Source organism: Kineococcus siccus (genome assembly GCF_009906795.1).
In the GTDB taxonomy this organism is placed as follows: Bacteria; Actinomycetota; Actinomycetes; order Actinomycetales; family Kineococcaceae; genus Kineococcus; species Kineococcus siccus.
Genome location: NZ_JAAALN010000004.1, coordinates 1 through 56462, shown reverse-complemented (window position 1 = coordinate 56462; position 56462 = coordinate 1). Strand labels below are relative to the sequence as shown.

Annotated in this window: 59 protein-coding genes and 1 riboswitch (1 of these 60 running past the window's edge); of the genes, 37 read left to right on the top strand and 22 right to left on the bottom strand. The window is 73.8% G+C overall.

Translation table 11 applies throughout. The features are described 5' to 3' along the window. The 6 genes in view from GTR02_RS01550 to GTR02_RS01525 are tightly spaced (at most 47 nt apart) and all read left to right on the top strand, a layout consistent with a single transcriptional unit that may run on beyond the window. Window positions 1–1157, top strand: partial view of a SufS family cysteine desulfurase gene (locus GTR02_RS01550; protein WP_166605703.1) — the 3' portion only. Its footprint begins 187 nt before the window's first position; only the last 1157 of its 1344 coding nucleotides appear in the window; its start codon lies off the left edge, out of view; it ends in the stop codon at window positions 1155–1157. A gap of 12 nt (window positions 1158–1169) precedes the next feature. Next, the gene (sufU, locus tag GTR02_RS01545; RefSeq protein ID WP_166605702.1) at window positions 1170–1640 is read left to right on the top strand and encodes a Fe-S cluster assembly sulfur transfer protein SufU; all 471 of its coding nucleotides are present in this window, start codon (window positions 1170–1172) and stop codon (window positions 1638–1640) included. A 15-nt stretch (window positions 1641–1655) separates the two neighbouring features. Continuing rightward, on the top strand, window positions 1656–2999 hold the full coding sequence (locus tag GTR02_RS01540) for an extracellular solute-binding protein (protein WP_166605701.1): 1344 nt from the start codon (window positions 1656–1658) through the stop codon (window positions 2997–2999). Beyond that, window positions 2996–3880, top strand: coding sequence for an ABC transporter permease subunit (locus GTR02_RS01535; RefSeq protein WP_166605700.1), 885 nt, complete (start codon window positions 2996–2998; stop codon window positions 3878–3880). Before GTR02_RS01540 ends, GTR02_RS01535 begins: the two co-directional genes overlap by 4 nt. Further along, the gene (locus tag GTR02_RS22625) at window positions 3877–4800 is read left to right on the top strand and encodes an ABC transporter permease subunit (protein WP_166605699.1); all 924 of its coding nucleotides are present in this window, start codon (window positions 3877–3879) and stop codon (window positions 4798–4800) included. The genes GTR02_RS01535 and GTR02_RS22625 overlap by 4 nt, the downstream gene beginning before the upstream one ends. A 47-nt stretch (window positions 4801–4847) precedes the next feature. Then, complete coding sequence (locus GTR02_RS01525) at window positions 4848–5432, top strand: DUF1684 domain-containing protein (RefSeq protein ID WP_338073504.1); 585 nt, start codon at window positions 4848–4850, stop codon at window positions 5430–5432. A 10-nt stretch (window positions 5433–5442) separates the two neighbouring features. On the opposite strand, the gene GTR02_RS01520 is transcribed toward GTR02_RS01525, so the two are convergent. After that, entirely contained in the window at window positions 5443–5991 is a 549-nt protein-coding gene (locus GTR02_RS01520) for a hypothetical protein (protein ID WP_166605698.1), read from the bottom strand. A 116-nt stretch (window positions 5992–6107) separates the two neighbouring features. Beyond that, window positions 6108–6902 carry an exodeoxyribonuclease III gene (locus GTR02_RS01515; protein ID WP_166605697.1) on the bottom strand — a complete coding sequence of 265 codons (795 nt, stop codon included), beginning with the start codon at window positions 6900–6902 and terminating at the stop codon, window positions 6108–6110. Between the two features lie 85 nt (window positions 6903–6987). On the opposite strand from GTR02_RS01515, the gene pyrE reads away from it, so the two are divergent. The 3 genes from pyrE to GTR02_RS01500 are packed head-to-tail and all read left to right on the top strand — an operon-like array spanning window position 6988 to window position 8821. Then, on the top strand, window positions 6988–7572 hold the full coding sequence (gene pyrE, locus GTR02_RS01510; protein ID WP_166605696.1) for an orotate phosphoribosyltransferase: 585 nt from the start codon (window positions 6988–6990) through the stop codon (window positions 7570–7572). Window position 7573: 1 nt separating this feature from the next. Further along, complete coding sequence (locus tag GTR02_RS01505) at window positions 7574–7951, top strand: hypothetical protein (protein WP_166605695.1); 378 nt, start codon at window positions 7574–7576, stop codon at window positions 7949–7951. 9 nt (window positions 7952–7960) lie between these two features. After that, window positions 7961–8821 (top strand): putative RNA methyltransferase, encoded by an 861-nt coding sequence (locus GTR02_RS01500; RefSeq protein WP_205708421.1) that lies wholly within the window; start codon window positions 7961–7963, stop codon window positions 8819–8821. Here GTR02_RS01500 and GTR02_RS01495 read toward each other — a convergent pair. After that, the gene (locus GTR02_RS01495) at window positions 8806–9474 is read right to left on the bottom strand and encodes a VTT domain-containing protein (protein ID WP_205708420.1); all 669 of its coding nucleotides are present in this window, start codon (window positions 9472–9474) and stop codon (window positions 8806–8808) included. The two genes, GTR02_RS01500 and GTR02_RS01495, sit on opposite strands and share 16 nt — an antisense overlap. A 44-nt stretch (window positions 9475–9518) precedes the next feature. Further along, complete coding sequence (locus GTR02_RS01490) at window positions 9519–9989, bottom strand: acyl-CoA thioesterase (protein ID WP_338073503.1); 471 nt, start codon at window positions 9987–9989, stop codon at window positions 9519–9521. A gap of 150 nt (window positions 9990–10139) precedes the next feature. On the opposite strand from GTR02_RS01490, the gene GTR02_RS01485 reads away from it, so the two are divergent. After that, window positions 10140–10397 (top strand): hypothetical protein, encoded by a 258-nt coding sequence (locus GTR02_RS01485; RefSeq protein WP_166605694.1) that lies wholly within the window; start codon window positions 10140–10142, stop codon window positions 10395–10397. A gap of 212 nt (window positions 10398–10609) precedes the next feature. On the opposite strand, the gene GTR02_RS01480 is transcribed toward GTR02_RS01485, so the two are convergent. Next, window positions 10610–11056 carry a PH domain-containing protein gene (locus GTR02_RS01480; protein WP_166605693.1) on the bottom strand — a complete coding sequence of 149 codons (447 nt, stop codon included), beginning with the start codon at window positions 11054–11056 and terminating at the stop codon, window positions 10610–10612. 630 nt (window positions 11057–11686) lie between these two features. Between GTR02_RS01480 and GTR02_RS01475 the strand changes: the two genes are divergently transcribed. Beyond that, window positions 11687–12601, top strand: a complete 915-nt coding sequence (locus tag GTR02_RS01475) for a hypothetical protein (protein WP_166605692.1) — start codon at window positions 11687–11689, stop codon at window positions 12599–12601. Window positions 12602–12752: 151 nt separating this feature from the next. Here GTR02_RS01475 and GTR02_RS01470 read toward each other — a convergent pair whose 3' ends face one another. Then, the gene (locus GTR02_RS01470) at window positions 12753–13523 is read right to left on the bottom strand and encodes a nucleotidyltransferase domain-containing protein (RefSeq protein ID WP_205708419.1); all 771 of its coding nucleotides are present in this window, start codon (window positions 13521–13523) and stop codon (window positions 12753–12755) included. Between the two features lie 626 nt (window positions 13524–14149). Between GTR02_RS01470 and GTR02_RS01465 the strand changes: the two genes are divergently transcribed. Continuing rightward, window positions 14150–15061, top strand: coding sequence for a PHP domain-containing protein (locus GTR02_RS01465; RefSeq protein ID WP_205708418.1), 912 nt, complete (start codon window positions 14150–14152; stop codon window positions 15059–15061). Window positions 15062–15408: 347 nt separating this feature from the next. Here the strand turns inward: GTR02_RS01465 and GTR02_RS01460 are convergent, their stop codons facing one another. The 3 genes from GTR02_RS01460 to GTR02_RS01450 form a co-directional block, all read right to left on the bottom strand. Beyond that, a complete protein-coding gene (locus tag GTR02_RS01460; RefSeq protein WP_166605691.1) occupies window positions 15409–15801 on the bottom strand; it encodes a PIN domain-containing protein in 393 nt (130 codons plus the stop codon). Beyond that, the gene (locus tag GTR02_RS01455; RefSeq protein ID WP_166605690.1) at window positions 15788–16018 is read right to left on the bottom strand and encodes a FitA-like ribbon-helix-helix domain-containing protein; all 231 of its coding nucleotides are present in this window, start codon (window positions 16016–16018) and stop codon (window positions 15788–15790) included. The genes GTR02_RS01460 and GTR02_RS01455 overlap by 14 nt, the downstream gene beginning before the upstream one ends. A gap of 108 nt (window positions 16019–16126) precedes the next feature. Then, window positions 16127–17326 (bottom strand): hypothetical protein, encoded by a 1200-nt coding sequence (locus GTR02_RS01450; protein ID WP_166605689.1) that lies wholly within the window; start codon window positions 17324–17326, stop codon window positions 16127–16129. 213 nt (window positions 17327–17539) lie between these two features. On the opposite strand from GTR02_RS01450, the gene GTR02_RS01445 reads away from it, so the two are divergent. After that, a complete protein-coding gene (locus GTR02_RS01445) occupies window positions 17540–18046 on the top strand; it encodes a GNAT family N-acetyltransferase (RefSeq protein ID WP_166605688.1) in 507 nt (168 codons plus the stop codon). 386 nt (window positions 18047–18432) lie between these two features. Here the strand turns inward: GTR02_RS01445 and GTR02_RS01435 are convergent, their stop codons facing one another. Both GTR02_RS01435 and GTR02_RS24100 read right to left on the bottom strand, forming a co-directional pair. Then, the gene (locus GTR02_RS01435; RefSeq protein ID WP_420814671.1) at window positions 18433–19884 is read right to left on the bottom strand and encodes an IS1380 family transposase; all 1452 of its coding nucleotides are present in this window, start codon (window positions 19882–19884) and stop codon (window positions 18433–18435) included. 104 nt (window positions 19885–19988) lie between these two features. Further along, window positions 19989–20462, bottom strand: a complete 474-nt coding sequence (locus tag GTR02_RS24100) for a GNAT family N-acetyltransferase (protein ID WP_205708417.1) — start codon at window positions 20460–20462, stop codon at window positions 19989–19991. Between the two features lie 454 nt (window positions 20463–20916). Here GTR02_RS24100 and GTR02_RS01425 point away from each other — a divergent pair, with 454 nt between their 5' ends. Further along, on the top strand, window positions 20917–21405 hold the full coding sequence (locus tag GTR02_RS01425; RefSeq protein WP_166605687.1) for a hypothetical protein: 489 nt from the start codon (window positions 20917–20919) through the stop codon (window positions 21403–21405). A gap of 79 nt (window positions 21406–21484) precedes the next feature. Here the strand turns inward: GTR02_RS01425 and GTR02_RS01420 are convergent, their stop codons facing one another. Then, on the bottom strand, window positions 21485–21868 hold the full coding sequence (locus GTR02_RS01420; RefSeq protein WP_166605686.1) for a hypothetical protein: 384 nt from the start codon (window positions 21866–21868) through the stop codon (window positions 21485–21487). 162 nt (window positions 21869–22030) lie between these two features. On the opposite strand from GTR02_RS01420, the gene GTR02_RS01415 reads away from it, so the two are divergent. After that, the gene (locus tag GTR02_RS01415) at window positions 22031–22744 is read left to right on the top strand and encodes a DUF2199 domain-containing protein (protein ID WP_166605685.1); all 714 of its coding nucleotides are present in this window, start codon (window positions 22031–22033) and stop codon (window positions 22742–22744) included. Between the two features lie 726 nt (window positions 22745–23470). Here GTR02_RS01415 and GTR02_RS01410 read toward each other — a convergent pair. Then, window positions 23471–25243 (bottom strand): bifunctional metallophosphatase/5'-nucleotidase, encoded by a 1773-nt coding sequence (locus tag GTR02_RS01410; RefSeq protein ID WP_166605684.1) that lies wholly within the window; start codon window positions 25241–25243, stop codon window positions 23471–23473. A gap of 419 nt (window positions 25244–25662) precedes the next feature. On the opposite strand from GTR02_RS01410, the gene GTR02_RS01405 reads away from it, so the two are divergent. Continuing rightward, window positions 25663–25968 carry a hypothetical protein gene (locus tag GTR02_RS01405; RefSeq protein ID WP_166605683.1) on the top strand — a complete coding sequence of 102 codons (306 nt, stop codon included), beginning with the start codon at window positions 25663–25665 and terminating at the stop codon, window positions 25966–25968. 266 nt (window positions 25969–26234) lie between these two features. Here the strand turns inward: GTR02_RS01405 and GTR02_RS01400 are convergent, their stop codons facing one another. Next, on the bottom strand, window positions 26235–27062 hold the full coding sequence (locus tag GTR02_RS01400; protein WP_205708416.1) for an SDR family NAD(P)-dependent oxidoreductase: 828 nt from the start codon (window positions 27060–27062) through the stop codon (window positions 26235–26237). Window positions 27063–27085: 23 nt separating this feature from the next. On the opposite strand from GTR02_RS01400, the gene GTR02_RS01395 reads away from it, so the two are divergent. Continuing rightward, entirely contained in the window at window positions 27086–27715 is a 630-nt protein-coding gene (locus GTR02_RS01395; RefSeq protein WP_166605681.1) for a TetR family transcriptional regulator, read from the top strand. 37 nt (window positions 27716–27752) lie between these two features. Here GTR02_RS01395 and GTR02_RS01390 read toward each other — a convergent pair whose 3' ends face one another. From GTR02_RS01390 to GTR02_RS22615, 3 genes are all read right to left on the bottom strand, one after another. Next, complete coding sequence (locus GTR02_RS01390; protein ID WP_166605680.1) at window positions 27753–28484, bottom strand: VTT domain-containing protein; 732 nt, start codon at window positions 28482–28484, stop codon at window positions 27753–27755. Window positions 28485–28680: 196 nt separating this feature from the next. Beyond that, window positions 28681–29811: a Gfo/Idh/MocA family oxidoreductase gene (locus GTR02_RS01385; RefSeq protein ID WP_166605679.1), complete on the bottom strand. Its 1131-nt coding sequence runs from the start codon at window positions 29809–29811 to the stop codon at window positions 28681–28683. Further along, window positions 29808–30560 carry a TIM barrel protein gene (locus tag GTR02_RS22615; RefSeq protein WP_166605678.1) on the bottom strand — a complete coding sequence of 251 codons (753 nt, stop codon included), beginning with the start codon at window positions 30558–30560 and terminating at the stop codon, window positions 29808–29810. The genes GTR02_RS01385 and GTR02_RS22615 overlap by 4 nt, the downstream gene beginning before the upstream one ends. Before the next feature lie 174 nt (window positions 30561–30734). Between GTR02_RS22615 and GTR02_RS22285 the strand changes: the two genes are divergently transcribed. From GTR02_RS22285 to GTR02_RS01320, 13 genes are all read left to right on the top strand, one after another. Next, window positions 30735–31412: an AzlC family ABC transporter permease gene (locus tag GTR02_RS22285; RefSeq protein ID WP_338073502.1), complete on the top strand. Its 678-nt coding sequence runs from the start codon at window positions 30735–30737 to the stop codon at window positions 31410–31412. After that, window positions 31409–31714: an AzlD domain-containing protein gene (locus GTR02_RS01375; RefSeq protein WP_338073501.1), complete on the top strand. Its 306-nt coding sequence runs from the start codon at window positions 31409–31411 to the stop codon at window positions 31712–31714. The genes GTR02_RS22285 and GTR02_RS01375 overlap by 4 nt, the downstream gene beginning before the upstream one ends. 59 nt (window positions 31715–31773) lie before the next feature. Then, on the top strand, window positions 31774–32184 hold the full coding sequence (locus tag GTR02_RS01370; protein ID WP_166605676.1) for a TOBE domain-containing protein: 411 nt from the start codon (window positions 31774–31776) through the stop codon (window positions 32182–32184). After that, window positions 32181–32969 carry a molybdate ABC transporter substrate-binding protein gene (gene modA, locus GTR02_RS01365; RefSeq protein WP_166605675.1) on the top strand — a complete coding sequence of 263 codons (789 nt, stop codon included), beginning with the start codon at window positions 32181–32183 and terminating at the stop codon, window positions 32967–32969. Before GTR02_RS01370 ends, modA begins: the two co-directional genes overlap by 4 nt. Then, window positions 32966–33778 carry an ABC transporter permease gene (locus GTR02_RS01360; RefSeq protein ID WP_166605674.1) on the top strand — a complete coding sequence of 271 codons (813 nt, stop codon included), beginning with the start codon at window positions 32966–32968 and terminating at the stop codon, window positions 33776–33778. Before modA ends, GTR02_RS01360 begins: the two co-directional genes overlap by 4 nt. Then, window positions 33775–34899: a sulfate/molybdate ABC transporter ATP-binding protein gene (locus tag GTR02_RS01355; RefSeq protein ID WP_338073499.1), complete on the top strand. Its 1125-nt coding sequence runs from the start codon at window positions 33775–33777 to the stop codon at window positions 34897–34899. Before GTR02_RS01360 ends, GTR02_RS01355 begins: the two co-directional genes overlap by 4 nt. A gap of 54 nt (window positions 34900–34953) precedes the next feature. After that, entirely contained in the window at window positions 34954–35838 is an 885-nt protein-coding gene (locus GTR02_RS01350; protein ID WP_166605673.1) for an ABC transporter ATP-binding protein, read from the top strand. Then, window positions 35835–37043: an ABC transporter permease gene (locus tag GTR02_RS01345; protein WP_205708415.1), complete on the top strand. Its 1209-nt coding sequence runs from the start codon at window positions 35835–35837 to the stop codon at window positions 37041–37043. The genes GTR02_RS01350 and GTR02_RS01345 overlap by 4 nt, the downstream gene beginning before the upstream one ends. 141 nt (window positions 37044–37184) lie before the next feature. Beyond that, window positions 37185–38729, top strand: coding sequence for an APC family permease (locus tag GTR02_RS01340; protein WP_166605672.1), 1545 nt, complete (start codon window positions 37185–37187; stop codon window positions 38727–38729). Between the two features lie 37 nt (window positions 38730–38766). Further along, the gene (locus GTR02_RS22610) at window positions 38767–39456 is read left to right on the top strand and encodes a TrmH family RNA methyltransferase (RefSeq protein WP_166605671.1); all 690 of its coding nucleotides are present in this window, start codon (window positions 38767–38769) and stop codon (window positions 39454–39456) included. A 147-nt stretch (window positions 39457–39603) separates the two neighbouring features. Then, on the top strand, window positions 39604–40833 hold the full coding sequence (locus tag GTR02_RS01330) for a Gfo/Idh/MocA family protein (RefSeq protein WP_166605670.1): 1230 nt from the start codon (window positions 39604–39606) through the stop codon (window positions 40831–40833). A 102-nt stretch (window positions 40834–40935) separates the two neighbouring features. Continuing rightward, window positions 40936–42597, top strand: a complete 1662-nt coding sequence (locus GTR02_RS01325; RefSeq protein WP_166605669.1) for an EAL domain-containing protein — start codon at window positions 40936–40938, stop codon at window positions 42595–42597. A gap of 69 nt (window positions 42598–42666) precedes the next feature. After that, window positions 42667–43413 (top strand): phosphotransferase family protein, encoded by a 747-nt coding sequence (locus GTR02_RS01320; RefSeq protein WP_166605715.1) that lies wholly within the window; start codon window positions 42667–42669, stop codon window positions 43411–43413. A gap of 128 nt (window positions 43414–43541) precedes the next feature. Here the strand turns inward: GTR02_RS01320 and GTR02_RS23620 are convergent, their stop codons facing one another. The 3 genes from GTR02_RS23620 to GTR02_RS01305 form a co-directional block, all read right to left on the bottom strand. Next, the gene (locus GTR02_RS23620; RefSeq protein ID WP_166605668.1) at window positions 43542–44210 is read right to left on the bottom strand and encodes a LysM peptidoglycan-binding domain-containing protein; all 669 of its coding nucleotides are present in this window, start codon (window positions 44208–44210) and stop codon (window positions 43542–43544) included. After that, window positions 44208–44387: riboswitch (cyclic di-AMP (ydaO/yuaA leader) on the bottom strand. (Overlaps the previous gene by 3 nt.) A 221-nt stretch (window positions 44388–44608) precedes the next feature. Next, window positions 44609–45373 (bottom strand): lysophospholipid acyltransferase family protein, encoded by a 765-nt coding sequence (locus GTR02_RS01310; RefSeq protein WP_166605667.1) that lies wholly within the window; start codon window positions 45371–45373, stop codon window positions 44609–44611. A 111-nt stretch (window positions 45374–45484) separates the two neighbouring features. Next, complete coding sequence (locus GTR02_RS01305; RefSeq protein ID WP_166605666.1) at window positions 45485–47779, bottom strand: SDR family oxidoreductase; 2295 nt, start codon at window positions 47777–47779, stop codon at window positions 45485–45487. A gap of 99 nt (window positions 47780–47878) precedes the next feature. Here GTR02_RS01305 and GTR02_RS01300 point away from each other — a divergent pair, with 99 nt between their 5' ends. From GTR02_RS01300 to GTR02_RS01280, 5 genes are all read left to right on the top strand, one after another. Further along, entirely contained in the window at window positions 47879–48661 is a 783-nt protein-coding gene (locus tag GTR02_RS01300; protein ID WP_166605665.1) for a nitrilase-related carbon-nitrogen hydrolase, read from the top strand. Between the two features lie 120 nt (window positions 48662–48781). After that, a complete protein-coding gene (locus GTR02_RS01295; RefSeq protein WP_420814670.1) occupies window positions 48782–50968 on the top strand; it encodes a carbon starvation CstA family protein in 2187 nt (728 codons plus the stop codon). Then, complete coding sequence (locus GTR02_RS01290; protein WP_166605663.1) at window positions 50965–51141, top strand: CstA-like transporter-associated (seleno)protein; 177 nt, start codon at window positions 50965–50967, stop codon at window positions 51139–51141. Before GTR02_RS01295 ends, GTR02_RS01290 begins: the two co-directional genes overlap by 4 nt. Before the next feature lie 71 nt (window positions 51142–51212). Beyond that, the gene (locus GTR02_RS01285; RefSeq protein WP_166605714.1) at window positions 51213–51560 is read left to right on the top strand and encodes a metallopeptidase family protein; all 348 of its coding nucleotides are present in this window, start codon (window positions 51213–51215) and stop codon (window positions 51558–51560) included. 79 nt (window positions 51561–51639) lie between these two features. Further along, the gene (locus GTR02_RS01280) at window positions 51640–52023 is read left to right on the top strand and encodes a tetratricopeptide repeat protein (protein WP_166605662.1); all 384 of its coding nucleotides are present in this window, start codon (window positions 51640–51642) and stop codon (window positions 52021–52023) included. A 15-nt stretch (window positions 52024–52038) separates the two neighbouring features. Here GTR02_RS01280 and GTR02_RS01275 read toward each other — a convergent pair whose 3' ends face one another. Both GTR02_RS01275 and deoC read right to left on the bottom strand, forming a co-directional pair. Continuing rightward, window positions 52039–52779: an HAD-IIA family hydrolase gene (locus tag GTR02_RS01275; protein WP_166605713.1), complete on the bottom strand. Its 741-nt coding sequence runs from the start codon at window positions 52777–52779 to the stop codon at window positions 52039–52041. A gap of 99 nt (window positions 52780–52878) precedes the next feature. Next, complete coding sequence (gene deoC / locus GTR02_RS01270) at window positions 52879–53547, bottom strand: deoxyribose-phosphate aldolase (RefSeq protein WP_166605661.1); 669 nt, start codon at window positions 53545–53547, stop codon at window positions 52879–52881. A gap of 124 nt (window positions 53548–53671) precedes the next feature. Here deoC and GTR02_RS01265 point away from each other — a divergent pair, with 124 nt between their 5' ends. Together GTR02_RS01265 and GTR02_RS01260 are read left to right on the top strand one after the other, a co-directional pair. After that, entirely contained in the window at window positions 53672–54916 is a 1245-nt protein-coding gene (locus GTR02_RS01265) for an XdhC family protein (protein ID WP_166605660.1), read from the top strand. An 85-nt stretch (window positions 54917–55001) separates the two neighbouring features. Then, entirely contained in the window at window positions 55002–56348 is a 1347-nt protein-coding gene (locus GTR02_RS01260) for a decaprenylphosphoryl-beta-D-ribose oxidase (protein WP_166605712.1), read from the top strand. Window positions 56349–56462: the final 114 nt, after the last annotated feature.

Genomic DNA, 56462 nt, shown 5'->3' with positions numbered 1-56462 from the left:
AGCGCGCCTTCTACGAGCGGCACAACGCCGCCGTGCACCGGGGCGCCCACCAGCTGGCCGAGGAGGCGACCGACGCCTACGAGGCGGCGCGGGCCGCGGTCGCGGCCTTCGTCGGCGCCGCCGCCGACGAGCTCGTGTTCACCAAGAACGCCACCGAGGGCCTCAACCTCGTGGCCCACGCGTTCAGCTCCGCGACGGCGTACCGCCGCCTCGGCACCGCCGAGGCCGACGACCGCTTCGTCCTGCGCCCGGGCGACGAGGTCGTGGTGACCGAGATGGAGCACCACGCGAACCTCGTGCCGTGGCAGGAGCTCTGCCGCCGCACGGGCGCCACGCTGCGCTGGCTCGGGGTGACCGACGACGGCCACCTCGACCTGGCCGACCTGGACCGCGTGCTCACGCCCCGCACCCGGGTGCTCGCCGTCACGCACGTCTCGAACGTGCTCGGGACGATCACGCCGGTCGCGGAGCTGGCCGCGGCCGCCCACCGCGTCGGTGCCCTGCTCGTGCTCGACGCCTGCCAGTCCGTGCCGCACCTGCCCGTGCACCTGCCCGGCCTGGGCGTCGACCTCGCGGCGTTCTCGGGCCACAAGATGCTCGGGCCCTCGGGCGTCGGGCTGCTGTGGGGGCGGGCCGAGGTCCTCGACGCCATGCCGGCGTTCCTCACGGGCGGCTCGATGATCGAGACCGTCCGCATGGAGGGCTCGACCTACGCGCCGGCGCCGCAGAAGTTCGAGGCGGGCGTGCCCATGGCCGCGCAGGCCGTCGGGCTGCACGCGGCCGTGGACCACCTCAGCGCGCTGGGCGAGGGCGGCACCGGCATGGCGCGGGTCGAGGCGCACGAGCGCGCCCTCGTGGCGCGCCTGCTGGCCGGGCTCGCGGAGCTGCCCTGGGTCCGCGTCCTCGGGCCCGCGGGCACCGCCGAGCGGGGCGCGGTCGTCTCCTTCGTCGTCGAGGACGTGCACGCCCACGACGTCGGGCAGGTGCTCGACGACGACGGCATCGCCGTGCGCGTCGGTCACCACTGCGCGTGGCCGCTGCACCGCCGCTTCGGCGTCGCCGCCACCACGCGCGTCAGCTTCGGGCCGTACAACACCACGGGCGAGGTCGACGCCGTCCTCGCCGGGCTGCACCGCGTGCGGGCGGTCTTCGCGTGAGGAGCGCCTGACGTGGACCTGTACGCGGAGCTGATCCTCGAGCACGCCAAGCGCCCCCAGGGTGCCGGCCTGCGGGAGCCCTTCGACGCCGAGGTGCACCACGTCAACCCCACGTGCGGGGACGAGGTGACGCTGCGGGTCGACCTCGACGGCGACACGGTCCGGGACGTCTCCTACGACGCGCTCGGCTGCTCGATCTCCCGCGCCTCCGCGTCGGTGCTGCACGGGCTCGTCGTGGGCCGCGAGGTGCCCACCGGGCTCGCGGTGCAGGCGGCTATGCGCACCATGCTCACGAGCCGCGGCACCGACGCGGGCGACGAGGACGTGCTCGGCGACGGCATCGCCCTCGCGGGGGTCTCGCGGTACCCGGCGCGCGTGAAGTGCGCCCTCCTGCCCTGGATGGCGTTCACCGATGCGCTCGGGCGCAGCGCGGCCTCCGGAACGCCCAGCGACGTCGACTACGGTGGCCCGACCATTCGCTGACGACTGGAGGCAACGGTGACGACCACGTCACGACGAGCCGTCCTGGGGGCGGCCACCGCGGCCGGGCTCGGGACGGCGCTGACGGGCTGCGGGGCCGGCACGGCCGCCCAGCCGGTGAACGCCGAACCCACGATCCCCGCGGCCACCGGGCCGGTCAAGCTCACGTACTGGACGTGGCTGAAGGACCTGCAGTCCGTGTGCGACGCCTGGAACGTCGACAACCCCGACGTCCAGGTCGAGGCGATCTGGATCGGGGCCGGGAACAGCGGCGGCTACGCGAAGATGTTCGCCGCCCTCGCCGCGGGCGGCGGCGGTGACATCGCCCAGGTCGAGTTCCAGCTGCTGCCCAGCTTCCTGCTGCAGAACGGCCTGGTCGACCTGTCCCGCTACGGCTTCCGCGACCACCTCGACAGCTTCCGCCCCGCGGACATCTCCCGCGTCTCGGTGGGCGACTCGGTGTTCGGGGTGCCGCAGGACACGGGCCCCATGGGCCTGTTCTACCGCCGCGACGTCTTCGAGGAGATCGGGATCACGCCGCCCGCGACGTGGGCCGAGTGGCTGGACGTCGCCCGCGCCGTCAAGGCGTCCGACCCGGTGCGCCGCCTCGAGGGCTTCAACGTCAACGACCCCGGCAACTTCACGTCGTACTGCATGCAGGCGGGCGCCGAGTGGTTCAAGACCGACGGCGAGGAGTGGCTGGTCGACCTCACGGGGGAGCCCACGCGCATGGTGGCCCAGTTCATGGACCAGGCGTTCGGCGAGGACCTGTTCGACCTCTCCCTCGGCGCCTTCACTGCCGGCTGGTACGCGGCCACCGCGAAGGGGCAGATCCCCTCGGTCATCACGGGTTCCTGGGGCGACGCGCTCGTCGAGAGCGTCGGCGGCACCGAGGGCAAGTGGGCCGTGGCGCCCATGCCGCGCTGGCCCGACACGGGCTTCGCCTCCGCGACCCTCGGCGGGTCGACGGCGGCGGTCATGTCGACGTCGAAGCACCCCAAGGAGGCGCTGGACTTCATCCTCTGGATGGCCACCACGCCCACGGCCATCGACCTCCTCATCGACAACTCGGGCATCGGCTGGTCGCCCTCGCCGGACTTCATCGGCACCAAGCGCGAGCAGCCGTCGGCCTTCTTCAGCGGTCAGAACTACAACGAGGAGGTGTTCGTGCCGGCGGCCGGGGAGCAGAACCCCGGCTGGATCTGGTCGCCCATCTACCTCGAGCTCAACGACGCCCTGTCCACGGCCGTGCGCGGGGCGACCAGCGGCGGGACCCCCCTGGTCGACGCCGTGGCCGACGTCCAGGACAGGGTCATCGACATCATGCAGCACAAGGGCCTGCGCGTGCGGAGCGCGTCGTGAGGGGCGCGCAGCGCCGGGCACCCTGGATCCTCCTGAGCCCCTTCCTCGTGCTGTTCGCGCTCACCTTCCTGCTGCCCGTCGTGTACGCGGTGGGGCAGAGCTTCACGGCCGTCGACCGCCGGGGCCTGTTCGGCGAGGGCGGGATCACGTCCTCGTTCGCCGGGTTCGACAACTACGCCCGGGCGCTGGACGACCCGACGTTCGTGGCGTCGATCGGCCGGGTGCTGCTCTTCGGCGTCGTGCAGGTCCCCGTGATGATCGTGCTGGTCACGGTGCTCGCGCTGCTGCTGGAGTCCGCCTCGGCCCGGTGGCCGGGCTTCTTCCGGGCCGCGTACTTCCTGCCCTACGGGATCCCGGGCGTGATCGCCAGCATCCTGTGGTCCTTCCTGTACCTGCCGGGCTTCTCGCCGATCGTCGCGGGCCTCGGCAAGCTGGGCATCACGGTCGACTTCCTGGGCGAGGGCACCGTCCTGTGGTCGATCGCCAACATCGTCACCTGGTCCTACGCCGGGTACAACATGCTCATCGTCATCGCCCAGCTGAAGTCCATCCCGGGCGAGGTGTACGAGGCCGCCAAGATGGACGGGGCCGGGCCGTTCCGGCTCGCCTGGTCCGTGCAGCTGCCCCTGATCCGCCCGGCGCTCGTGCTGGCGACGGTGTTCTCCATCATCGGCACCCTGCAGCTGTTCGCCGAGCCGCAGGTGCTGCGCACGGTCTCCCCGGCCATCGACGCGAGCTACACGCCGAACTTCGCGGCCTTCACCAGCGCGTTCACCTACAACGACCTCGGGGTGGCGGCGGCCCAGGCCGTGCTCATCGCCGTAGCCGCCTTCGTCCTGTCCTTCGTCTTCCTGCGCGTCGTCTCGAGGAGGGACTCGTGAGCACCGCACCCCCCGACCTCGACCGCCCCGCGTCCGGCACGCCCGAGCACGACCGGCCGGGCGTCCAGCGCGGCGTCACCCGGCCGCCCGCGGCGACGCGCATCCTCGTCACCGCGATCCTCGTCCTCGTCGCCGTCTACTTCCTCGTGCCGGTCTACTGGGTCGTGGTGGCGGCGACGAAGTCGACCGAGGACCTGTTCACGACCAACGGCTTCTGGTTCGCCAACGTCCAGCTGCTGGAGAACGTCCGCTCGGTGTTCGCCTACGACGGCGGCATCTTCGTCCGCTGGTTCGGCAACAGCCTCCTGTACGCCGGGGGCGGCGCACTCGTGGCGACCTACCTCGCGGCGGCCGGCGGCTACGCGCTCGCGGTGTACGACTTCAAGGGCAAGAACACCGTCTTCGGCCTCGTCCTGGGTGGCGTCCTCGTCCCCGGCACCGCCACCGCCCTGCCGCTCTTCCTCATGTTCAGCCGGCTGGGGCTCACCGACACCTACCTGAGCGTGCTGCTGCCGTCGTTCGTGTCGCCGTTCGGCTTCTTCCTGTGCCGCATCTACGCGGGCTCGGTCGTCCCGACGTCGCTCGTGGAGTCCGCGCGCCTGGACGGGGCGGGGGAGCTGCGCATCTTCCACACCTTCGGGCTGCGCATGATGGCGCCCGCGCTCGTGACGGTGTTCCTGTTCCAGTTCGTCGGCATCTGGAACAACTACTTCCTGCCGCTGATCATGCTGGCCGACGAGAACCTCTACCCGATCACGCTCGGGCTGGTGAACTGGCGCGCCCAGGTGGACCGGCTGCCCGAGTTCTACGAGCTGACCACGGGTGGGGTGCTCGTCTCGATCATCCCGCTGGCCATCCTCATGATCGTCCTGCAGCGCTTCTGGCGGGGCGGCCTGACCGAGGGCTCCGTCAAGGGCTGAGGGGCCCGCGTGGGCACCCGCGCGGCGACGGTGGGAGGTTCGGGGACGTGAACCGACTGGACGTCCTCGACTGGCGCCGCCGCGTGGGTGCGCTCTACGCCGACGTGCGGGCGGCACCCGACCCCGCCGCGGGGCACGCCCGGTGGCGGGCCGGCCGCGACGAGCTGTTCGCGACCCACCCGGCCTCGCCGCTGCTGCCCGCCGACCGCGCGGGCTTCACGGGCCTGACCGTCGCGGCCTACGACCCGGCCCTGCGCTTCGCCGTCGCGGTGCAGGACGCGCCGCCCGAGCGCCGGGAGTCCGTGACGGGCACCGACGGGACCGTCGCGTTCGAGCGGATCGGCCGGGTCGACCTGCCGGGCGTCGGGTCCCTCGACGTCTGGTGGCTCGACCAGTACGGCGGCGGGCTGTTCCTGCCGCTGAAGGACCCCGGCCGCGGCTACGGCGGCGGTCGCTACCTCCTGGACACCGTGAAGGGCGCGGACCTCGGCGCGCAGGACGGCCGCCTCGTGATCGACCTCAACTTCGCCTACCCGCCCTCCTGCGCCTACGACCCCGCGTGGGCCTGCCCGCTGCCGTCACCGGGGAACACCGTCGGCGTGGCCGTGGAGGCCGGGGAGCTCGTCGCCTGAGGCCGCCGCGTCAGTCGCGCGCGGCGACCGGCTGGCCGCGGCGGACGTCGACGACGCCGTGCGGGGAGCGTCCCCGCCGCCAGGCACCGAGCAGCGCGTCGGTGTCCTCGTCGTCGTGCGCGCAGCGGAACAGCCCCAGCGTGTAGATGCGCGTGGCCTCGTCGTCGTGGCGGTGCCACGCGAACTCGTCGCCCAGGAAGATGTGCGCCTCGACGTCGTCGCCGCGCTCGTCGAGCACGTCGTGCGCGAGGAGCACCGCCTCGTGGGTGCGGCCGCACAGCAGCAGCGCCGACACGACGTAGCAGCGGGTGTCGGGGGCCACGTGGTCGCCCGAGGCCAGGGCCTGCTGGGCCAGGCGCAGCGCCCGACGGGCGTCGCCCGCGAAGGCGCTGTGCTCGCTGGCCGCGACGAGCAGCCGGCCGCGGGAGACCGTGTCGCCGGGCACCACCTGCCGCGCCCACGACTGCAGCAGGGCGGACACCGCGCGCTGACCGCGCGCGTCGGTGGAGGCGCTCAGCTCGACGCGCTCGAGGTCCAGGGTCGTGACGGGGGCTCGCACCTCAGCGAATCTAGTGAGACGGGAGCCCCTCGTCGCCTCCGCGGGCGGCGTCCGGGCACAAGTCCACCGTTCGGCGCAGCGGTGATCACCAAGCCGTTCGGGGACGGCTCCCCGCGTCAGTCCGCGAGCTCGACGATGACGGGGGCGTGGTCGGAGGCGCCCTTGCCCTTGCGCTCCTGGCGGTCGATCGTGGCGCCCGTGACGCGGGCCGCCAGGGCCGGGCTGCCCAGCACGAAGTCGATCCGCATGCCCTGCCGCTTGGGGAAGCGCAGCTGCGTGTAGTCCCAGTACGTGAAGACGCCCGGGCCCGGGGTGTGCGGGCGCACCGTGTCGGCGAAGCCCGCGTCCACGAGCGCCTGGAACGCGGCCCGCTCCGGGGCCGAGACGTGGGTCGAGCCCTCGAAGACGGCCGGGTCCCACACGTCGTCGTCGGTCGGCGCGATGTTGAAGTCGCCGACCAGCGCGACCTGCGCGGCCGGGTCGTCGGCGAGCCACCGCGCGCCGGCGGCGCGCAGCCGGTCCAGCCACAGCAGCTTGTAGTCGTAGTGCGGGTCGCCCAGCGTCCGGCCGTTCGGCACGTACAGCGACCAGACCCGGACCCCGCCGCACGTCGCGCCGAGCGCGCGGGCCTCCGCGACCGCCGGGTCGCCGAAGGGCGGGACGTCGTCGGCGAAGGCCGTGCTGACGTCCTCCAGGCCGACGCGGGACAGCAGCGCGACACCGTTCCACTGCGAGAGCCCGTGGTGGGCGACCCGGTAGCCGATGTCCTCGAACGCCTGCGTCGGGAACTGCTCGTCCTTGCACTTGGTCTCCTGCAGCGCCACGACGTCGACGTCGCTGCGGTCCACCCACGCCAGGACGCGGTCGAGGCGGGCACGGACGGAGTTCACGTTCCAGGTCGCCAGGCGCACGAGCGTGGAGGTTACCCGGGCCCGCTGCCGGTGGCGGGGCGGCGGTGGGCCCGCGAGGGTGCGGGCGCAACTAGAGTTCGGCCTCGTGACTCCCCCCGCCGCCGGTCCGGAGACCCGCGACCGCCTCGCCGCCCTCATCGCCGCCCGGGCCGTCGTGCGCGGCCGCGTGACCCTGTCGTCCGGCAAGGAGGCCGACCACTACGTCGACCTGCGGCGCACGAGCCTGGACGGGGAGGCCGCCGCGCTCATCGGCCCGGTGCTGCTCGACCTCGTCGCCGACTGGGACTTCCAGGCCGTGGGCGGGCTGACGCTCGGCGCGGACCCTGTCGCCCTCGCGATGGTCCACGCCGCCAACGCGGCCGGCTGGGCGCAGGAGCACGGCGCCCCGCTCGACGCCTTCGTGGTCCGCAAGGAGGAGAAGGCCCACGGGCTGCAGCGCCGCATCGAGGGCCCGGACGTCACCGGCCGCAAGGTGCTCGCCGTCGAGGACACGTCCACGACGGGCGGGTCCGTCCTGACGGCCGTGCAGGCCCTGCGCGAGGCGGGCGCCGAGGTGGTCGGCGTCGTCGTCATCGTCGACCGGGCCACGGGCGCTCGCGAGCGCGTCGAGGCCGCCGGGCTGCCGTACCGGGCCGCCTTCGGGCTGTCCGACATCGGGCTGGGGGTCTGACGTGGGCACCGCCGGCACCGTCCTGCTCGTCGTCCTGGTGGTCCTCGTGCTGCTCGCCGTCGCGTGGGCCGCGAGCACCCGCGGGGCCCTCGTCCGGCTGCGCGACCTGGCCGTGGAGGCGGGCGCGCTGGCCGAGCAGCGGCGCTCGCGCCTGGCCGACCTGGCGCTGAACCGGGTCGACGCGACCGCCGGCGCCGAGTCCGCCACCGCCGCCGGGCGGGCCGTCGAGGACGCCGAACGGCGCCTCGCGGGCGACATCGCCTTCCACGCCGCGGCCGTGCGCGCCTACGACCAGCGCCTCGCCTCGGTGCCGACGTCGTGGGTCGCGGCGCTCACGGGCATGCACCCCCTCGGCGCCGCGGCCGACCACCAGGGCTGAGCCGCGCCCGTGCCCGACGTCCCGGGCGCGCTCCTCGGCGCGCTGGAGCACGTGCGCTGCCCCGTCTGCGGGCAGCCGCTGGCGCTCGAGGAGCGGGTGCTGCGCTGCCCCGCGGGGCACGCGGTCGACGTCGCCCGGCAGGGCTACGCGCACCTCGCCGTCGGGGGCCGCGCGCACCCCGGCGACACCGCCGCGATGGTCGCGGCGCGCGACGCCTTCCTGGGAGCGGGCCACTACGTCCCGATCGCGCAGGCCGTCGCGGACGCGCTGGGGGAGGGCGAACTGCCCCCCGGACCGGTCGTCGACGTCGGTGGCGGGACGGGCTGGTACCTCGCGCAGGTGCTCGACCGGCTCCCGCCCGCGCTGGGCGTGCGCGACGGCCTGTGCCTGGACTCCTCCAGCGCGGCCCTGCGGCGCGCGGCCCGCGTCCACCCCCGGGTCGCCGCGCTCGGGGTCGACGTGTGGCGGGGGCTGCCCCTGGCCGACGGCTGCGCGTCCGCCGTGCTGTCGGTGTTCGCGCCCCGCAACCCCGCCGAGGTCGCCCGGGTGCTGGGCCCCGCTGGCCGCTGGGTCGTCGTCACGCCCCGGCCGGAGCACCTGCGCGAGCTCGTCGGGCCGCTGGGGATGCTGACCGTGGACGCGCGCAAGGACGACCGGCTGGCGGCGGACCTCGCGGACTTCGAACGCACCGCGAGCACCGACCTGGCGGTCACGGTCGAGCTCGACCACCCCGCCCTGCGGGCCCTCGTCGGGATGGGTCCCAGCGCGCACCACGTGCCGGCCGCGGAGCTCGAAGCGCGCCTCGCGGACCTGCCGCCGACGGTGGCCGTCACCGTGGCGGTGCGGGTCTCGACCTACGCGCTGTCCTGACCGCCCGGGCCACCGGTGGTGGGCCCGTCGGTGACGGCGGCCTTGGCGCGGCGGCGGCGGACCCAGCCGACCACGGGCGCGACGACCGAGGCGAGGATGGCCACGCCCGCGATCGTGTAGGCGACCGAGCGGACCCAGGGCACGGAGTCCGCGGCGTAGCCGGCGAGGACCAGCAGCGCCCCCCAGCTCAGCGCGCCGACGACGTTGGCGGACAGGAAGCGCGGGTAGGACATCGCCGCGGTGCCCGCGATGATCGGGGTGAAGGCGCGCAGCCACGGGATGTAGCGGCAGGCCACCACCGCGAACCAGCCGTACTTCTCGTAGAACGCCTCCGCGCGCGGCAGGTGGGCGGCGGCCTTGCCCGCTCGGCGGATCAGCCAGGGCCGGCCCAGGCGGCGCCCCGACCAGTAGCCGACGGTGTCGCCCGCGACCGCCGCGACGACCACGCCGACGACGAGGACGGGGAGGGAGACCGGGCTGTCGTCGCGGGCGGCCACCAGGCCGGCGGTGAACAGGACGCTGCTGCCCGGGAGCCAGAACCCCACGAGCGTGCCCGTCTCGGCGAAGACGATGCCGAAGACGAACGCGTACAGGCCGAGCGCGCCGAAGCTCTCCAGGTTCGGGTCGGTGAGCTGCGCGAGCCAGTCGGACACCGCCTGATCCTCGCAGGCGGTCCCGGCGGCGGGTGAGGCGGACCTCAGCCGGCCGCGCCCTCCGGCGCCGGGGGCGTGGCGGCGGGCGGGGTGTCGTGCAGCGCCGCGAGGTGCGCGCGCTCGCCGTCGCCCAGGCGGCGCGGCCGGCGGGCGGCGAAGTCGTAGGTGACCATCGTCGACGTCGCCCGGGCGTACGTGCGCGGCTCCCCGACGGCGGACGGCTCCGGCTCGCACACCTCGTAGCCCACCCGGAAGCTCGCCCCGCCCACCCGGTCCACCCACAGGTCCACCGCGACCGGAGCGGTGCGGTAGTCGAGCGGGGCGACGTAGTCGACCTCGTGCCGGGCGACGACCATCCCCGTGGTGATCATGGGGTCGCCACCGTCACCCGAGGCGGAGCCGAACGCCCGCACGCGGGCCTCCTCGAGGAGCCGCATCAGCTCGACGTTGTTGACGTGGCGGTAGGCGTCCATGTCGCCCCACCGCAGGCCGAGGAGGTGTCGTTGTCGAGGCACGCGCCCATCCTGCCCGGGCACGGCTCGCGGCCCGGCCAGGGCCCGGACGGGGGACGTGCCTCGCCGGTCGCGGCCGGGATCGGTAGCGTCGGAGACCCGGGGCGCGGCCGCACCAGGAGGTGGCCGTGCCGGGGCGACCCGAGGAGCGGCATGCGGCACACAGCGGTGCGGACGGGCTTGGTCGGACTGGTGGTGGGAGCGGCGCTCGTCGCCGGCGCGGGGCCCGCGTCGGCCACGTGGCGCAGCGGCGGAGCGAGCTTCGGGCAGCAGGCCTGCCTGAACTCGCGCGCCATCCACCTCGCGTCGGGATACCCGGTCACGGGGTGCTGGAGCTACACGGCGTTCGACCCGAACAGCAAGAGCCAGTTCCCCCGCACCTTCTGGACCCACAAGTACTGGGTGCCCTGAGCAGCGCGGCCGCTCCTCGAGCCGCCGGAGCGGGCCGCGAGGCGACCTGCCCGACCGGTGCTCTTGTCGCTCGGCGTCCTCGCGACGGCAGGTCGTCGCCGGTGGGGCCGCTGTGTGGCACCCCGTGACGGGGCGGTCTCGGGATCCGTGACGTCAGCCAGAGGTCTGCGGCGCGTCGTTCGAGGGTCGAGGGCTGGTGGGAACGTCCTGGGTCAGCGCTCCGTCCGGGCAGCCAGGGCGTCGGCCAGACGCTGGGCGTCGTCGGCGGGCATGCCGATCAGACGTGCGCTTCGACCGTCCTCGAGGAGCAACTGACTGACGTCTTGCCGACGGTCCTGAACCTGCACGTCGCGCACCTGCGCCCATCGGACGACCCGGGCTCGGGGGAAGCCGTTCTGCAGGCGGACGCCGTCGGCGTCGAGAGTGGTCGAGGGGGTCCAGACGAAGTACGCGCCGAGGAAGGCGACGAAGAACAGCAGCTGGATGATCGACAAGACGACGTCGAAGGTGTCCACCTCGCCGACGAGCCGGGTCACGGCCAGGAACGCTTGCACGCTCATGGCGCCGAAGAGCAGCCTGCGGACACCGCGGCCGGTGCTCCAGGTGTAGCGAGGCTCCAACCCCGTCAGGTCGGGAGTGCCGCCGCGGTGATCGTCCACCCGCGCACGGTGGCACAGGCGGCCGGTCCGCTGGGGGTGAGGGGAACCCGCGTCACCGGGATGCTCCAAGGTCTTCAGCCCGGTGACGAGCGTGGCGTCTCCCGCCGCCCGAGTCGCACACGACGAACGTTCGGTGGGAGCCGACTCGACCGTTCGGACCTCGTCGATGGTGCGGTCCAGACCGGCTCGGACGGGAGGTAGGAGACGCCGTGGTCAGCGGCGACGCCTTCGAGGGAGCCGCAGTCGAGCACCGGCAACGGCCCGGCCAGGCTGTGCCCGGGTGCCCGGGTGCCCGGGTGCCCGGCGGGACGCGCACCCGGTCGTCGCCGGTGGGGCCGGTCACGACCTCAGCGAGTTCTTCGCCCCGGCGTCGCGTCGGGTGGGCGCTCCCGGACCGCGCGACGGGTCGACGCCACGGTGAACACCACGCGCATGTTCTCGGAGTCCCTTCGCGGCCTCCGCCGGGTGCAGGACACTGCCGCCATGGTCACTCGTCACCGTCGTGCCACCGCCTGCGTCGGAGCGGGGATCGTCCTGGTGGGGGCAGGGGCCTGGGCGCTGGCCGCGACGTCCATGACGGCGGTCCAGGACGCTGAAGCTCGCGCGCTGGGACCTGGGCACACCCCCGAGATGCCGGGTGAGGACGAGCTGGCGTTGCTGGCGCACGACGCACGACTCGCCGCGATCGTCCTCATGGCTGCGGGGCTCGCGCTGACGCTCTCCGCCGTCCCTCGGCGGGCAGCGGCGTCCGCGTGGCTCGGGGGGGTCCTGGCGATGGTGATCGCCAACGCGGCTCTCGGGCCGGTCGTGGACGGGGGCTCGGTGCTGCTCGCGGCGGGTGCGCTGGTGCTGGTGGTCGCTGCGGGAGGCGCGGGTGCTCACCGTGTGAGTGCCCGGCGACGCGGGGACGAGGGAGCCGGCGCTCGCGGGGAGTGGTCGCTGGTGGGGGCGGGTGTCGTGGCCGCGGGCACTCTGCCGGTGCTGGTGGCGCAGGGCACGGGTTCGCCGCGGTACCGGCCGTGGGTGCCGGGGGACCTGGCGACGGCGAACTGGGTGACGGCTCTGGGGCTGGCCGCGGTGGTGGCCGTGGCGGCGGTCCTGGTGGCCCGCACCACGTCGGACGTCGTCCTGGGGGTCGTGCTGCCCGCTGCGGCGTTGGTGGTGCTGCTGGGACGGTCTGGTTCGTCGTGGCAGGTGCGTGATGCGGCGTGGGTCATGGGGGTGGTGCTGGTGCTGGCGTACGCCCCGTTCGTGGTGGCCGCAGCGACGCCGAGCACGGAGGCGCGGACCGCGGCGCGTCGTCGCGTCGTCGCGGGCGTCGTGCTGGCCGCGCTGGGTGGGTTGTTTGCGGCGGTTCCCCAGCTCCTGGCGCTGCCGATCGTCGTCGGCGGGATGCTCGGCCTGGTGGTGACGATGCCGGCCGGTGCCTACGTCAACTACGACGGGTTCCCGGTGATCGGGGGCGGGGTGCTGATCGCGGTGGTGTTGTTCGTCCCACTGCTCGTGCTGCGAGACGGCACGACCCGCGTCGAGGTTCCCGTCTGAGTATCCCGCCGTGACGGCACCGGCTCGGCGTCGCACCCGGGAAGGGGAGGGTTCTGCAGGTGGAACGGCACCACTCCGGGTCCCTCCGCACGTGGCCTCCGGGGTGATGCCGTCGCTGGCTGGACCTCGTCGCTGGTCGCACGTCAACGGGTCACCCCTCCTCGGTCGGTTCGTCCTCCGCGCTGCGGACCATCTCGGTGACGACAGGAGCGAGGACTGCCGCGGCACCGGGGTCGGCGATCGCCGCCTCCTCCACGAGGAGGTCCGCCAGCTCCCGGAACGATCGCGTCAGTTCAGGGGCGTCCAGACGTCTCGCGACGGTGCTGGTGAGGCGTCGGCGGAGATCCGCGGGGAGGTCGTCGACGCCGCGGCCCTGGTCGGCCGGCAGCCCGGCACGCACGCAGGCGAGGACGACCAGCTGGTCACGCATCCCGTTCAGCATGTGCAGCGCCTGCAGGGCGCGCCCCCGGGCGATGCTGGAGCGCGCGTGGAGGGCGTACAGCCAGGTGGTGCCCAGCAGAGCCCCGGTGTCCCGCGGCGTCGCGGGTACGGCGGGCCCGGCGTCGCCGAAGAGCAGACGGAACGGTCCACCGACGGGGGAAAAGGCTTCCGCCGGCCAGAAGGAGAGGTCCACCTGCAGGGTGTTCTGCAGGAGGAACACCCGGTACAGCGCAGCGCCACTCCAGACGTCGACGTGCGCCACGGCGTGGTGGTCGGCGTACAGGTGTCCGGTCCAGTCGTCGGCGACGTCCTCGGGTCGACGCCCGGGGCCGACGCTGAAGGCGAGATCGATGTCCGACCAGCGGTCCTCGCGGTCGCGAGCGGCCGAGCCGACCACGGCGGCAGCGAGGACCTGAGGATCGGCTTCTGCGCGGGCGACGAGGTGCCGGCGCAGGCGCGTTCGCTCGTCGGTCGTGAACACCGCACCGACTGTAGGCGAGACGCCGAAGGGGACGGTTGGTCGCGATCAGGCCGTTGTGCGGCACCGGAGCCCGCTGATCACGCAGCCGGTCACGTCGTGTCCCGCGTCGGGACGGTGTCGTTCGATGCCGGTGGACCTTCGCCTGCTGGTCCTCGTCCCACTCGACGGCAACTCTCGCCCCCACGTGGTCACGACCGAGACCATGTCGTCGCTCGGCTGACCAGCAGTCGTCGATCTCACTCCGCTTCCCGACGAGAGCGCGCGGTCGATCGGGGACGGGCGCACACGACGCGGGATGACGGTGAAGTTGACGCGGCTGTCTACGCCCGTCCCCAGAAGGCTGTCGGGTCCTGAGTTGGGTCGGAAGCCGATCGTCGCGACGGCCTGGGACACTGCCGCGGATCCCTTCGTTCCAGGCCCAGCCACCGGGTGGGGCGTTCCAGCGGGTGAAGTCGACGTGCTCGGTGAAGGAGATGGCCGGCAAGCCGGCGGTAAGGGCGTGCTGGCAGCTGGCTTCCATGTTGCCGTGGGCGGAGTCCCAGGAGAATTGGCTGTGCGTGTGATCATCGGATGGCAGTGGCCCGCTCGCAGGGACAGTGGCATCTGGCGTAGTCGACGGCTCTGTCATGACCAGGCAGGCTCGCAGAGGCGACATCCACACGCCAGAGAGGCGGCTCATCAACGATGGGGGCACACTGCAGCCGATGGACCTTCCTCCTGACGGTCACGTACACAGCCAGTGGTCCTGGGACGCCCGCGACGTCGGCGCGATGGCCGACACCTGCGCCCGCGCGGTCGCCGTAGGACTGCCGGCGGTCTCCTTCACCGAGCACGTCGACTTCACCCCGTTCCGCGCCGGCTTCCTGGCTCCCGACTACCCCGACCTCGTCGACGACGACGGAATCTTGACCGCGCAGCAGCTGGACGTGGACGGGTACTTCGAGTGCATCGAGCGGTGCCGCGCCACCTATCCCGAGCTGACGATCCTGGCCGGCATGGAAGTGGGCCAGCCGCACCGGCACGCCGATCAGGTGGCCGACCTGATGGCCCGTGGTTCGTTCGAGCGGGTGCTGGGCTCCCTGCACTGCCTGCCCGATGGGGCCGAGTTCGCCGAGCCGTGGGAGCTGTACCCGCACCACCCTGCGGCCGACGTCTTCCGCGCCTACCTCGCCGAGATCCCCCGGATGGTGACCGGGTCTGAGGCGTTCACCGCTTTCGCGCACATCGACTACCCAGTGCGCAGCTGGCCGCAGGACGCGGCCCCCTTCGATCCTCTCGACTACGAGGACGAGCTGCGGGCGGCGCTGCGGGCACTGGCCGAGGGGGAACGGGCGTTGGAGATCAACACGCGCCGGCCACTGGAGGCGGTGATCGTGCAGTGGTGGCGGCAGGAGGGCGGGCGGCTGGTCACCTTCGGCAGCGACGCCCACCGCCCCGACCTGGTCGGTGACGGTCTGGCCGCAGCCGGCCGTCTCGCCGCGGCTGAGGGGTTCGAGCCGGACACCCACCCAGGCGCCGCCTGGCTGCTCGGGACCTGACGGTCATCGAACCGCGCGCCCCAGTGCCTTCGGCGCAGGCGCGCGGACGGCGGGATGACCGTGAGGTCGCGCGCACTGCCGCTGTGCGCGCGTCGAGACGCTGGCGCCTCGCAGCACGGTCGATGACTGAGGGTGCGACCTCACCGCCTGCGTGGCCGGAACAGCGACTTCAGCTAGGCGACCAGGCCTGCCACGGCGCTCAGTCCCACGATGATTGCCCACGCACTGCTCCCGGACATGCTCGGAGCCTACTGAGGCAGTGACCGCCGTGGTCTCGCACTTCTCGACACGACCGGGTGTCGCGAGCACTCCACGATCGCGCGCGGACGGGGGATGACCGTGGAGTCTCACTGCAGAACTTCCACCTCGCAGGTGATGCCCGGCGCACGGGACAGGCGGGCGTCGGCGGTGACCAGGACGATGTTCAGGATCTCGGCCAGTGCTACGTAGGCGGCGTCGTAGCTGGTGGCGGTGTGGCGCAGTTCCCAACAACGACGCAGCAAGGGTCGGTGAGCGGCCCGGCGCAGAGGCAGATCGACGAGGTCGCCCATCGCCAGGTCGGCGCGGCGCCCAGGCAGACGACCGCCGATCGCTGCTCGTCGCAGGACTGAGGCCACTTCGAGGTCGATGACCTCTGGGGCCGTGAGCACCTCGCCGCGCAGCCGGTCCCGGGCTCGGTCCCCGTCGGGTCCGTCATCGGCCAGGGCGGGGGCCAGGACGCTCGCGTCAACGACGATCACGGTCGTCGTGCACCGCCGTCACGGCGTCGCGGAAGGACAGGGTGCCGCCGGCTCGTCCGCCGGCTCGTTCGAGCACCTCCTCGAGGGAGGGCGTGTTGGCCTCCTCGATGAGCTTGGTGAGGAGGTACTCCTGCAGGGACTGGTGGGCCAGGGCGGCGCGGCGGCGCAGGACGGTGTGCGTCTCGTCGGGAACGTCCTTGATCTGCACGCTGGGCATGGCGCCATTGTGGCGCTACTGGCGCCGATGTGCAATCGAGTGGTCATCGGCGTGAGGACGTCGCCGGCGCCCCTGGTCGCGGGATGACCGCGAGGGCGTCGCGGGGAGTCAGAAGCTGCGCAACGGGCGGTCGTCGTCGGCGTGGAAGTAGCGGACGTCCACCTCCGGCAGCTCCCGCTGCAGCTCCTGCGCCAGGAGCAAGCCCTGCTGCACCCACGCAGCCTGCGCCCCAGAGCCCGACCAGTCATCGTCCAGAGCTGAGCGTTCCCAGCTCTCGTTCCACGCCCGCAAGCGGTGCACCAGCGACTCCGCGACCCCGAGCTCGAGCAGTGGTACGAGCTCGCCGGTGCCGCGTGGTCGGTCCCAGACCGGGTCCTCGACGCAGTGCTCGGCCATCACCAGCAACGCCTCCGGACGCCATGACCCGTCCTGGTCCACTGAGCGTTCCGCGCGCCACTCCAGCTCGAACCCGCGGCGCCGCCTGCCCTCGATCACCTCCAACAGGTCCCGTAGAGCGGTACGGTCCCGGGCCAGGTCGGTCAGGCTCCCGCCAGCCTCGACGTGCTGACGCAGGTGGTCACCAGCGGCGAACACGGCGTGCGGACCCAGGAGGCGACCGATGTGGTCCTGCAGGTAGGAGAGCACCTCGTCAGGCACTCCGCCGCGTTCGTAAGCGTCTTCGGTCAGCACCCAGGCCTGCAACGCTCCAAGGGCATCAGCAGCGGACTCGCCCGGCCCATCGTCGGCGTAGCCGATCAAGACGGAGCCAGTGGCCGGTCCTGCTGGAGAGGACGGCTGCTCGTCGATGTCGTCCGCGTACGAGCTGAACTCTTCGGACTCCACCCGAAGCTCGTGCGACGCCTTGAGTCGAGCGATTGCCTCCTCATCGGACAGCTCTTCCTCGAAAGCCTCTGCAACAGCGGGCTGCAGGACATCCGCGGGCAGCTCCGCCAAGCCCGGAAGCTCCTGCTCGAGTCGTTGCAGGAGTTCGTGCCGCACGGTGATGTCCTCGGGTGTCCGGGCGTAGGCGGACCACTTGTGCAGCACCGCGCGGACGAAGCTCCAGTGTTCCTGCTGAAGCTCGAGGTGCATCCGCTGGTCAGGGGCCGTCGTGAGCGTCGGGTCGACGTGATGCGGACGTAGCTGCGGGGCGATGGCCACGCGGATCTCCGCGGCCCAGTCGGCGGCTCGGTCATTGCCGTGTACTCGCTGCGTGTCGGCTTCGTTGTCAAGGGTCCCGTCGATGATGAGGCACTGCAGGTGGGTCAGCTGCAGGCGCACGAGCGTCATGTCGGCGATCTCCGTCACGAGGTGAGCAGGCGGTGCAGGCGCCCTCGCGCCTCCTTCTCGACCATCGCACGCAGACGTGGGTCTCGTCCGGCGACCGCCTGAAGCGCTACACCACGGCAGCCTCTCCTGCCGTGAACGCCAGCTCGGGGGCAGCCCACCGCGCGCTCGTCGGCATGTGCGTGAAGTCGACAGCCGGGGGCACCGCATCGGGGCGTCCATCATCCTGGTCTGGTGATCGTTCGTGAGCGTGCCGCCGAGGACTTGCCCACTTGCGTCGACGCACTCCAGGCGGTGCACGTCGCCGACGGGTACCCGACGTGCTGGCCGCACGATCCCGCCGGCTGGCTCAGTCCTGCCGGACTGGCTGCTGCGTGGGTGGGGCTCGACGACGACGAGACCGTGCTGGGACACGTCTGCGTGGTGGGTGACGTCGATGACCCGGTGGTGGCTGCACTGGCCGGGGTCCCGGTCGAGCGTCTGGTCAGCGTCTCGCGCTTGTTCGTGTCTCCGGCTGCGCGGGGCCGCGGTCTCGGCCTCGGTGCTGCGCTGCTTGCTCGGGTTCAGCGCTGGAGTGAGCAGCGGGGGCTGCAGCCCATGCTCGACGTGGTTGACGACGGCGCGCCGGCGGTCGACCTGTACGAGCGGTTGGGGTGGCGGTTGGTGATCCGGCGCGATGCTGACTGGCTGGCTCCAGACGGTCATCGTCACCGAGTGCGGATCTACCTCGCTCCTGAGTAGTGCCCGGCTCTCAGCTGCGTCTCGGAGCGGGCCCGGGACCTCGTGCGGATCGGCAAGACCGTGAAGTCGTCGACCGGCTGCGGTCGCGGGCGCGTGGTGTCTCGGCTGAGAGGTGGGGCTGGAAGTCAGTGGTCAGCGGGCGGGGTCGGCGCCGATCTCGTAGATGACCTCCAGGCCGTCTTCGTCATCCCACTGCTCACCGACCGCGGTGAACCCGTACTGGACCACTAGCCCTGGCGTTTCACCAACGGCTTTGATCATGGTCTGAGGGGTGGGCTCCCCGGCCCCCGGGTTGGACCGGCTGGGTGGGGTCGCCGGCGGAGCCGGCGTCGCATCCGGGGTGTCCACTGCGGGTCCTGATGAGGGTGGTCGTCTGCTCGCCTGGGTCAGGTCCGCAGCGGTGGCGGGATCAGCGCAAGGCGGGTGAACGCGGCGACGAGGTCTCGCGCCCAGGGCCAGCCGGCGGCGATCTTCACGACCGCCCGTCGCCCGTTGCGGGTGATGCGGGCAGCGGTGTGCAGCAGCCGGTAACGCAACGCCTTCGGTTCGCAGATGGCGAGGTCACCGTCCAGGAGCATCGTCTGGGTCCAGGCGAGCAGGTCGATCCCGGCCAGGGCCAACTCCAACCAGGCCGCGTTGATCGCGAACATCCGCGACGGGAACCGGCCGAAGCCGGTGTCCTTGCCGGTGCGGATGCGGTCTTCAACCCTCGCATGGGCGCGGTGACGGGCTTCGAGCTGCGCGAGCTGCCCCACCGCCGTGCTGGTGGCGAAGGTCTGGAACCGCCACCCGTCGACATCGGTGAAGGTCAGCTGCGCGCCCGGGTGCGGTCGCTCTCGACGGACCAGGACTCGCATCCCGGGTGGCCAGCCGGACGCGGTCAGCTCCGGCAGCAGCCCGGTGAGCTCGGCGACGTCCGCTCCCTCGCGCAGCGATCCGTCGACCTGCACGGCCGGCACCCACGCCGTCTTGGGCAGGGCCCGGATGGCGTCTTGAACGGCAGCGGTCATGGTGAACCCGACGGAGAACTCCACATCCAACCCGGTAACGAGTCCGGTGCGGTTGTCGTTGCCGCGCAGGACGTGCAGGTGCTGCAACCAACCCTTCGTGGCGCCGGCCCCGTCCGCACGGATCAGGATCGGGGTGCCGTACCGGATGTCGTCGGGGATCTGCGCGAGCGCGAGGTCGCTGACCTCGATGTGGTCGGCGGTGGTGTTCGAACCGGCGTTGCCCGCACGCAGGACTCCGGCCAGGGCCTCGTTGGTGTTATCCAGAAACGCCAGCAACGGGTGGTAGCCGAAGCCGCCCTTGAACGTGGCCGCCGCACCCTCCTTCTCCGAGTGTGCCGTCACCAGGGTCGCGTCGAGGTCGATCACCAGCCCTGCCCACTCCCGGCCTCCAGCGCGCATGACGGGCAGGTGCCGGCCCAGCTCGGCCCGCGCCAACCAGGCCCGCTCCCGCGCGGCGGCCCGCGCCGTCCGCAGGCCGGCGAGGCGGGCGGACCCGATGGAGTCCAGGACCCGCCACGCCGTGGGGGTCGAGGCCACCGCCCCGAACAGCTGCGGCTGCTGACGCAGGACCGCGAGGTCGCTGATCGCTTCCCCGCCCTCGGCGAGCAGGACCGCGAGATCGCTCAGGACCCGGCCCGGGTCGTGACCGGCCCGCCGGGTCCGGGTCTCGGCCAGGACGTCACTGAAGCCGCCACTCAGACCGGTCACCGCGGCCACGTCGGCCAGCAGCCGTGACCCGGCGTGGGAGACGACCCCGACCCCACCCGTGGCCACGGTAACCCTCGGCAGCTGGCTGGTCGAGGCGACGGACGGTCTTGTACTGTGCACCTGCGGAGTGCCTCTCACGTGTGGCGGATACGGACCTTAGACAAGCCCATGATCCCATGCGAGACAGGCACTTCCGTGCGTTCGGCGCCCTCAGTGACGAGGGGTTACTGGAAGATCCGGGCTAGGGCGTAGGAAGCGGTGTTGTCGGGGCTGATGGTGACCCGGATCGTGCGGACGGCCACTTCATCGCGGGCGCGTTGCAGCAGTGCCTCCAGTGCGGCGCGGGCATAGCCGCGGCGGCGGTGGGCGGGGTCGACGGCGTAACCGATCTCCACCATGCCTTCGGCGTCCGGTGGGCCGTGGTAGCCGGCGCGGCCCACGGCGAGCTGTCGGTCGTCATCCCAGATGACGCCGGTGACCCAGGCGGCGTCGTCGGGGTCCTGGCGGACCTGCTCGGTGCGCATGCGCCACACGCTGCGCCAGTCCAGGCCAGCGAAGTAGTCGCTCATCGGCACGGGGCTGGTGGTGTTGGCCGTGGACAGGTCGCCGGCAGCCAGGGCGTCGAAGGTGGGTCCGGTCAGGTGAACGATCCGCACACGGCGCTGCAAGGTGCTCGTGGGGGTGTGGGGGAAAGGCACAAGGGGATGGTGACAGGCCCGGGCACGCGCGTTGGCTTCCCTGCGGTCGGGTTCGGGCGTGCTTGTCGACGTCACGCAGATCGACGTGACCGCGACAACACCCACCGGGCAGGTCACGCGCGGTCGGGTTGTCGGCGCGGCGGCTGAAGTGATGGTTGGCCAGAGTGTTGCGGGCAGGCGTGCAGAGCCAGGTGCGGCGCCGACGTCATCGCCAGGTAGGTCCTCGATCCGTGGCCAGGTCACGATCAGGACTTCGCTGAGGACGTCTGCGATGTGATCTCTAGCTTGGCGCGACAACAGACTCGCTCGTCGACGTCGTCACCGCTGGCGGCGGGCTGCTCAGCGGTGGCTGGGGTGAGAGCTGCTCGTGTGGTGCTGTGGTGGGCGCTGGGGTCTCGCACTGCTGCGCTCTCGGCGACCCTTCAGCCGGTCGGCTCGGTGGCAGAGTGTTGGAGTGCGCGACGATCACCGAGAACCTGCCCTCAGCCACGAGTCATCCGCTCCTGGGCTGGACTTGAGCGGGCTGAAGCCGATCTACGTCCTCCAGACGTCGAGCAGTCTCCGGCGAGTGGTCATCGGCTGCTTCGTCGCCGTCACCGGCTCTTCCATCCCTCGGATCCTCGACGACTGGCCTGTGGTCGCCGAGGTCGTGGTGGACTTGGTTCCTGCCCTCTTCGGTGCCGTCCTCGTGGGCCTGCTCGTGTTCCGGCCCCCCGCCATCGCGTTGCTGGGACACGGTGTGCGGTTGCGCACCTTTGTGCGGTTCGGGCCGCTGGTGGCGTGGTCCGAGGTGGCGGACGTGAAGGTCCGGGGACGTTGGGACGACGAGCCCTCGATCCGGTTGCCGCTGGAAGGGCATCTGCGTCGGCGGTCGCTGCGGGGGATGCCGGATGAGGGTGTGCAGCGCTTGACCGTCGCCCTCGCACGGCTGCGTCAGCCCTGAGAGGAGAAGGTGTTCGGCCGCAGGGCGTCGTCCGTCATCGGTCGAGAAGCGTGATGACGGTGTCGTCATCAGATCACGATCACCCGTCGAAGCGGATGGGAGTCGGGCCCGAGCCACGCCGGCGAGCTCGCTCCCAGGCGTCGTCGTCGATCTCGGCGTGATCACCGAGGGAGGCGATGAAGATGACCTTGGTCGCCGCCGGCTGGTTCTCGACCCAGTCGCGGACCTGGCGGTAGGAGCCCGCGACCTCGCTCATGCGGTTGCCGCCGTCCTGCCAGCTACCGCTCCAGACGTCGTCGTCGTGGGGTGGCGTGACCCACACGGTGCCGTGCCCGGGCCGGGGTGGCGGGTACGTGTCGGGTCGGCTCGCCTGTTCCAGGAGTCGGGCACGGTCTTCGGCGGTCTGGGCCCGCAGCTCTGGTGGCAGGTAGTCCTGGTAGGGCGGACCGCTGAGCTCGGGCATGCGATCAGGATGACCGCCGGGGGCGAGGGTGGCCAGGACTTGCGGAACTCGGCGGAGGGATGACCGAGCGCATCCTCAGGCGGCTGCTCAGGCGTCGCCGACTCGGAGGTGAGGTGGCCTCGCGGTGCAGCCCGAAAGGTCAGGGGCGAGAGCGACGAGCCCGTGGTCCGCCACCTGCCAACCGTGGCTCACCACGCAGACACCCAGGTCGCGCAGATCGGCGCCGACAACCCACCACTCGTTCCCGTCATGACGGTACCGCTGGGCCTGCACCTCCTGGCCGTCGACGGTGACATCGACGGCCCGCACCGCCATCGTGGCCTGGCAACTGCCGTTCGCCTGCGTGCACCTACCGAGGGCTGTGATCCTGAGTTCGTGTCTTGGGATCACGACCACGTGGACGGCGAAGCCTGCCAGCTGTGCGGGCGGCCAGCCTCAGCGACGGACCGTCACGTGCGCTTCTCGTGGCCCGACGCGCTTCTCGAGGCCGCTCAGCACGGTTTGAGGATCGAGGAGTTGTGGTTGAGCCACGACACGGTGGAGTCATCAGTGATGATGCAGACGTCAGAGGCGGCCTTCGTGCGCGTGCTGTTGCCGATCCGGCTCGATGACCTGAGCACCATCACCTACAGCGTGTGGTTCCGCGTCGAACTCCATGACATGCACCGAGCCTTTCTGGCCTGGACTGGCCCGCAGTACTCCCAGCTGCGCCTAGAAGGTCGCCTGGCCAACGACATCCCGCCGGGGCAAGCGCTGGATGCACGAGGCGTTGCCGTCGTCCGCGATCCGGACCAGACGCCGTACCTGGACGACAGCAACGATCCGATGCTCAACAGGCTGCTTGCCGAGGTCTGGCCGGCGGCTCTGCACGTCTGATGGCCGTGCCGGCCGCACGCACGTGACTCCAACCGCCGTGGATCCGACGTCCTCGTCGATCTCGACGCCCTCACGGGATCCAGTCGTCGCACAGGGAGTCGGGGACACTAACTCGTCCGCCCTGCGGAACGGCATGCCTGACCGCCCCGACTCGGCCGCGCAGGTGCTGCTGACTGTCCTCCGCAGTCCTGCACAGCTGACAGTGCTCGATCGGCGTGCGGCGTGGGCTGACGGTGGCTGACGCGGCTCATGCAGAAGGCAGGCGGACCGCCGCATCGTCCACCCCGGGTGGGTGTGTCGAGTTCTCGTTCTGGCCGTCGGTCGATCACGAGCGCGATCTCGTGCGCGCTGCCTCGGGCGGTGAAGTCACCATCGATGGCCGGCGCCGGACTGGCGAGCCGGACGGGCCCACGACCTGCCGCAGGTCCCGCACCATGCGACGTGGTCGCCGACCGCACCCCGGTGCCTTCCCCTGTGTTGCGGGGCGACCACCCGGCACGGTGGCACGTCGGGGCTGTGGGTGAGGTAGATCGCCTCACGACCGGGCACGGCTCGCAGCGCGGCCCGACCGCGCGTCGCACGCTCGGTGCCATGACTCGACCATCAAGGGCCAAGAGGCTCACCGTTCACCCTGGACGTGGACAGGGAGGATCGAGGATGGCCGGGCGCAACCGTCTGCGCCCGGCCACCAGGTCCACCGTCGACGAGCCGGAGCTCGTGCGGTGATCAGTTCTGGACGCTGATGCGCTCCAGTGCGGGGGCGCTGACCGGGGACGTGGCGCCCAGGTAGGCGGTGAAGGCGTCGAGGTCGATGGGTCCGGTCACCGCGCCGGTGGCTCCGGTCAGGACGCTGAACCCGTCACCACCGCCGGCCAGGAAGTTGTTCACGGTGATGCGGTAGGTGGCGTCAGGGGTGACCGGCTGCCCGGCGATGGCAACGCTCTGGTCGATCACCCGGCTGCCGGTGCACGGGTCGGTGCCGGTCGCAGCGCTCGTGCCGGTGGCGTCGACGGTGTAGGTGAGGGTGGCCGAGGGGTAGAGGGTCCGCCCCACCTGGAACTGCTGCTCGAGCAGGCACTGCAGCTGAGCGCCGGTGACGTCGAGGGTGACGAGGTTGTTGGCGAAGGGCTGCACGGTGAACGCTTCTTCGTAGGTCACCGGGCCGACGGCCACGTCGGCGCGGACCCCACCGGGGTTCATCAGTGCCGCCACGGCGCCGGTCTCGTCGTCGGTGGCGGCGAGCTGGGCATCGGCGATGACGTTGCCCAGTGCCGACTCGCCCAGGGCGAACAGCGGGGCGCCGGTGGAAGAGGTGCCGCTGGGGAACAGCTGCTCCTGGGTGCGGGTCAGGTCCTGGGCGGCGACGCCGACCTGCTCGGTGGCGATCGGGCCGAGTGCGGTGCGGTAGCGCTCGATCAGCGCGCTCTGCGTGGGGTCCTCGGGGACGTCGCGGGTGACCACGACGTTGTCCGCCGCCGCCGAGGTGACGTCGCCGCTGCGCCGGTCGATGGTCAGGTCGATGTCGGTGACCAGGCGGCCGGCGGAGCTGGCACTGGTGACGAGCTTGCCGTCGATCACGCAGTTGTAGGCCTGGTGGGTGTGCCCGCTGACGACGACGTCGACGGCGTCGCTCATCCCGTTCGCGATGTCCACGATCGGTCCGGTCAACCCGTTGCAGCCGTTGACGTCCCAGGCGTCGGGTCCGCTCTGCTGACCACCTTGGTGCAGCAGCACCACGATGGACTCCACACCCTGGCCGCGCAGTTCGGCCGCGTAGCGGTTCGCGGTCTCGACCTCGTCGGCGAAGTCGAGACCGGCCACGCCCTGCTGGCTGACGATGTCCTCGGTGCCTTCCAGGGTCATGCCGATGAAGCCGACCTCGACGCCTTGCACCTTGTGGATGGCGTAGGGGGCCAGCAGCGGCTCCCCGGTCTCGGTGACGAAGGCGTTGGCCGAGAGGTACTGGAAGTCCGCGCCGTCGTAGGGGGTGCCGTCGGCGCAGCCGTCGACGGGGTGACAGCCGCCGTTCTGGATGCGCAGCAGCTCATCAGCACCCTCGTCGAACTCGTGGTTGCCGACGCTGGCGTAGTCCAGGCCGGCCAGGCCCAGGGCCTCGATGCTCGGCTCGTCGTGGAAGGCGGCCGACAGCAGCGGTGAGGCACCGATGAGGTCCCCGGCGGCCACGGTGATGGTGTTCTGCTTCTTCTGCTCGGCAGCGAGCTGACGCAGCTGGGTCGACAGGTACTCCACACCCCCCGCGTCGACGTTCACGGCGCTGCCGTCGGGGTTGACCCCGGTCTGGATGCGACCCCCGGAACCGGTGGGTGCTTCGAGGTTGCCGTGGAAGTCGTTGAGGGCGAGCAGCTGGACCTGCACCGACTTCGACCCACCGCTGCTGCGACCGGCGGTGCTGGGATCGGGGTCCGCGGCGGCCGTCAAGGCGCCGGCGGCCAAGGTCACGACGCCGGCCAGAGCCAGGCGGCGCAAGGGGGAGGTCATCACAACGGCTCCTGGAGAGGTGTGAGGGTGGCTGGCAACGGCCGGTGAGGACGCTGTGAGGACATCATCGTGCCTCGTGCGGAGCTGCCGCCGCTCGCGAGTGAACGCCGGACGAGCAGCAGGGGGATTGATCCCTTCCCGCGGTACCTGCTGTCGTTGCTCGGCTGACGTGACGCCTTGATCGCCGCGACGGTCCGCCCACTGCGGTGTCGTCGCGGTCGTTCCGGCCGTGGACGTGCCGGGTGGCGACGCGAGCCCCGGCCAGGTCCGCCACGATGGTCAGGGGCGCGCAGCTGCTCGTGGAGCAGCCGCTGACGTCGCGGACGCCAGGCTGCGGCGGCCTGTGCGCGCCGTCGTGCGGCCGACGGCGTGCCGGACGTCCTGCCTCGGGCGAGCGTGCCCCCTGCCACCATGGTGAGGTGGACGTCCACGGCGTAGATCCCCGCGACATCAGCTGGGAGATCGTGCAGCCGGTCTACCGCGTCTACTTCTGGGGCCTCCCGGGGCCGAGCGCTGCCCAGGCCTGCGACGAGCGGCGGATCACCCACGCCGACGACGTCGGCGAGGTCTTGACGTGGGCGCACCACCACGCGGAGGGACGCGTCTTCGTCGTCTACGCCGAAGCCGGCGATGGTGGTGCGCGAGGTCTGCTGCGCCTGTACGGCGAGGACCCCTCGCTCGGTGACGGGGGAACACCTGGCGTCCCTGCGTCGGCTGCTGGCTGACGGACGGGGGCGCCCGCCACGAATCGAGCTCAGCAGGTCGTCGACGACGAGGTCGATGACGGCAGGCGGAGCGCCGGCAGGAGACCCGTGACCGGTGCCGCTGGACGGACGACACCTGGCCGGGTCAGCGGATCAGCGTGGCCCCTCGCCCCTCCGGACCGCCTGCAGCGCCTCCGCCAGACGTCAGGCGTCCTCCGCCGCCATCCGGGACAGCGGTGCGGAACCCTGGCTCATCGCCGACGCCGGGAGCGCCTGACCACCACCCGTCAGATGGCGGACCAGCCGCCGTCGGAGGGCAGGACGACGCCGTTGACGTTGGCGGCGTCGTCGCTCAGCAACCAGGTGATGCTGGCCGCGAGCTGGTCCGCGGTGGCGGGGGCGGGCACGGTCGCCTGCATGATCGGGCCGACGACCCGCGCGGCGTGCTCGGACCGCATCGGTGCCTCGATGTTCGTGGCGACCGCGCCCGGGGCGACGGCGTTGGCCCGGATGCCCTGCCCGCCGTAGAAGACGGCGACGCTCTTGGTCAGGCCGTTCACCGCGTGCTTGGACGCGGTGTAGGCCACCCCCGAGGCGGAGGCGCGCAGCGAGGCCTCGGACGACACGTTGACGATGGCGCCCCCGCCGGCCTGCAGCATGAGCGGCAGTACCGCCCGGATCAGGCGCATGGGGGCCGTGAGGTTCACGGCGAGCACCCGGTCCCAGGTGGCGTCGTCCACCTCGGCGGGCGGCAGGAAGGCGTCCATGATCCCGGCGACGTTGGCCAGGGCGTCGACCCGGCCCTCGGCGGCCTCGACGACGGCCCGCACGCCGTCCTCCCCGGTGATGTCGCCCACGACGGGGACCAGGGGCAGGTCGGGGTGCGCGGCGACCAGGGCGTCGAGGCGGTCGGCGACGACGTCGGCGGCGACGACCCGCGCACCCTCCCGGGCCAGGCGGAGCGCGGTGGCGCGCCCGATGCCGGAGCCGGCGCCGGTGACGACGGCCGTCCGGCCCGCGAAGCGGCCGGGGAGGTGAGCGGGTGAGCCCGGCGCGGCAGACTGCTCCGGGAACTCCGGAGTCGCAGCGGCGCTGGCGGTGGGGGTGGTGGACACGACGTCCTCCTCGACGATCGGAAATGGTGGGGCCATTGAAGCACTCGGTGCATCAAACGGGGGAGGACCGTCCCCCGACCGGACGCGCCCCGGGCCGGCCGCCGGCGACGTCGGCCGCCGCGATCGCCTCCGCAGCGCTGCGGCTGTTCGCCGAGCGGGGGTTCGAGGCGACCACGATGGACGACGTCGCCCGGGCCGCCGGGGTCGCCCGGCGCACCCTCTTCAGCTACTACCGCTCCAAGAACGCCATCGTCTGGGACGGGGAGGTGGAGGCCACCGACGCGGTCCGGACCGCCCTGGCGGACGTGGCGCCCGAGGTGGGCTGGCGGGAGGCGCTCGTGCAGACCCTCCCGCGGTCGCTGCGCTACCCCGACGACGACGTCGACCTGCTGCGTCGTCGACTGGAGGTGATCGGCAGCACGCCCGCGCTGCACGCCCACCTGCTCGTCGAGCAGGGCGCGGCGGTGCAGGCCGTCGCGGACTTCGTCACGGCGCACCAGGACGGGAACGCAGACCCGGCGATCGCTCACAGCGTCGGGCACGCCGTCCTGGCGGCGGTGTCAGCCGCCCTGATCTGGTGGGCCACCTCGGACGAGCCGGACCCGCGCGAGGTGGTGACCCGGTCCCTCGTGACGCTCCTGCGCACCGGGTGACCGTGGCGGGGTCGGGTGAGGCCGCCGCACGCGGACGTCAGGGGCGGACGTCGTCCCGCACGGTCGTGGAGCGCTCCTGCGCCGGCAGGGTGGCCTGGCCGCGGCGCTGCTTGGCGCGTCCGCGGAGCACCTCGATGCCGACGGGCACGACGGACAGGACGACGAGCAGCAGCAGTCCCAGCTCGATGTTGTCCCGGATCAGCGGGATGCCGCCCAGGACGTAGCCCAGGACCGTGACGCCCGTGCCCCACGCGACAGCGCCGATGGCGGAGAACAGGAAGAACGTGCGGCGCGGCATCTTCCCCGCGCCCGCCGCGACGGTGATGAAGGTCCGCACGATGGGGACGAAGCGCGCCAGGATGATCGCGCGGGGGCCGTGGACGAGGAAGAACTGCTGCGTCTTCTCGACGTGGCTGCGGCGCAGGATCCGGGAGTTCGGCCGGTCGAAGATGGCGGGCCCCGCCTTGCGGCCGATCTCGTAGCCGCAGATGTTGCCGGCGAGGGCGCACGCCGACAGGACCAGGCACACGAACCACAGGGAGTGCGGGACCAGGCCCTGGTGGGTGAAGAGCCCCACCGTGAAGAGCAGCGAGTCACCCGGCAGGAAGAAGCCGATCAGCAGACCGCACTCGGCGAAGACGATGGCCGCGGCTCCCCACAGCGACCAGCCGCCCAGCGTCTGCAGCAGCGTCGAGGGTTCGAGCCACTCCGGGAGGAGCGCGGGCGCAGCGGCGGGCAGGGCAGCCGAGAGCTCGGCGAGGAGGGGCACCCTGCCAGCGTAAGTCTCCCCGGGCGACCCGGAGACGCTGCGTACCGAGGATCAACCGAGAGGATGACCCCGCGTCGTCCGGTCGCCCGAGGCCCGCCACCAGTTGTTCACGATCAACTACCCGCCGTCACCGAACCTCCGCACCCGCGGTGACCGGGCAGGGAAGGACCTGCACGATCACCGCGGGTGGATGGGGTCAGTCGACCGTGCGGGCCGTCGGGTCCCAGTCGTCCGGCAGCGGCGGGGCGGCCTCGACGGTGCTCGTGACGTCGACGAACTGCTTCGACGCCCCGGCCTCCTCCAGCGACACGAGGATGTCGACGACGTGGTGCGCGAGCGCCCCCTGCACGCGGTGCGGGCGGCCCTCGCGGATGGCGCGCGCCATCTCCAGGACGCCCGTGCCGCGCGTGGACTGCGCGCGCGTGCTGGTCGTCGTGGTGACCAGCTCCGAGCGGTGCCCGCCCGGTCGCAGCAGGACGAGGTCGCCGTCGAACATGTTGGGGTCGGGCAGTTCGAGGACGCCCTCGGTGCCGTTGATCTGCAGGAACGGCGTCCGCGTCACCGCGGTGTCGAAGCTGAAGATGCTCTGGGAGGTCTGGCCGCCCTGGAACTGCGCGATCGCGTTGACGTGCGTGGGGACGGTCACGTCGAACACCTCGCCCGCCTTCGGGCCCGAGCCGATGGTCCGCCGCTCCTGCGCCTTCGACGCGATGGCCGCGACCGAGGCGACGGGCCCGAACGCCTGGACCAGCGTCGTCCAGTAGTACGGCCCGATGTCGAACAGCGGGCCGGCGCCGTGCTGGAACAGGAACGCCGGGTTCGGGTGCCAGGACTCGGGGCCGGGGGACTGCATGAGGGTCAGCGCCGACAGCGGCGTGCCGATGTCACCGCGCGCGATCGCCTTCAGCGCCGTCTGCAGGCCCGTGCCCAGGAACGTGTCGGGCGCGCAGCCGAGCCGGACGCCGGCCGCCTCGGCCTCGCGCAGCAGCGTCTCGCCGCCCGCCCGGTCCAGCGTCAGCGGCTTCTCGCTCCAGACGTGCTTGCCCGCCGCGATGGCGGCCGAGGACACCTCGACGTGGGCGGCGGGGATCGTCAGGTTCACGACGATCTCGACGTCCGGGTGCCCCAGCACCGCGTCGATCGCGCCGTGCGTGGCGATGCCGTGCTGCTCGGCGCGGGTCTTCGCCGCCGCCGGGAACAGGTCGCCGATCGCGTGCACGACGACGTCGGGGAAGGACGTGAGGTTCGCGAGGTACGTGTCGCTGATGACGCCGGCGCCGACGACGCCGATGCCGACGGGGCCCGTGCGGGGCTCGGGGGCGCTCACGCGCCGGTCCCGGCGGCGGTGAGGTAGCGGACGCCGCCCGCGACGGCCTCGAAGACGTCGCCCGAGGTGTCGTCCAGCTCGATGACGCCCAGCTCGACGCCGCTGCTGGCGGCCAGGATGGCGGGGATGTCCAGGACGCCCTCGCCGAGCGCCACCTGCTTCTTGGTGTCGCGCGTGCCGTCGCCGTCCTTGAGGTGCACGGCCTTGACCCGCGAGCCGAGGCGGCCCAGCAGCTCGGGGACGTCCACGCCGCCGACGACCGCCCAGTAGGTGTCGACCTCCAGCGCGACCGACGCGTCGAGGTGGTCGGCGAGCACCTCGAGCGCGGCGCGGCCGCCGATCTTCTGCTCGAGCTCGAACTCGTGGTTGTGGTAGCCGATGGTGACGCCCGCGTCGGCGGCCTTGGCGGCGGCCGCGTTGAGCTCGGCGGCGATCGCGGCGACGTCGGCCTCGGTGGTCCAGCGGGAGCGGTCCACGTGGGGCTCGATGACGAGCGTGGTGCCGGTCTTGGCCGCGGCCGCCAGGACCGCGTCGACGTCCCCGCCCACGATGCGGGCGTGGGTGCTGGGCGCGGTCAGCCCGTGCGCGGGGAGCGCGGCCGCGAGCGCGTCCGCCACGTCGGTCAGGCCGAAGGGCTCCACCTGGCGCAGGCCCATCGCGGCCAGCCGCGCGAGGGTGCCGTCCAGGTCGGCGGCGAGCGCCTCCCGCACCGTGTAGAGCTGCACGGAGATCTTGTCGTTGTCGAGCACGTCGTCCTCTCGGTCCGCTGCGGGGCGCCCCTCGGTGGACGCCCCGACCCGATCGTGTCACCCACGACGTCCGCCGTCGTCGGCACCGAACCGGTTAAGTGAACCGTAGGGGCTCCGCGGGCCGCTCCACCAGCCCTCACCGCGGCCACCCCCGCCGCCGCTACCCTCGCCGTCGTGCTGCGCTCGCCCGCCGTGCGGCAGGGCCTCTCGGTCGGCGTCGCCACCGGCCTCTACGGCATCTCCTTCGGCGCGCTGGCCACGGCGGCCGGGCTGAGCGTGTGGCAGGCCTGCCTGCTCAGCGCCGTGATGTTCACGGGTGGTTCGCAGTTCGCGGTCGTGGGTGTCCTCGCCGCGGGGGGTGCGCCCGTCGCGGGGTTCGCGTCCGCCACGCTGCTGGGCCTGCGCAACGCCGTCTACGGCCTGCAGCTCGCGCCGCGGCTGCGGCCGCGGGGCTGGCGGCGCCTGCTCGCCGCGCACCTGACCATCGACGAGTCCGCCGCGGTGTCCGCCGCCCAGGACGACGCCGACGAGGCGCGGTGGGGGTTCTGGGCCGCGGGCCTCGGGGTCTTCGTGTGCTGGAACGCGACGACCCTCGGCGGGGCCGTGCTCGGCGACGCCCTCGGCGACCCGCGCCGGTGGGGGCTCGACGGGGCGGCCGCGGCCGCGTTCCTCGCCCTGCTGTGGCCGCGGCTGCGGCGCCGGGAGACGGCCGCCGTCGCGGCGGCCGCCGCCCTCGTCGCCGTCCTGACGCTCCCCGTGGCCCCGGCCGGGGTCCCGGTCCTCGCGGCGGCCCTGGTGGCCGCGGCCCTCGGCTGGTGGCGGACCCGGCCGGCCCGGCGGGACGCGCCGTGACGGGCTGGCTCGTCGCGTCGGCGCTCGCGTGCCTGCTCCTGAAGCTCGCCGGCTACCTGCTGCCGACCGCCGTCCTGGCGGACCCGCGGGTCGGGCGGACCACCGACCTCGTCACCGCGGGCTGCCTGGCCGCGCTCGTCGTCGTGCAGACCGTCGGCGGGGACGCCGGGCCGGCGCTGGACGCCCGCGTGGCGGCGCTGCTGGTCGCGGCCGTCGCCCTGCTGCTGCGGGCGCCGTTCGTGGTCGTGGTGCTGCTGGGGGCCGCGACGGCCGCGGGACTGCGAGCCGCGGGGATCGGCTGACCGCAGGTGCGCCTGCGCGAACGGGTCCGCGACCGCAGGTGCGGGGCTACAGTGCGGTGGTGCCCGCCTACCGCATCCGTGAGGCCGCCGAGCTGCTCGGCGTCTCGGACGACACCGTCCGCCGCTGGACCGACGCGGGGGCGCTGCCCACCGCGAAGGACGACGCGGGCCGACTCGTCGTCGACGGCGCCGACCTGGCGGTCTTCGCCGTCGAGCACGCGGCCGGCGCGGCCCCGGACCCCTCCGGCGTCGGCCGCTCGGCCCGCAACCGCTTCGTCGGGCTGGTGACGCGGGTCGTCGCGGACGGCGTCATGGCGCAGGTCGAGATGCAGTGCGGGCCGCACCGCGTCGTGTCCCTCATGAGCAGCGAGGCGGCCGCCGAGCTCGGCCTGGCGCCCGGCAGCCGCGCCGTGGCCGTCGTCAAGGCGACGACCGTCATCGTCGAGACGCCCGACGGGGCCCGCGCGTGAGGCGCCCGGCCGCCGCCGCGGGCCTGCTCGTGGGCACCCTCCTGCTCGCCGCGTGCGGCGGCGGCTCGGGCGACCCGGCGGCCTCCGTCCCGGCGCCCCCGTCGGCCGCGCCCGTGACGATCACCGTCTTCGCGGCGGCGTCGCTGACCGGGACCTTCACCCGGCTCGGCGAGCAGTTCGAGGCGCGCACCCCGGGCGTCCGCGTGACGTTCAGCTTCGCGGGCTCCTCCGACCTGGCCTCGCAGGTCCTCGCCGGCGCCCCCGCGGACGTGTTCGCCTCGGCCGACCAGGCGAACATGGCGAAGGTCGCGGAGCTGACCGCCGGCCGCCCCGTGGACTTCGCGACCAACGTCCTCGAGATCGCGACCCCGCCGGGGAACCCCGCGCGGATCACCTCGCTCGCCGACCTGGCGCGCCCGGGGCTCGACGTCGTGGTCTGCGCTCCGCAGGTGCCATGCGGGGCAGCCGCTTCCACGGTCGAGGCCGCGGCCGGGGTGGACCTCCGGCCGGTCAGCGAGGAGTCCTCCGTGACCGACGTCCTGGGCAAGGTCACGTCCGGGGAGGCCGACGCGGGGCTCGTGTACGCCACCGACGTGGCGGGCGCGGGCGACGCCGTGACGGGCGTGACGTTCCCCGAGTCCGCGGGCGCCGTGAACACCTACCCCGTCGCCGCGCTGTCGGGGTCCGCCCACCCCGGGGCCGCGGCGGCGTTCCGGGACTTCGTGACCTCCCCGGAGGGCCGGGCCACCCTCGCCGCCGCGGGGTTCGGCGCGCCGGGCTCGTGAGGTCCGCGCCCCGCGGCGCGGAGGGCAGCGCCCTCCCGCGGTGGGTCTTCGCGCCGGCCGCGCTGGGCGCGCTGCTCGTCGTGGTGCCGCTGGTCGCGGTGGTCCTGCGCGTCGACTGGCCGGACTTCGTCGCGCTGGTGACGTCGGAGTCCTCCGTGGCCGCGCTGCGCCTCAGCCTGCGCACCGCCACGGCGAGCACCGTCGCGTGCGTCGTGCTCGGCGTCCCGCTGGCGCTCGTGCTCGCGCGGTCGTCGCTGCCCGGGCTGCGTGCGCTGCGCGCCGTCGTCCTGCTGCCGCTCGTCCTGCCGCCCGTCGTCGGCGGTCTGGCGCTGCTCTACGCGGTCGGGCGGCAGGGCGTCCTCGGGCCACCGCTCGAGGCGCTCGGGATCCGGGTGGCGTTCACGACGGCCGCGGTCGTCCTCGCGCAGACCTTCGTGTCGCTGCCGTTCCTCGTCGTGAGCGTCGAGGGCGCCCTGCGCACGGCGGGCCGGCGCTACGAGGCCGTCGCGGCGTCGCTCGGCGCGGCGCCGTCGCGCGTGCTGCTGCGGGTCACGCTGCCGCTCGTGCTGCCCGGGCTGGCGGCCGGGGTGGTGCTGGCGTTCGCCCGCTCGCTGGGGGAGTTCGGCGCGACCCTCACCGTCGCGGGCAGCCTGCAGGGCGTGACCCGCACGCTGCCGCTGGAGATCTACCTGCAGCGCGAGACCGACCCCGACGCCGCCGTCGCCCTGTCCCTCGTCCTCGTCGTGGTCGCGGCGGTCGTCGTGGTGGGCGTCCACGGCCGTCGCGGCGCCGGGCCGGGCACCCGGTGACGGGCCCGGGCGGGCTCGACGCGCAGCTGCGGTTCGCGCCGCGCGGCCTCGTGGCCGACGTGCACCTCGCCCCCGGGGAGGTGCTCGCCGTGCTGGGGCCCAACGGGTCCGGCAAGTCGACCCTGCTGTCGCTGCTCGCGGGGCTGCTGCGGCCGACGGGCGGCCGCATCGTCCTGGACGGGGAGGTGCTCGCCGGCGAGGACGGCCGCTTCGTCGCCCCCCACCGCCGCGGCACCGCCCTGCTCGCGCAGGACGCGCTGCTGTTCCCGCACCTGAGCGTCGAGGCCAACGTGGCGTTCGGGTCGCGCAGCGCGGGGGCCTCGCGGCGGGCCGCGCGCGACGTCGCGCGCCACTGGCTGGACGTCACCGGCACGACGGACCTGGCGCACCGCCGGCCGCACGAGGTGTCCGGCGGGCAGGCCCAGCGCGTCGCGGTGGCGCGCGCGCTCGCCGCGGACCCTCGCCTGCTGCTCCTCGACGAGCCGCTCGCGGCGCTCGACGTGGGGGCCGCGCCCGAGGTGCGGCGCGTCCTGCGGCAGGTCCTGCGGGGCACGCCGCGCCGCAGCGCCGTCCTCGTCACGCACGACCTGCTGGACGCGCTGGCCCTGGCCGACCGCGTCGTCGTGCTCGACGGCGGCAGGGTCGCGGAGGAGGGAGCCGTGGCGGACGTGCTGTCGCGGCCCCGCAGCGCCTTCGGGGCCCGCATCGCGGGGCTGGTCCTGCTCGCGGGGACGGCCACGGCGGACGGCCTGCGGACCGGCGGCGGCACGCTGCTGGCGGGGCTGCGCGACGACGACTGCCCGCCCGGGTCGGCGGCCGTCGCCACGTTCAGCCCGGCCGCCGTCGCCGTCCACCGCGACGACCCCGGCGGCAGCCCCCGCAACCGCTGGGCCGCCGCCGTCGACGAGCTCGCCCCCCGCGGGGATCTCGTCCGGCTGCGGGCCCGGCTGCGGCCCGGTGGTGAGGAGGTGCTGGCCGACGTCACGGCGTCGTCGGTGGCGGACCTCGACCTCGTCCCGGGCTCGCCCGTGCACCTCGTCGTGAAGGCCACGGCGGTGGCCGTGCACGCCGTCGGCCGCCCCGCCCCCCGGGCGGGAGGAGGGGCCGGAGGAACCCGGTGACGTCCGACGATCGGCGGACGTCGCCGCTCACAGCTCCTCGCTAGGTTCGCCCCCATGCTCGTCCTCGACGCGATCACCCGGCGCTTCGGCGACCGGACTGCCCTCGACGGCGTGAGCCTCGCGGTGCCCGACGGCCGCATGGTCGGCTTCGTCGGGGCCAACGGCGCCGGCAAGACGACCACGATGCGCATCGCCCTCGGGGTGCTGGCCGCCGACAGCGGGACGGTGACGTTCCGGGGCCGCGAACCCGACCTCGCCGTCCGGCGGCGCTTCGGGTACATGCCCGAGGAGCGCGGCCTCTACCCCAAGGGCCAGCTGCTGGACCAGCTCGTGTTCCTCGCCCGCCTGCACGGGGTCGACACGGCGACGGCCCGCCGGCGCGGCACCGACCTGCTCGAGCGTCTCGGCCTGGGGGACCGGCTGAAGGAGAAGCTCGAGTCGCTCTCGCTCGGCAACCAGCAGCGCGTCCAGGTCGCGGCGGCCCTCGTCCACGACCCCGAGCTGCTCGTCCTCGACGAACCCTTCTCGGGCCTGGACCCCCTCGCGGTCGACGCCATGGCGGAACTCCTGCGCGAACGCACGCGGGCGGGGGTCGGCGTGCTGTTCTCCAGCCACCAGCTCGACCTCGTCGACCGGCTGTGCGACGAGCTCGTCATCCTGCACGCCGGCCGGGTCGTGGCCGCGGGCGAACCCCAGGAGCTGCGCCGCTCGCGCGGCGGCTCGCGGTACGTCCTCGAGGTGGACGGCGACGCCGACTGGGTGCGCGACGTCGCCGGCGTCCGCGTCGTCGAGCTCGACCGCGGCCGCGCGGTGCTGGAACTCCTCGCCGCCGGCGCCGACCAGCGCGTGCTCGCCGAGGCGGTGCGGCGCGGGGCCGTGCGGTCCTTCGCCCCGCTGCTGCCCAGCCTGTCCGAACTCTTCCAGGAGGTGTCCCGGTGAGCACCACGAAGGCTCCCGCCCGCGCCGGCGTGCAGCGGCAGTGGTGGATCGTCGCCCAGCGCGAGATCGCCGAGAGGTTGCGCGACAAGGGGTTCGTGTTCTCCACGGTCTTCCTCCTCGTCGTCGTCCTCGCCGCGACGTTCCTGCCCGGGCTGCTGTCCGGCGGCACCGACCGCTACGCCGTCGCGGTCACCGCCGAGACCGCGCCCCTGGTCGCCACCGCCCAGCCGGCCGAGCAGGACGTGGAGGTCACCCTGCGGACGGTCGCGGACGCGCCGGCCGCGGAGGCGCTCGTGCGCTCGGGCGACGTCGACGCCGCGGTCCTGCCGGGCGCCGGCGGCCGCCTCCAGGTGGTCGGCGAGTCGTCCGTCCCGGGCGGCCTCACCGAGGTGCTCGACGCGCGCGCGACGTCCGCCCAGGTGCTCGCGGGGTTCTCGGCCCTCGGCGTCGACGGCGCCGACGCGGCCCGCGTCCTGGGCACCCCGCCGCCCGCGCAGCGCCTGCTCGACCCCGACGCGGTGGACCCGACGACGGTGACGCTGCTGGGGCTGGCGTTCTCCGTGCTGTTCTTCCAGATCGTCCTCATCTTCGGCTACGCCATCGCGCAGAGCGTGGTGCAGGAGAAGCAGACCCGGGTCATCGAGCTGCTCGTCACCACCGTGCCGGTGCGCCAGCTGCTCATCGGCAAGATCCTGGGCAACGGCCTGCTCGCCCTCGCCCAGCTCGCGCTGCTCGTGCTGGCCGGGTTCGCCGGGCTGTTCATCGCCCAGCGCGACCTGCTGGCGTCGCTGCCCAGCGTGCCCGTCGCGGCCCTGTGGTTCGTGGTGTTCTTCGTCCTGGGCTTCGCGATGCTCTCCTGCCTGTGGGCCGCGGCCGGCGCCATGGCCAGCCGGCTGGAGGACCTGCAGTCCACGGCGACGCCCGTGCAGATGCTCGTCATGCTGCCGTTCTTCGCGTCGTTCTTCGCCAACGATCCCGGCACGGTCCAGACCGTCCTGTCCTACGTGCCGCTGTCCTCGCCCATGGTGATGCCGCGGCGCGTGCTCGCGGGTGACGTCGCGCTGTGGGAACCGCTGCTGTCCCTGCTCGTCATCGCGGCGACGGCCCTCGTGCTGGTCGCGGTCGCCCGCCGGCTCTACGAGAACTCGCTGCTGCAGACCAGCCGCAGCCTGTCGCTGCGGGCCGCCTGGCGCCGCGCCGCCTGAGCGCGGCCCGGGGGACGCCCGGGCGCCGGCTGGGCGCCCCGGCGCCCGCCGCGCCGATCTCCCTCCCCGCGATCACCGGTGGTGCCACCATCGGGTGCCCCCGGGCCCGGGGGCGCGGCGACGAGACGGTGGGAGCAGCGGATGGCCCTCGAGGGCGGACCGGACGTGAGCGCGGCGGCGCTGGAGGAGAAGTCGAAGCTGCGCAAGCACTTCGGCCGCCTCGACATCTTCTTCTTCCTCGTCTGCACCCTCGTGGGCGTCGACGGGCTGGGGACGCTCGCCACCGAGGGCGGCGAGGGCTTCACGTGGCTCCTGGTGTGCGTGCTCCTGTTCGCGGTCCCGTCCGCGATGCTGCTGGCCGAGCTGGGCGCGGCCTACCCCGACGAGGGCGGGCCCTACGTCTGGGTCCGGATGGCGTTCGGGCACCTCGCCGGTGCGGTGAACAACTTCTTCTACTGGGTGACGAACCCGGTGTGGATGGGCGGGACGCTGGTCGGCACGGCCCTCGGCGGGTTCATCACCTTCTTCCACGACGGCGAGGACTACCCGCGCGCGGTCAACTACGCCGTCGCGACCGTGTTCATCTGGGCCGGGGTCCTGTTCGCCGTGCTGTCGTTCCGGGTCGGCAAGTGGATCGCCACGATCGGGGCGATCGCCCGCTTCGTCCTGCTCGGCCTGTTCAGCGTCCTCGTCATCGCCTACGGCGTCGAGAACGGCTTCAGCGGCCCGCCGGCGGGGGAGTACGTGCCGTCGTTCTCCGGCTTCGTCGCCCTGGTCCCGCTCGTGCTGTTCAGCCTCGTCGGCTTCGAGCTGCCCAGCGCGGCGGGGGAGGAGATGACGGACGCGCAGAAGGACGTGCCCGCCGGCATCGCGAAGTCCGTCGTGGCCACGGGGCTGCTCTACGGCGTCCCGGTGCTGGGCATCCTGGTGGTCCTGCCGACCAGCCAGGCCACGGGCCTCACGGGGTTCCCCGACGCGATCCGCCAGTCGCTGTCCGTCTTCGGCGGCACGGTGACGACGGCCGCCGACGGCACGGCGGTGACGACCCTGAGCGGGCCGGCCACGACGGTCGGGTACGCGATGGGCGTCCTCGTGGCGATCGTCGCGTTCACGTCGGGCCTCACGTGGATCATGGGCTCGGACCGCACCCTCGCGGTGTCCTGCTACGACGGCGCCGGTCCCCGCGCCCTCGGCCGGTTCTCCAGCCGCTTCGGCACCCCCGTGCGCGTCAACGTCCTCTCCGGCGTCGTGTCCAGCGTCGTCTTCGTCGCCGCCACCGAGATCACCGAGGGCGACGCGGGCAAGTTCTTCGGGGTGGTGCTGGCCCTCGCCATCTCGACGACGCTCATCTCCTACCTCGGCATCTTCCCCGCGGCCTGGCGGCTGCGGCGCAAGGACCCGGACCGCCACCGCCCCTACCGCGCACCGGCCATCGCCGCCACGACCGTGCTCGCGATGGCGTGGATCGCCTTCTGCACCGTGCAGATCCTCTTCCCCGGCCTGGGTGACGGCTGGTTCTCGGAGGACTACGCGCCCGAGGGGTGGGAGGCGTCGGAGCGCTGGCTCTACCTCGGGACGGAGCTCGTGCCGCTGGTCGTGTTCACCGGCATCGCCGCCTGGTTCTGGGCCGTCGGCCGGCGCGAGACGCGGGGGGCCGCGGCCCGCCGCCCGGCGCCGCCGCGCTGAGGCGGGAGCGGCGCGGGCCCTGCGCGAGGATGCACGGGTGCAGCCGCCCGCCGCCCCACCGCCCTCGCCACCGCCCGCCCCGACGCCGGAGCCCGGCCCCGAGGACGGGGAGGCGCGGGTCGTCGGCGTGGGGCCGTGGGTGGGGCCGTGGCCCGACGACGCGCGCTACGACCCGGAGCTGCTGCGGGAGGGCGACCGGCGCAACGTCACCGACGAGTTCCGCTACCTGCGCCACGAGGCGATCGTGGCGGAGCTCGACGCCCGGCGGCACCCGCTGCACGTGGCCGTGGAGAACTGGCAGCACGACGCGAACATCGGCTCGGTCGTGCGGACGGCGAACGCGGTCAACGCGGCGGGCGTGCACGTCGTCGGCCGGCGCCGCTGGAACCGCCGGGGCGCCATGGTCACCGACCGCTACCTGAGCGTGCACCACCATCCCGACGTCGCGGCCCTGGCCGCGTGGGCGGCCGAGCGGGACCTGCCGCTGGTGGGCATCGACAACGTCGACGCGGCGCTGCCGCTGGAGACGTACGACCTGCCCCGCGCGTGCGTGCTCCTCTTCGGGCAGGAGGGGCCCGGCCTCAGCGCCGAGGCGCTCGCGCGGTGCACCGACGTGCTCGCCATCGCCCAGTTCGGGTCGACGCGCTCCCTCAACGTCGGGGCCGCGGCGGCCGTCGCGCAGCACGCGTGGGTGCGGCAGCACGTCTTCGGTCAGCGTCCGCGCTGAGAGGCTTCCGACGCGGAAGCCACTCCGCCGTCCCTCGCCGGACCAGGCGCCGTACCGAGCGCTTGACGGCCCCCAGGCTTTGCTCGTAGAACTCTCACCAGGGGGGACGCGCCTCCCTCGACGACGAGGAAGGCCTCCAGGACCGCCATGACCTTCAGCCTGGGCATCATCGGAGCCGGCCAGTTCGCCGGCTCCTTCGCCAAGCTCTTCTCCCTGCACCCGGGTGTCGGCGACATCCACGTCACCGACCTCCTGCCGGAGCGCGCGCAGGCGCTGGTCGAGGAGCAGGGGCTCGCGGGCACGTTCGCCTCGGTCGAGGAGATGCTCGCCTCCGACGTCGACGCCGTGGCCCTGTTCACCCAGCGCTGGACGCACGGCCCCCTCGTGACGGCCGCGCTCGACGCGGGCAAGCACGTCTACTCGGCCGTGCCGCTGGCCGTCACGGCCGACGAGATCGCAGCGGTCATCGAGCGCGTCGAGCGGCTCGGGCTCGTCTACATGATGGGTGAGACGAGCTACTACAACCCCGCGACGGTCTACGTCCGCCAGCGGCTGGCGGAGCTGGGCCAGGTGTTCTACGCCGAGGGCGACTACGTCCACGACATGGACCTCGGCTTCTACGACGCCTACCGCTACTCCGGCGGCGAGGACTGGAAGGCGACCGCCAGCTACCCGCCCATGCTGTACCCGACGCACGCGACCGGGGGCGTGCTCGGCGCGCTGCCGACGCACGCCGTGAGCGTCAGCTGCGTCGGCGTCCCCGACCGGCGGGGCGACGGCGTCTTCGACCGCGAGGTCAGCATGTTCGACAACGACGTCTCGAACGCCACCGCGCTGTTCGAGCTCGCCGGGGGCGGTTCCCTGCGGACCAACGAGTTCCGCCGCGTCGGCTACCCCTCGCACATCAAGGAGTCGCGCTTCCGGTTCTTCGGCACCGAGGCCAGCTTCGAGCAGACCGCCCTGCACAGCCTCTGGCAGGACAAGCAGGGCGTCACCGACGTCACCGACCACCTGCACGCCCGGCCCAGCCTGTCCGAGGACGACCCGTCGCTCGCGCACGTCTCGCCCACCCTGCGGGCCGCCTTCGTCTCCGGCACGGCCCCCGTGCACGACCGCAGCCGGCTGCCGGAGAGCCTCGAGGGGGCGCCGAACGGCCACGAGGGGGCCCACCACTTCCTCGTCGACGACTTCGTCACCTCGGTGCTGGGCGGCACGCTGCCGCCGGTCAACGCGTGGGTGGCCGCGCGGTTCACCCTGCCGGGCATCGTGGCGCACGAGTCCATGCGCCGCGGCGGCGAGCGCCTGCCGATCCCGGACCACGGCGACGCCCCCGCGGGCTGGACGGCCGCCCGGCGGCCCGGGGACGTCACCGCCTGACCTGCCGGAGCCCGGCGCCCCGAGGCGGCGCCGGGTTGGCCCGTCCGGCTGGACCTGGGCTCCGGACGTCCAGCGCCGCGGCGCAGCGGCCGATGCCCAGGCGTGACCTCGTCGGCCGGCGCCCGCCGGCGCCTGCCCGCGCTGCCCCTGGGGACCGGGGTGGCGCTCGAGGCGTTCCTGGTGCTCCTGGGCAGCGCGCTCGCGACGGCGCTGCTGGTCCGGCTCGGCGCCCTCGACCGCTTCCTGCCGCCGGGGTCGGCCGGCCCGCCCGGCCTGCTGCCGCACCTCGGGCTCTTCCTGGCCGTGTCGCACCTGCCGATGTTCGCGTTCGGCGCCCGGCGCGGCCGGCAGCTGAAGCGGGAGCACGCCGGCCGTCGCGGCGCGGAGACGGAGCTGGAGCGGCGGGCCCGCGAGGACCGGGTGACCGGTCTGGCCAACCGCCCCCGCTTCCTGGAGCTGGTCGAGGCGGCCTGCGCCGATCCGTCCGCGGTCGTCGGGGTCCTCCTCGTCGACCTCGAGGGGTTCGCCGACGTCAACGAGACGCTCGGGCACGACGTGGGCGACGCGGTCCTCGCCGCCGTGGGGCAGCGGCTGCTCACGGCCGTGGGTCCCCGCACCGACGGTCCCGCCGCGGCCTCGCGACACCCCTGGCCGGTCGTGTGCGTGGCCCGCGTCGGCGACGACACCTTCGGGCTCCTGCTCGCGGGGGACGGTGACGGCGCCCCGTCGGTCGACGACGCCGCCGCCCACGCCCTGGCCCGCCACCTGCTGGCGGAGCTGGAGCACCCGCTGGACGCGGGGGGCGTGCACCTGCAGGTCGAGGCGCACGCCGGGGTCGCGCTGGGGGCGGGCAGCGGTGCGCTCACGCTGCTGCGCCGCGCCGACGCCGCCCGGGCCGCGGGGCGGCGCGACGGCTCGCCCGTGCGCTCCTACGACGACGTCCTGCAGCGGCGCTCCAGCCGGCAGCTGCTGCTGCAGGGGCAGCTGCGGCAGGCGATCGCGAACGGCGAGCTCATCGCGCACTACCAGCCGAAGGTGGCGTGCGGCAGCGGACGGGTCACGGGCGTCGAGGCGCTCGTGCGCTGGCAGCACCCGGACCTCGGCCTGCTCCCGCCCGCGGACTTCCTCGAGATCGCCGAGCAGTCCTCCCTCATCCGTCCCCTGACCGTCGCGGTCCTCGACGCCGCGCTCGCCGACGTCGCCCGCTGGGCGGCCGCGGGCACCGACCTCGGCGTCGCGGTGAACCTGTCCGCCCGCGTCCTGGACGCCGACCTGCCCGGCCTGCTGGCCGAACGGCTGCGGCACAGCCGGGTGACGGCCACGCGCCTGGAGCTGGAGCTGACGGAGACCGCGGCCCTCACCGACGCCGGGACGACCGCCGCCGTCCTGCACGAGCTCCGCCGCGCGGGGCACCCCGTCTCGATCGACGACTTCGGCACGGGGCACGCCGGCCTGGCCTACCTTCGGGACCTGCCCGCCACGACGCTCAAGGTCGACCGGCAGTTCGTCTCGGGGCTGCCGGGCAGCGTCCGGGACACGGCCATCGTCGTCAGCACCGTCGAGATGGCGCACCGGCTCGGGATGACGGTGGTGGCCGAGGGCGTCGAGGACGCCGCCACCTGGCAGGCGCTCACGGCCCTGGGGTGCGACGAGGCGCAGGGGTTCTGGATGTCGCGGCCCGTCCCCGCCCGGGACGTGCCCGCGGTGGTCGCGCGGATCGAGCGGCTGCACGCGGTCCCGGCGCCGCAGCGCACCGCGCGCTGACCCCGCGGGCGCGCGCGGTGCCGTGACGCGGGCCGCGGCGCCGAGCATGATGGCGTGGTGGAGGCGCCCCTGCCGGCGGTCCAGGTCGTCGTCGCGCACGACGAGCGCGCGACCCTGCGCGTCGGCGACGTGTTCCTGAAGGTGGACCCGGACCGGGCCCGCGGCGACGTGGAGGTCGCGGCGATGGCCGCCGCTCCCGTGCCGACGCCGCAGGTCCTGTGGCGCCGGCCACCCGTGCTGGCGCTCGCCGCGCTGCCCGGCACGGCGCTCGGCCACCTCGGCACACCCTCGACGGCCTCGCCCGTGGCGTGGGCGGCGGCGGGCGCGGCGCTGCGCGCGCTCCACGAGGCCCCCCTGCGCGACGCGCCGCCACGGTCGGCCCGCGGTCCCGCCGAGATCGCCGCCGAGCTGGACCGCGAGTGCGCGTGGCTCGTCGCGGACGGTGTGGTGGCCCCCGAGGTGGTCGACCGCAACCGCCGGGCGGCGCAGGCGGCGCTGCGCCCCTGGGCGCCGGTCTTCACCCACGGCGACCTCCAGGCCGACCACGTCTTCGTCGACGGCGACGAGGTCACGGGCGTCGTCGACTGGTCCGAGGCCGCGCGCGGCGACGCCCTGTTCGACCTCGCCGTCCTCACGCTCGGGCACGCCGAGCACCTCGGCGACGTCGTCGACGGGTACGGCACCGACGTCGACACCGACGTCGTGCTCGCGTGGTGGTCGGTGCGCTGCCTCCTGGCGGTGCGCTGGCTGACCCGGCACGGCTTCGACCCCGCCGCGCCGGGCTGCGAGGTCGACGTGCTGCGGTCGTGCCCCTGACGTCGGGGCCGCCGTCCTGGACGCACGAGAGCCCCGGACCTGGTGGTCCGGGGCTCCCGGTGCGCAGGGGCGACGCTCAGCCGGTCACGGCCGTCCCGTCACGGGTGCGGCCGTCACGGGTGCGGGGGTCACGGCAGGACGAGGACCTGGCCGACGCGGATGGCGCCCGGGTTGTCGCCGATGAGCGCGCGGTTGGCGTTCCAGACCGCGACGTAGCCGCCGGCCACGCCGTTGTTGCGGGCGATGCGGTACAGCGTGTCGCCGGGGGCGACGGTGTGGGTGCGCGCGGACTGCGGCGCCGCGGGGGCGGGCGCCGGGGCCGCGGCGGGCGCGGGAGCCGGCGCGGGCGCGGGCGCCGGGTGCAGCAGCGCCTGCTCCATGCCGACCGGGTCCGCGGTGCCGCGCAGGCCGAGCTTGCGCGAGCACGAGGGCCACGCGCGCCAGCCCTGCTTGGCCAGGGTGCGCTCCGCCACCACGATCTGCTGCTCGCGCGTGGCCAGGTCGGCGCGCGGCGCGAACTGCCCGCCGCCGAAGCCGTTCCACGTGCTGCGGCTGAACTGCACACCGCCGTAGTAGCCGTTGCCGGTGTTGATGTTCCAGCGCCCGCCGGACTCGCACTGCGCGAGGCGGTCCCACTCGGAGATCGGCGCGGCCGACGCCGTGGTGGTGGGGACGAGGACCGCGGCGCCCGCGGCTCCCGCGGCGACGGCGGCCACGGCGGTGCGGCGCAGGACGGTGCCGTGCTGGGTCGCCGCGCGGTGGCGGGCAGGCGTGCGGGGACGACGGAACGCGATCATGGAGACCTCCAACGCCTACGAGGTCAGCTGTCGGGTTCGGGTCGAAGGTGGTGACCCGGCCGCCGTGGCGGCTTCACCCCGAGGGCGTCGGTCCCGGCCGTGCCGGGACGTCTGCCCGAGGAACCATCGGGTCCCCCGCTCCTGCCCGTCGTTCTCAAGATCCGGCGCGGTGGGCAGGACTCGGCGTCTCCGCGGCCGTGCTCCCGGCAGTGCCAGGAACGGTCGAACCGTAACAAGCCGGAGCCCTCGCGTACACCGTCTCGTGGCCGTCCCGTGATCCGGGGGCTGCGGCGCTGCGCGGATCGGTGGCCCGGTGTGGTCAACGTCTCACGTCGCGGGCGCCTGCCCCGACCTCGTCCGCCTCGTCGGTCCCGTGCGTCCCACGCCCGCCGCGGGGCTCAGCTGTCGGCGAGCAGCTTCGCGACGGCGTCCTGGATGCGCGGCGTGAAGTCGGCCGCGCGCTCCCCGGGGAGCCCGTGCAGCGGGTCCCCGAAGGTGACGGTGACGTGCGGGCGGCCCTTGGCGGGCCAGTTCCTGCGGGGCGGCATCGCCTCGTACGTGCCGCGCAGGGCCATCGGGACGACGGGGACGCCCGCGTCCAGCGCCAGGTAGGCGGCGCCCTTCTTGAACGGGCGCATCTCCCCGGTGTAGCTGCGCCCGCCCTCGGCGAAGATGACCAGGCTCCAGCCGTCGTGCAGCAGCTGCGCCGAGGTGTTCGGGCCGCGCCCCCCGCGACGCTCGAGCGGGAAGGTGCCGATGACGAGCCCGGACGGCGCCGCCCGCCACCAGACGTCGAAGAAGTAGTCCGCCGCGGCGGCGATGGCCACCCGGCGACGACGGCGGGCGCCGAGGGCCTCGAGGATGACGGGGGCGTCCAGGTGCGAGGAGTGGTTCGCGACCAGGACGGCGGGCCCGCCGATGGCGTCCAGCTTCTCCGCGCCGTGCACGCTGATGCGCAGCTCGGCGCGCATGAGCGGGCTCAGCAGCGCACGCTGCAGGCCCGAGCGCACGAGCGTCGCCGGGCGCGAGCGCACCCAGTCGTTGCGGTGCACCTTGTGCTGGTCGTCGCCGCCGTCGGGCCGGGGCGTCCCGGCGCGCCCGCGCAGCAGGGGCAGGGCCCGGCGGCCCCGGCCGCCCCGCGGCACGGCCATGAGCATCGTCATCAGCGGACCTCCTCGCGCACGGCTCCGGGCGCGTTCAGCAACGGTGACGGGAGCACGCAGGCATCCTTCCACGGCCGCCGCGGCGCGCCCGCCGGGCACGCGCGCGGCGGGTCAGTCGGTCCCGGCCAGGACCTGCTGCGGCAGGCGGAGCCGGAAGGTGGCCGACGTGGCCGCCCAGTCCGCCACCGGCCAGCGCGACGTGCGCGCGGCGCGGAACAGCGGCACGTCGGGGGAGACGGCCGTGGGGTTGCCGACCGACTTCAGCAGCGGCAGGTCCGAGTGGGAGTCGGCGTAGGCGTAGCTGGCGCCGAGGTCGGCCCCCTCGACCTCCGCGTAGCGGCGCAGCCAGGCCGCGCGGGCCTCGCCGACCAGCGGCGGGGAGGTGAGGAACCCCGTGGCGCGCCGGACCCCGGCGGAGTCCCGCTCCTCCTCGAGGTCGGTGCAGACGACCTCGTCGAACAGCCCGGACAGCGGCCGCGTGACGGCCCGCACGTCGCCCGTCATGAGCACGGTGCGGTGACCCGCGTCGCGGTGGGCCTGGATGCGCCGCAGGGCGTCCGAGCTGACCTGGGTCAGGAACGTCGGGGCCAGCACGTCGTCCACGAAGCGCTCCAGCGCGTCGAGGTCGGCACCCGCGTAGCCGCGGAAGAGGGCCCGCAGGAAGCTGCCCCGGTCGCGCCGCTCGGCCGCGATCCACGACGGCAGGTGCCGCACGATGCGCGCGAACTCGCGCACCCGGGCCGGCGCGTCCAGCTCGGACAGCCGCAGCGCCAGGTACGTGTCGACGACCGTGCCTTGCACCAGCGTGCCGGCCAGGTCGAAGACCGCGAGCACGGGCGCCGCGCCCTCGGCGACCGGCACCAGCGCGCGGGGGCCTGCTACCTCGGTCGCCTTGCGGCGCCGGCGGATCTCCTCGTACTTGCGCATCTGCTGCGTGACGCTCGGGCAGTGGATCTTGCGGAAGTACTCGTCCCAGTCGATGACCGCCGTGTCGAAGGCGAACAGCTCGCGGTCGGCCGGGTCGAGCGTCTCGTGCAGCGCGAGCGTCCGGTCGTCGACGAAGCGCAGCTCGGCCTCGGTGTACGCCTTGTACAGGTCCATGTAGCGGCGGGCGAAGTCGACGCGGTCGCGGGCCTTGTCCAGCGAGCGCGAGGCCTGGCGCACGCGCTCGGACCGGGGCGCGAAGGCCAGCGCGCGGTCGGCGATCCGGGTCAGGCGCTCGCCCATCGCGACCTGGCGCTCGACCTGGCGGACGCCGGGGAAGTCCCACGTGGGCAGGACCTCGGGCGTGGAGTCGAAGGGGAACTCGCTGAAGAACAGCCGCACCCGCTCGTAGAGCCCGCGGAACGTGACGGGGTTGCGCGACCCCGACGACACGTGGAAGTAGGCGGGCTGCGACAGCGGCGGCGGGGTCGCGGCGACCTTGAGGATCGCGTTGACGACGTGGTCGATCGGGACGATGTCGACGACGGAGTCCGGGGCCGCGGGGAACTCGGTCAGCTCCCCCCGGCCGTAGGCCATGATGATCGGCTCGGCCATCTTGAAGCCCTCGATCCACCCCGGGTAGGGGTGCACGAGCGCGGACTCGATGATGCTGGGCCGCACGATGGACGTGGGGACGACGGGCGCCGCGACCTCCTCGACGAGCCGCTCGCCCATGGCCTTGGTGAACGTGTAGACGTCCGTCCAGCCCAGCGTGCGGGCGCGCTCCTTGCCCGCGGACTTCTGCTGCGCCGTGATCCACTCCAGCCGGCGGCTCTCCGCCCCCGCGGCGACGCTCAGCGGCCCCGCGCGGCCGTGGTCGCGCTCGGCCTCGCGCAGGAAGCGCCGCAGGTTGACCTCGAGGCGGGAGTCCTCCTCGATGCGCACGGCGGTGCGCAGGCCGGCCTCGGTCTCGGCCCGCCAGTCCACGGCGTGCTCGACGGCCCGCTCGGGCACGGCCCCGCGCCGGCGGCCGCCCACGTAGGCCGTGGAGATGTGGACGTAGTGGATGGCGGTGCCGGTGCGGGCGCTCGCCTCCAGCGTGCGCTCCACCAGGCTGCGGGTGCCCAGCACGTTGGTGCCGAACGCCTCCTGGATCAGCGGGTCGAAGGACACGTCGCCCGCGCAGTGCACGACGACGTCGACGTCGTCGGGCAGCGCGGGCACGGCGGAGAGGTCGCCCTCGAGGACGTCGACCCGCTCGGCGAGCAGGGTGTCGACGTCGCCCGCGGCGCGGAAGATCGGCTTGCGCAGCAGGCCGCGCACGCGGTCGGTGCCGCTCTGCCCCGGCTTGGGGCGCACCAGGGCCACCACCCGGGTCCCCGGCAGGTCGACGAGCAGGCGCTGGAGCAGCGCCTCGCCGACGAAGCCGGTCACCCCCGTCAGCAGGAGACGCTTGCCGTCGAGCTCGTCAGCCAATCGCACGCGAGGAATCCAACCACGACCGGCGGCCCCCGCCGTGCGCCCGAGCGTCCTACGCTGCGCCGGGGGCCGCCGCGGCCCGGAGGGTGAGAGGAGCCGCACGTGGAGATCGCCTGCCTGCAGGCCGCCGGGACGCCCGGCGACGTCGAGGCCAACCTCGCGGCCCTGGACGCGGCCTGCGCCGAGGCCGCGGCCCACGGCGCGGACCTCCTGGTCACCGACGAGATGTACGTGACGGGCTACGACATCGGCGAGCGCGTGCACGAGCTCGCGCGGCAGGACCTGCTCGCGCGGGTGCAGGACCTCGCGCGCCGGCACGGCATCGCGGTGGTGGCCGGCCTGCCCGAGCTGGCGGGCGGCGCCTGCTACAATACGGCCGCCCTCGTGGGTCCCGACGGCGCCCTGCTGGCCCGGCACCGCAAGGCGCACCTGTTCGGGGCCCTGGACCGGGCCGTCTTCACCGCGGGCGACGACCTGGTGACCGTGGTCGACCACGCGGGCGTCCGGATCGCCCTGCTCATCTGCTACGACGTCGAGTTCCCCGAGTCGGTGCGGGCCGCGGCCACCGCGGGCGCCCACCTGGTGCTCGTGCCGACCGCGCAGATGGAGCCGTTCGGCTGGATCGCCGAGGAGCTCATCCGCGTGCGGGCGTGGGAGAACCAGGTCTACGTGGCCTACGTCAACCACGACGGCCGCGAGGGGTCGCTGGAGTACGTGGGCAGCAGCAGCGTCGTGGCGCCGTCGGGGGAGGTGCTCGCGGCCGCCGGCCACGGCGACGTCCTGCTCTACGCGACGGTCGACCCGGCCCTGGTCGGCGAGCAGCAGCGGGCGAACCCGTACCTCGCCGACCGCCGTCCCGAGCTCTACGGCGGCCTGGCGCGCTGACCCCCGCACCGCGCGGCGGGGAGTCGGCGTGACAGCGGACGCACAGCTCGGAAGGATCGGGGGGTCGCGCGGCGCCCAGCCGTGACGGAACCACCGCGAGGAGGCGGCGTGTCCAGCAGGATCCCCACCCAGGACCACCCGGGCGCAGCCCGCCCACCGCGGTCCCGCACCCGCTCGATCGTCGTCTGGACGCTCGTCGCGCTCGTCGGGGCGACGGCCTGGACGGTGCTCGCGCTGTCCCGCGGCGAGTCCGTCAACGCGCTCTGGGTGCTGTTCGCCGCGCTCGCGTCGTACGCGATCGCCTACCGCTTCTACGCGCGGTTCATCACCTACCGGGTGCTGCGCGCCGACGACGCGCGCGCGACCCCGGCGGAGCGGCTGCACAACGGCGTCGACTTCGAGGTCACCGACCGGCGCGTGCTGTTCGGCCACCACTTCGCGGCGATCGCCGGGGCAGGCCCGCTGGTCGGCCCCGTCCTCGCGGCCCAGATGGGCTACCTGCCCGGCACGATCTGGATCGTCGTCGGCGTCGTCTTCGCGGGTGCGGTGCAGGACCTCACGATCCTGTTCTTCTCGATGCGCCGCGACGGCAAGAGCCTGGGGCAGATGGTCCGAGAGGAGATCGGCCTCGTCGGCGGGATCGCCGCGCTGATCGCCGTCTTCGCCATCATGATCATCATCCTGGCGGTGCTCGCGCTCATCGTCGTGAACGCGCTCGCGGAGTCGCCGTGGGGCGTGTTCTCCATCGCCCTGACGATCCCGATCGCCCTGTTCATGGGCGTCTACCTGCGCTACCTGCGGCCCGGGCGCGTGCTGGAGGCGACCGGCATCGGCGTCGTCCTGCTGCTGGCCGCCATCGTCGGCGGGGGCTACGTCGAGCAGCTCGGGCTGGCCGCGGACCTGACGCTCAGCAAGGAGACGCTGGTCCTGGCCCTCGTCGTGTACGGGTTCGTCGCCTCGGTGCTGCCGGTGTGGCTGCTCCTGACCCCCCGCGACTACCTCTCGACGTTCATGAAGATCGGCGTCATCGTCCTGCTCGCGGCGAGCCTGCTGGTCGCGCGGCCCGTGCTCGCCAACGAGGCCGTGACGAGCTTCGCGCGGGAGGGGAACGGCCCGGTGTTCGCGGGGTCGCTGTTCCCCTTCGTCTTCATCACCATCGCGTGCGGCGCGCTGTCGGGGTTCCACGCCCTCATCGCCTCGGGCACGACGCCGAAGATGGTGGCCAAGGAGCGTCAGGTCCGCCTCATCGGCTACGGCGGCATGCTCATGGAGAGCTTCGTCGCCATCAGCGCGCTCATCGCGGCCTCGGTGATCGACCAGGGCATCTACTTCGCCATGAACTCCCCGGCGGGTGCGACCGGTGGCGACGCCGCCGGCGCGGCGCAGTTCGTGACCGGGCTGGGCTTCCCGACGAGCCCCGAGACGCTCACCGCGGCGGCCGCCGCCGTCGAGGAGCCGAGCCTGGTCTCCCGGACCGGTGGCGCCCCGGCGCTCGCGCTGGGCATCTCCCAGGTGTTCCACTCCGCCTTCGGCGGCGGCCTGCAGGCCTTCTGGTACCACTTCGCGATCATGTTCGAGGCGCTGTTCATCCTCACCGCCGTGGACGCCGGCACGCGCGTCGGCCGGTTCATGCTGCAGGACACCGTCGGCAACGTCTGGAAGAAGTTCGGCGACCTGTCGTGGCGCCCGGGCAACCTCCTGGCCAGCGCGGCCGTCGTGGCGGCGTGGGGGTACTTCCTCTACGTCGGCGTCACCGACCCGCTCGGCGGCATCAACCAGCTGTTCCCGCTGTTCGGCATCGCCAACCAGCTGCTCGCGGCGATCGCGCTGACGCTGGCGACGACGCTGCTCATCAAGCACGGACGGCTGCGCTACGCGTGGGTGACGGGCGTCCCGCTGGCCTGGGACCTCGTGACGACGATGACCGCGAGCTACCAGAAGGTGTTCTCCGACAACCCCGCGATCGGCTACTTCGCCCAGCGGGCCCGCTACGCGGACGCCCTCGACGCGGGGCAGCTGCTGGCGCCCGCCAAGGCTCCCGACGAGATGCAGCAGATCGTCACGAACTCGACCGTCAACGGCGTGCTGCAGTCCGTCTTCGCCGTCCTCGTCCTCGTCGTGGTCGCCAACGCCGCCGTCGTCGTGGTGCGGGCCGTGCGCGCCGGGTCGCTGCCGACGACCGAGGTCCCGGCCGTCGCCTCGCAGCTGGTCGAACCCGCGGGCCTGTTCGCCTCGGCCGGGGAGAAGGCCGCGGTCGCCGCGGCGGGGAGCTCCGGGACCGGGAGCGCGGCGGAGGTGCGGCGGTGAGGGCCCTGCTGCGGGGGGTGCGCTGGTACCTGCGGGAGATCGGCGGCTCCGCCCGCTGGGACGCCTACCTCGCGTCCTGCGCCGAGCACGGCCACGCCCCCGTGTCGCGGGGGGAGTTCGAGCGGGCGCGGGCGGACGCGCGGGCCGGGTCGCCCGGCGCCCGCTGCTGCTGACGTGCCCGCTGCTGCTGACGCGCCCGCTGCTGCCGGCGCGCCCGGTCGGGCATGATCGGCGGGTGGTCGAGATGAGCGTCGAGGAGTTCGAGGAGGCCGTCGCCGACGCGCTCGACGAGGTCCCGGAGGACCTGGCGCGGGCGATGGACAACGTCGTTGTCCTCGTCGTCGACGACCCGCCCGACGACGCCCCGCCGGACCTGCTCGGCCTCTACGAGGGCACCCCGCTGACCGAGCGGGGGACCTGGTGGGCGGCCGGGTCGCTGCCGGACCGGATCTCCATCTTCCGCAACCCCACGCTGGCCGTCTGCGCGGACCGCGACGAGGTCGTGGCGGAGGTGCGGATCACCGTCGTCCACGAGATCGCCCACCACTTCGGCATCGACGACGACCGGCTGCACGAGCTGGGCTGGGCCTGACGGACCGCGCCGGGGTCCGGCACCCACCGGGCCCCCGGCGGGTGCGGAATCGCCGCGCCCCGGGAGCCGTTGAGCGGGTATGACCGAGATCACGACCCGGGGCGGGGTCACCCAGCCGCCCGTGTCCCTCCCGCAGGGCCTGGGGGACCTGTCCGTCGACGCGCTGCAGTTCGCCCTCGCGCGCTCGGCGTTCGACGACCGCCGCTTCACCGACGCCGTCGCGGCGCTGGAACCCCTCGTGGTCCGTCACCCGGGTGACCGCGCTGCGCGCGAGCTGCTGGCGCGCAGCTACTTCTCGGCGGCGATGCTCGCCAAGGCGGAGGTCCAGGCGCGGGACCTGGTGCGCCGCAGCCCGTCCGACGCCTACGCCCACCTGCTGCTCTCGCGCTGCCTGGAGCGCCAGTCGCGCCCCGACGAGGCCCGGGGGCACCGCGTGATGGCGCACGTCCTCGGCGCCGACTGACGCGGCGCCGCGTCGTCAGACGAGGTCGATCAGCGAGCCGATCGAGTCGACGACGCGGTGCGGGCGGAACGGGAACCTCTCGACCTGGTCCGCCTTGGTCGACCCGGTGAGGACGAGGAAGGTGCGAAGGCCCGCCTCGATGCCCGCGACGACGTCGGTGTCCATCCGGTCGCCGATCATCGCGGTCGTCTCGGAGTGCGCCTCGATGCGGTTCATGGCGGAGCGGAACATCATCGGGTTCGGCTTCCCGACGAAGTAGGGTTCCGCGCCCGTCGCGCGCGTGATGAGCGCCGCGACGGACCCCGTCGCCGGCAGCGACCCCTCGGCCGAGGGGCCGGTGGCGTCGGGGTTCGTCGCGATGAACCGCGCACCCTTCTCCACCAGCCGGATCGCCCGGGTGATCGCCTCGAAGGAGTAGGTGCGGGTCTCACCCAGCACGACGTAGTCGGGGTCGGTGTCGGTCAGGACGAAACCCGCCTCGTGCAGCGCCGTCGTCAGCCCCGACTCCCCGATGACGTACGCGGAACCCTGCGGCATCTGCCGCGCCAGGAAGTCCGCCGTCGCCATGGCCGAGGTCCAGATGGACTCCTCGGGCACGTGCAGGCCCGTGCGCGCGAGCCGGGCCGCGAGGTCGCGCGGCGTGAAGATCGAGTTGTTCGTCAGCACCAGGAACCGGCGGCCGGAGTCCACCAGCCGGGCGAGGAAGTCCGCGGCCCCGGGCAGCGCGCGCTCCTCGTGGACGAGGACCCCGTCCATGTCCGTCAGCCAGCACTCGATGTCGATCTCGTCCTGCACGCCGTCACCCCTCCGTGTCGTCCGCGGGCGGGCCCGTCGTCGGGCCCGACGTCGAGCCGGTCAGCCGGGCAGCCCCGCCAGGACGGCCGCGGTGCCCGACAGTCCCAGCCGGGTGGCCCCCGCGTCGAGCATGGCGAGGGCGGCCTCGGTGGTCCGGATGCCGCCGCTGGCCTTGACGCCGAGCCGGCCTCCGACCGTCTGCGCCATGAGCGCGACGGCGTGCGTGCTCGCCCCGCCGCTGGGGTGGAAGCCCGTCGACGTCTTGACGAAGTCCGCGCCCGCGGCCTCGGCCGCGCGGCACACCGCGACGAGGACCGCGTCGGGCAGGGCCGCGGACTCGACGATGACCTTCAGCACGGTCGGGGCCGGGGCGGCGGTGCGCACGGCGGCGATGTCCGCCTGCACCGCGGCGACCTCGCCGGCCAGCGCGGCGCCCACGTCGATGACCATGTCGACCTCGTCCGCCCCGGCCGCGACGGCGGCGGCCGCCTCGGCGGCCTTGGTCGCGCTCGTGTGCTTGCCGGAGGGGAAGCCGCACACGGTGGCCACGACGAGACCGACGCCTGCGACCGGCAGCATCGACGGCGAGACGCACACCGCGAGGACCCCCAGCTCGCGCGCCTCGGCGCACAGCGCGGCGACGTCGGCCGCCGTGGCCTCGGGCTTGAGCAGGGTGTGGTCGACGAGGCGGGCGACGTCGGCGGCCGTGCGGGGGGAGGGGGCGGTCACGGGCGGGAGTCTGCCACCGACCGCGGGGCCCGCCCTCCCGGCGGAGGTCCCCGCCGGCGGGCGAGGCGTCGCGGTGGAGCGGGGGCTAGCGTCGGCGTCCCGACCGCCGACTGGAGGACGCGCCGTGAGAGACGTGCTGCCCGCGGTCCTGCGCTGGGCCGGGCAGGGTCAGGCCTGCGCCGTGGCGACCGTGGTCCGCACCTGGGACAGCGCGCCGCGCCCCGCGGGGGCGTCGATGGCCGTGGCGGCAGACGGCGAGGTGGCCGGCAGCGTCTCGGGGGGCTGCGTGGAGGGTGCCGTGCACGGGGTCGCCCTGGAGGTCCTCGCGTCGGGGACGGCCCGCCGCGTCACCTACGGCGTCTCCGACGACGAGGCCTTCGCGGTGGGCCTGACCTGCGGCGGGGTGCTCGAGCTGCTCGTGGCGCCCGTGACGGCCGGGGACGTCGCCCTGCTCGCGGCGATGGCCGGGGACCTGCGCGACGAGCGGCCCGTGGCCCTCGTCACGGTCGTGGGCCCGGCGGGCCCGCCCGGTGCGGCGGCCCCGCCTCCCGCCGGGGAGGCGACCGGCGCCGAGGAGGCGACTGGTGCCGAGGCGTCGCCGGGCCCCGCCCGGCCCGGGTCCCGCGTGCTCGTGGGCCCCGCGGACGGCCCCGTGCGCGGTTCGCTCGGCACGGCGCGCCTCGACGCCGCGGTCGCGGACGCCGCCCGCGGGGTGCTCGCGGCGGGGCGCGCGGGCGTCGTGCACCTCGGCCCCGACGGCGAGCGCCGCGGAGACGAGCTCGCGGTGTTCGTCGAGTCGTGCGCGCCCCCGCCGCGCCTGCTCGTCTTCGGCGCCATCGACTTCGCCGCGGCGCTCGTGCGGATGGGCCGGTTCCTCGGCTTCCGCGTGACGGTGTGCGACGCGCGCCCGCTGTTCGCCACGGCGGCACGGTTCCCGGACGCCGACGAGGTCGTCGTGGCCTGGCCGCACCGGTGGCTCGCCACGGCCCCCGTCGACGACCGCACGGTCGTCTGCGTCCTGACCCACGACCCGAAGTTCGACGTGCCGCTGCTCGAGGTGGCGCTGCGGACCCCGGCCGCGTACGTGGGGGCGATGGGCAGCCGCCGCACGCACGAGACGCGCCTGGCCGCGCTGCGGGCGGCGGGGCTGACCGACGCCGAGCTGGCCCGGCTGTCCTCGCCGATCGGCCTCGACCTCGGCGGGCGCACTCCCGAGGAGACCGCGGTGTCCATCGCCGCGGAGGTCGTCGCGCGCCGGTGGGGCGGCAGCGGACGACGGCTGTCCGAGGTCGCCGGCCCCGTGCACGCCGCCGCGGCGGGGGCGCCACCCGCGCCGTCCGGACCCGTCGAGGCGGCGGCCGGCGGTTAGGCTCCTCGCCGTGGTGAGCCTCCCTGGTCTGAAGAACGTCCTCGACCGCAGCAGCGGTGCGGAGACCCTCCCCTCCCCGCGCCCGGTGCGCCTGACGGGGTGGGGCCGCACGGCCCCGACGACCGCGACGGTGCTGCGCACGGCCGACCTCGACGTGCTCGCCGAGGCCGTGCGCACGGCGGGCCCGCGGGGCGTCATCGCCCGCGGCCTGGGCCGCAGCTACGGCGACTCGGCGCAGAACGCGGGCGGCCTGGTCATCGACATGACGGCGCTGGACCGCATCCACCGCATCGACGTCGACGCGGCCCTCGTCGAGGTCGACGCCGGGGTGTCGCTGGACACGCTGCTGCGGACCGTCGTCCCGCACGGGCTCTGGGTTCCCGTGCTGCCCGGCACCCGCCAGGTGACCGTCGGCGGAGCCATCGGCGCCGACATCCACGGCGGCAACCACCACACGCAGGGCAGCTTCAGCAACCACGTCCTGTCGCTGGACCTGCTGACCGCCGACGGGACGATCCGCACGCTGACCCCCGACGGCCCCGAGCGCGAGCTCTTCCTGGCCACCACGGGCGGCATGGGCCTGACGGGCGTCGTGCTGCGCGCGACGATCCGCCTCGACCGCGTCGAGACGTCCTACTTCATCGCCGACGTCGAGCAGGCGCCGAACTTCGACGAGCTGCTCGAGCGGCTGCAGCGCAACGACGAGAAGTACACGTACTCCAAGACGTGGTTCGACTCCGTCACCCAGGGCGAGCACATGGGCCGCGGCTTCCTGCTGCGCGGTTCCAGCGCGAAGCTCGAGGACCTGCCGAAGAAGCTGCGCAAGGACCCGCTGAAGTTCGACGCCCCGCAGCTCGCGACGTTCCCGGACCTGTTCCCGTCGGGGATGCTCAACCGGCTCACCGCGAAGGCGCTGAACGAGTTCTACTACCGCAAGGCGCACACCGAAGACGGTGTGGTGCAGAACATCACGCAGTTCTACCACCTGCTCGACCTGTTCGCGGACTGGAACCGCGCCTACGGACCGAACGGGTTCCTGCAGTACCAGTTCGTCGTCCCCTTCGGCCGCGAGGACGTCCTGCGCGCGAGCATGGAGGCGATCGTGCAGTCCGGTCACATCTCGGCGCTGAACGTCCTCAAGCGCTTCGGCCCGGGCAACGACGCGCCGCTGTCCTTCCCGACGGAGGGCTGGACGCTGGCCGTCGACCTGCCGGTGCGCGAGGGGCTGGACCGGCTGTGCGACACCCTCGACGAGATGGTCCTCGACGCGGGTGGGCGGCTGTACCTGGCCAAGGACTCGCGGACGACGGCCGAGCGCTTCGCCCGCATGTACCCGCGCCTGGAGGAGTGGCGACGGGTCCGCGACGCCGTGGACCCGGAGCGCACGTTCGCCTCGGACCAGGCGCGCCGGCTGTCGCTGGTCACGGGGTGAGCCGCGGCGCCCGTCCGCTCCCCGCGGGGGTGCCGGGCCGCGCTGAGCCGGCGGCTCAAGCCAGGGGGTGGGGGTGCCGATGGACGGGCGGACGGAACAGCCGTCGTCGGGGGA

What these genes read in the sequence shown, in the direction of transcription:
- GTR02_RS01485 (WP_166605694.1), top strand. Translation starts at nt 10,140, where the DNA reads ATGCGGCACACAGCGGTGCGGACGGGCTTGGTCGGACTGGTGGTGGGA.
- GTR02_RS01475 (WP_166605692.1), top strand. Translation starts at nt 11,687, where the DNA reads ATGCCGGGTGAGGACGAGCTGGCGTTGCTGGCGCACGACGCACGACTC.
- GTR02_RS01465 (WP_205708418.1), top strand. Translation starts at nt 14,150, where the DNA reads ATGACCAGGCAGGCTCGCAGAGGCGACATCCACACGCCAGAGAGGCGG.
- GTR02_RS01455 (WP_166605690.1), bottom strand. Translation starts at nt 16,018, where the DNA reads ATGCCCAGCGTGCAGATCAAGGACGTTCCCGACGAGACGCACACCGTC.
- GTR02_RS01420 (WP_166605686.1), bottom strand. Translation starts at nt 21,868, where the DNA reads ATGCCCGAGCTCAGCGGTCCGCCCTACCAGGACTACCTGCCACCAGAG.
- GTR02_RS01410 (WP_166605684.1), bottom strand. Translation starts at nt 25,243, where the DNA reads ATGACCTCCCCCTTGCGCCGCCTGGCTCTGGCCGGCGTCGTGACCTTG.
- GTR02_RS01395 (WP_166605681.1), top strand. Translation starts at nt 27,086, where the DNA reads ATGGTGGGGCCATTGAAGCACTCGGTGCATCAAACGGGGGAGGACCGT.
- GTR02_RS01350 (WP_166605673.1), top strand. Translation starts at nt 34,954, where the DNA reads ATGCTCGTCCTCGACGCGATCACCCGGCGCTTCGGCGACCGGACTGCC.
- GTR02_RS01340 (WP_166605672.1), top strand. Translation starts at nt 37,185, where the DNA reads ATGGCCCTCGAGGGCGGACCGGACGTGAGCGCGGCGGCGCTGGAGGAG.
- GTR02_RS01330 (WP_166605670.1), top strand. Translation starts at nt 39,604, where the DNA reads ATGACCTTCAGCCTGGGCATCATCGGAGCCGGCCAGTTCGCCGGCTCC.
- GTR02_RS23620 (WP_166605668.1), bottom strand. Translation starts at nt 44,210, where the DNA reads ATGATCGCGTTCCGTCGTCCCCGCACGCCTGCCCGCCACCGCGCGGCG.
- GTR02_RS01310 (WP_166605667.1), bottom strand. Translation starts at nt 45,373, where the DNA reads ATGACGATGCTCATGGCCGTGCCGCGGGGCGGCCGGGGCCGCCGGGCC.
- GTR02_RS01285 (WP_166605714.1), top strand. Translation starts at nt 51,213, where the DNA reads ATGAGCGTCGAGGAGTTCGAGGAGGCCGTCGCCGACGCGCTCGACGAG.
- GTR02_RS01280 (WP_166605662.1), top strand. Translation starts at nt 51,640, where the DNA reads ATGACCGAGATCACGACCCGGGGCGGGGTCACCCAGCCGCCCGTGTCC.
- GTR02_RS01275 (WP_166605713.1), bottom strand. Translation starts at nt 52,779, where the DNA reads ATGGACGGGGTCCTCGTCCACGAGGAGCGCGCGCTGCCCGGGGCCGCG.